At 72.9% G+C, this 52,051-nt stretch carries 49 protein-coding genes (1 of these 49 only partly in view); 14 read left to right on the top strand and 35 right to left on the bottom strand.

From position 1 onward, the window contains the following. Positions 1–553 precede the first annotated feature (553 nt). Together QI554_RS04275 and QI554_RS04270 are read left to right on the top strand one after the other, a co-directional pair. Entirely contained in the window at positions 554–1,441 is an 888-nt protein-coding gene (locus QI554_RS04275; protein ID WP_281465990.1) for a LysR family transcriptional regulator, read from the top strand. Positions 1,442–1,580: 139 nt separating this feature from the next. Then, on the top strand, positions 1,581–1,886 hold the full coding sequence (locus tag QI554_RS04270) for a DUF3052 family protein (RefSeq protein WP_281465980.1): 306 nt from the start codon (positions 1,581–1,583) through the stop codon (positions 1,884–1,886). 16 nt (positions 1,887–1,902) lie between these two features. Here QI554_RS04270 and QI554_RS04265 read toward each other — a convergent pair whose 3' ends face one another. The 10 genes from QI554_RS04265 to QI554_RS04220 all read right to left on the bottom strand — a co-directional run bounded on the left by QI554_RS04265 (position 1,903) and on the right by QI554_RS04220 (position 12,851). Next, on the bottom strand, positions 1,903–2,796 hold the full coding sequence (locus tag QI554_RS04265; protein ID WP_281465978.1) for a helix-turn-helix domain-containing protein: 894 nt from the start codon (positions 2,794–2,796) through the stop codon (positions 1,903–1,905). Between the two features lie 156 nt (positions 2,797–2,952). Continuing rightward, on the bottom strand, positions 2,953–4,557 hold the full coding sequence (locus QI554_RS04260) for an AMP-binding protein (protein WP_281465975.1): 1,605 nt from the start codon (positions 4,555–4,557) through the stop codon (positions 2,953–2,955). Beyond that, complete coding sequence (locus tag QI554_RS04255) at positions 4,554–6,077, bottom strand: class I adenylate-forming enzyme family protein (protein ID WP_281465973.1); 1,524 nt, start codon at positions 6,075–6,077, stop codon at positions 4,554–4,556. Before QI554_RS04255 ends, QI554_RS04260 begins: the two co-directional genes overlap by 4 nt. Continuing rightward, positions 6,064–6,897 (bottom strand): enoyl-CoA hydratase/isomerase family protein, encoded by an 834-nt coding sequence (locus tag QI554_RS04250; RefSeq protein WP_281465971.1) that lies wholly within the window; start codon positions 6,895–6,897, stop codon positions 6,064–6,066. Before QI554_RS04250 ends, QI554_RS04255 begins: the two co-directional genes overlap by 14 nt. Further along, on the bottom strand, positions 6,894–7,628 hold the full coding sequence (locus QI554_RS04245) for an enoyl-CoA hydratase/isomerase family protein (RefSeq protein WP_281465969.1): 735 nt from the start codon (positions 7,626–7,628) through the stop codon (positions 6,894–6,896). The genes QI554_RS04250 and QI554_RS04245 overlap by 4 nt, the downstream gene beginning before the upstream one ends. A 3-nt stretch (positions 7,629–7,631) precedes the next feature. After that, entirely contained in the window at positions 7,632–9,056 is a 1,425-nt protein-coding gene (locus tag QI554_RS04240) for an acyl-CoA dehydrogenase family protein (RefSeq protein WP_281465967.1), read from the bottom strand. A 4-nt stretch (positions 9,057–9,060) separates the two neighbouring features. Beyond that, positions 9,061–9,894, bottom strand: a complete 834-nt coding sequence (locus tag QI554_RS04235) for an enoyl-CoA hydratase/isomerase family protein (RefSeq protein ID WP_281465965.1) — start codon at positions 9,892–9,894, stop codon at positions 9,061–9,063. Beyond that, positions 9,891–11,186: an acyl dehydratase gene (locus QI554_RS04230; protein WP_281465963.1), complete on the bottom strand. Its 1,296-nt coding sequence runs from the start codon at positions 11,184–11,186 to the stop codon at positions 9,891–9,893. The genes QI554_RS04235 and QI554_RS04230 overlap by 4 nt, the downstream gene beginning before the upstream one ends. 63 nt (positions 11,187–11,249) lie before the next feature. Further along, positions 11,250–11,567 (bottom strand): hypothetical protein, encoded by a 318-nt coding sequence (locus QI554_RS04225; protein ID WP_281465961.1) that lies wholly within the window; start codon positions 11,565–11,567, stop codon positions 11,250–11,252. A gap of 147 nt (positions 11,568–11,714) precedes the next feature. Beyond that, complete coding sequence (locus QI554_RS04220) at positions 11,715–12,851, bottom strand: acyl-CoA dehydrogenase family protein (RefSeq protein ID WP_281465959.1); 1,137 nt, start codon at positions 12,849–12,851, stop codon at positions 11,715–11,717. A 365-nt stretch (positions 12,852–13,216) separates the two neighbouring features. Here QI554_RS04220 and QI554_RS04215 point away from each other — a divergent pair, with 365 nt between their 5' ends. Further along, positions 13,217–15,610: a beta-propeller domain-containing protein gene (locus QI554_RS04215; protein WP_281465957.1), complete on the top strand. Its 2,394-nt coding sequence runs from the start codon at positions 13,217–13,219 to the stop codon at positions 15,608–15,610. Between the two features lie 128 nt (positions 15,611–15,738). Here the strand turns inward: QI554_RS04215 and QI554_RS04210 are convergent, their stop codons facing one another. The 5 genes from QI554_RS04210 to QI554_RS04190 form a co-directional block, all read right to left on the bottom strand. Continuing rightward, positions 15,739–16,077 (bottom strand): hypothetical protein, encoded by a 339-nt coding sequence (locus tag QI554_RS04210; protein WP_281465955.1) that lies wholly within the window; start codon positions 16,075–16,077, stop codon positions 15,739–15,741. Continuing rightward, positions 16,074–17,420 (bottom strand): amidohydrolase family protein, encoded by a 1,347-nt coding sequence (locus tag QI554_RS04205; protein ID WP_281465953.1) that lies wholly within the window; start codon positions 17,418–17,420, stop codon positions 16,074–16,076. The genes QI554_RS04210 and QI554_RS04205 overlap by 4 nt, the downstream gene beginning before the upstream one ends. A 108-nt stretch (positions 17,421–17,528) precedes the next feature. Then, a complete protein-coding gene (locus tag QI554_RS04200) occupies positions 17,529–18,440 on the bottom strand; it encodes an alpha/beta fold hydrolase (RefSeq protein ID WP_281465950.1) in 912 nt (303 codons plus the stop codon). Positions 18,441–18,542: 102 nt separating this feature from the next. Next, the gene (locus tag QI554_RS04195) at positions 18,543–19,751 is read right to left on the bottom strand and encodes an acetyl-CoA C-acetyltransferase (RefSeq protein WP_281465948.1); all 1,209 of its coding nucleotides are present in this window, start codon (positions 19,749–19,751) and stop codon (positions 18,543–18,545) included. A gap of 42 nt (positions 19,752–19,793) precedes the next feature. Further along, positions 19,794–20,558 carry a FadR/GntR family transcriptional regulator gene (locus QI554_RS04190; protein WP_281465946.1) on the bottom strand — a complete coding sequence of 255 codons (765 nt, stop codon included), beginning with the start codon at positions 20,556–20,558 and terminating at the stop codon, positions 19,794–19,796. 142 nt (positions 20,559–20,700) lie between these two features. On the opposite strand from QI554_RS04190, the gene QI554_RS04185 reads away from it, so the two are divergent. Both QI554_RS04185 and pgi read left to right on the top strand, forming a co-directional pair. Next, complete coding sequence (locus tag QI554_RS04185) at positions 20,701–21,513, top strand: SDR family NAD(P)-dependent oxidoreductase (protein ID WP_281465944.1); 813 nt, start codon at positions 20,701–20,703, stop codon at positions 21,511–21,513. Positions 21,514–21,588: 75 nt separating this feature from the next. Beyond that, positions 21,589–23,244, top strand: a complete 1,656-nt coding sequence (pgi, locus tag QI554_RS04180; protein WP_281465942.1) for a glucose-6-phosphate isomerase — start codon at positions 21,589–21,591, stop codon at positions 23,242–23,244. On the opposite strand, the gene QI554_RS04175 is transcribed toward pgi, so the two are convergent. Continuing rightward, the gene (locus QI554_RS04175) at positions 23,230–23,928 is read right to left on the bottom strand and encodes a DUF1275 family protein (RefSeq protein WP_281465940.1); all 699 of its coding nucleotides are present in this window, start codon (positions 23,926–23,928) and stop codon (positions 23,230–23,232) included. The two genes, pgi and QI554_RS04175, sit on opposite strands and share 15 nt — an antisense overlap. Before the next feature lie 151 nt (positions 23,929–24,079). Here QI554_RS04175 and QI554_RS04170 point away from each other — a divergent pair, with 151 nt between their 5' ends. Continuing rightward, a complete protein-coding gene (locus tag QI554_RS04170) occupies positions 24,080–25,057 on the top strand; it encodes a sigma-70 family RNA polymerase sigma factor (protein WP_281465938.1) in 978 nt (325 codons plus the stop codon). 2 nt (positions 25,058–25,059) lie between these two features. Here the strand turns inward: QI554_RS04170 and QI554_RS04165 are convergent, their stop codons facing one another. Further along, positions 25,060–25,383, bottom strand: a complete 324-nt coding sequence (locus tag QI554_RS04165; protein ID WP_281465936.1) for an STAS domain-containing protein — start codon at positions 25,381–25,383, stop codon at positions 25,060–25,062. Positions 25,384–25,668: 285 nt separating this feature from the next. On the opposite strand from QI554_RS04165, the gene QI554_RS04160 reads away from it, so the two are divergent. Further along, a complete protein-coding gene (locus QI554_RS04160; protein WP_281465934.1) occupies positions 25,669–26,127 on the top strand; it encodes a MaoC family dehydratase in 459 nt (152 codons plus the stop codon). 95 nt (positions 26,128–26,222) lie between these two features. Here the strand turns inward: QI554_RS04160 and QI554_RS04155 are convergent, their stop codons facing one another. From QI554_RS04155 to QI554_RS04140, 4 genes are all read right to left on the bottom strand, one after another. Then, a complete protein-coding gene (locus QI554_RS04155; RefSeq protein ID WP_281465932.1) occupies positions 26,223–26,990 on the bottom strand; it encodes a thioredoxin-like domain-containing protein in 768 nt (255 codons plus the stop codon). A gap of 41 nt (positions 26,991–27,031) precedes the next feature. Then, a complete protein-coding gene (locus QI554_RS04150; RefSeq protein WP_281465930.1) occupies positions 27,032–28,273 on the bottom strand; it encodes an NADH:flavin oxidoreductase in 1,242 nt (413 codons plus the stop codon). A 5-nt stretch (positions 28,274–28,278) separates the two neighbouring features. Continuing rightward, positions 28,279–28,941, bottom strand: a complete 663-nt coding sequence (locus QI554_RS04145) for a TetR/AcrR family transcriptional regulator (RefSeq protein WP_281465928.1) — start codon at positions 28,939–28,941, stop codon at positions 28,279–28,281. A 68-nt stretch (positions 28,942–29,009) separates the two neighbouring features. After that, positions 29,010–29,945, bottom strand: coding sequence for a universal stress protein (locus QI554_RS04140; RefSeq protein ID WP_281465926.1), 936 nt, complete (start codon positions 29,943–29,945; stop codon positions 29,010–29,012). A gap of 158 nt (positions 29,946–30,103) precedes the next feature. On the opposite strand from QI554_RS04140, the gene QI554_RS04135 reads away from it, so the two are divergent. Continuing rightward, positions 30,104–31,129, top strand: a complete 1,026-nt coding sequence (locus QI554_RS04135; RefSeq protein ID WP_281465924.1) for an SPFH domain-containing protein — start codon at positions 30,104–30,106, stop codon at positions 31,127–31,129. Between the two features lie 2 nt (positions 31,130–31,131). Beyond that, the gene (locus QI554_RS04130) at positions 31,132–32,022 is read left to right on the top strand and encodes an NAD(+)/NADH kinase (protein ID WP_281465922.1); all 891 of its coding nucleotides are present in this window, start codon (positions 31,132–31,134) and stop codon (positions 32,020–32,022) included. A gap of 44 nt (positions 32,023–32,066) precedes the next feature. Here the strand turns inward: QI554_RS04130 and QI554_RS04125 are convergent, their stop codons facing one another. Further along, complete coding sequence (locus QI554_RS04125; protein ID WP_281465920.1) at positions 32,067–32,261, bottom strand: DUF2304 domain-containing protein; 195 nt, start codon at positions 32,259–32,261, stop codon at positions 32,067–32,069. Positions 32,262–32,554: 293 nt separating this feature from the next. Between QI554_RS04125 and QI554_RS04120 the strand changes: the two genes are divergently transcribed. Both QI554_RS04120 and QI554_RS04115 read left to right on the top strand, forming a co-directional pair. After that, positions 32,555–33,793 (top strand): cytochrome P450, encoded by a 1,239-nt coding sequence (locus tag QI554_RS04120; RefSeq protein ID WP_281465917.1) that lies wholly within the window; start codon positions 32,555–32,557, stop codon positions 33,791–33,793. Between the two features lie 114 nt (positions 33,794–33,907). Beyond that, complete coding sequence (locus tag QI554_RS04115; RefSeq protein WP_281465915.1) at positions 33,908–34,483, top strand: hypothetical protein; 576 nt, start codon at positions 33,908–33,910, stop codon at positions 34,481–34,483. Positions 34,484–34,543: 60 nt separating this feature from the next. Here the strand turns inward: QI554_RS04115 and fxsT are convergent, their stop codons facing one another. From fxsT to QI554_RS04065, 10 genes are all read right to left on the bottom strand, one after another. Beyond that, complete coding sequence (gene fxsT / locus QI554_RS04110) at positions 34,544–38,464, bottom strand: FxSxx-COOH system tetratricopeptide repeat protein (RefSeq protein ID WP_281465913.1); 3,921 nt, start codon at positions 38,462–38,464, stop codon at positions 34,544–34,546. Further along, a complete protein-coding gene (gene fsxC, locus QI554_RS04105; RefSeq protein ID WP_281465911.1) occupies positions 38,461–39,759 on the bottom strand; it encodes an FxsC protein in 1,299 nt (432 codons plus the stop codon). The genes fxsT and fsxC overlap by 4 nt, the downstream gene beginning before the upstream one ends. Before the next feature lie 151 nt (positions 39,760–39,910). After that, complete coding sequence (locus tag QI554_RS04100; protein WP_281465908.1) at positions 39,911–41,029, bottom strand: aKG-HExxH-type peptide beta-hydroxylase; 1,119 nt, start codon at positions 41,027–41,029, stop codon at positions 39,911–39,913. Next, positions 41,026–42,177, bottom strand: a complete 1,152-nt coding sequence (locus tag QI554_RS04095) for an FxsB family cyclophane-forming radical SAM/SPASM peptide maturase (RefSeq protein ID WP_281465906.1) — start codon at positions 42,175–42,177, stop codon at positions 41,026–41,028. The genes QI554_RS04100 and QI554_RS04095 overlap by 4 nt, the downstream gene beginning before the upstream one ends. Positions 42,178–42,221: 44 nt before the next feature. Beyond that, a complete protein-coding gene (locus QI554_RS04090; RefSeq protein WP_281465904.1) occupies positions 42,222–42,512 on the bottom strand; it encodes a hypothetical protein in 291 nt (96 codons plus the stop codon). A gap of 150 nt (positions 42,513–42,662) precedes the next feature. Then, the gene (locus QI554_RS04085) at positions 42,663–43,319 is read right to left on the bottom strand and encodes a hemerythrin domain-containing protein (protein WP_281465902.1); all 657 of its coding nucleotides are present in this window, start codon (positions 43,317–43,319) and stop codon (positions 42,663–42,665) included. A 209-nt stretch (positions 43,320–43,528) separates the two neighbouring features. Next, complete coding sequence (locus tag QI554_RS04080; protein ID WP_281465899.1) at positions 43,529–44,203, bottom strand: uracil-DNA glycosylase; 675 nt, start codon at positions 44,201–44,203, stop codon at positions 43,529–43,531. A 152-nt stretch (positions 44,204–44,355) separates the two neighbouring features. After that, positions 44,356–44,904, bottom strand: coding sequence for a DoxX family protein (locus QI554_RS04075; RefSeq protein ID WP_281465897.1), 549 nt, complete (start codon positions 44,902–44,904; stop codon positions 44,356–44,358). A 147-nt stretch (positions 44,905–45,051) separates the two neighbouring features. Beyond that, positions 45,052–46,077, bottom strand: a complete 1,026-nt coding sequence (locus QI554_RS04070) for a WD40 repeat domain-containing protein (protein WP_281465895.1) — start codon at positions 46,075–46,077, stop codon at positions 45,052–45,054. 229 nt (positions 46,078–46,306) lie between these two features. After that, positions 46,307–47,638 carry a YibE/F family protein gene (locus QI554_RS04065; protein WP_281465893.1) on the bottom strand — a complete coding sequence of 444 codons (1,332 nt, stop codon included), beginning with the start codon at positions 47,636–47,638 and terminating at the stop codon, positions 46,307–46,309. A 140-nt stretch (positions 47,639–47,778) separates the two neighbouring features. Here QI554_RS04065 and QI554_RS04060 point away from each other — a divergent pair, with 140 nt between their 5' ends. Beyond that, positions 47,779–48,366, top strand: coding sequence for a hypothetical protein (locus QI554_RS04060; RefSeq protein ID WP_281465891.1), 588 nt, complete (start codon positions 47,779–47,781; stop codon positions 48,364–48,366). A 50-nt stretch (positions 48,367–48,416) separates the two neighbouring features. On the opposite strand, the gene QI554_RS04055 is transcribed toward QI554_RS04060, so the two are convergent. The 3 genes from QI554_RS04055 to QI554_RS04045 form a co-directional block, all read right to left on the bottom strand. Further along, positions 48,417–48,683, bottom strand: coding sequence for a hypothetical protein (locus tag QI554_RS04055; RefSeq protein WP_281465889.1), 267 nt, complete (start codon positions 48,681–48,683; stop codon positions 48,417–48,419). A gap of 10 nt (positions 48,684–48,693) precedes the next feature. Beyond that, positions 48,694–49,623 carry a hypothetical protein gene (locus tag QI554_RS04050; protein WP_281465887.1) on the bottom strand — a complete coding sequence of 310 codons (930 nt, stop codon included), beginning with the start codon at positions 49,621–49,623 and terminating at the stop codon, positions 48,694–48,696. Between the two features lie 122 nt (positions 49,624–49,745). Then, positions 49,746–50,762 carry a LacI family DNA-binding transcriptional regulator gene (locus tag QI554_RS04045; RefSeq protein WP_281465885.1) on the bottom strand — a complete coding sequence of 339 codons (1,017 nt, stop codon included), beginning with the start codon at positions 50,760–50,762 and terminating at the stop codon, positions 49,746–49,748. A 206-nt stretch (positions 50,763–50,968) separates the two neighbouring features. On the opposite strand from QI554_RS04045, the gene QI554_RS04040 reads away from it, so the two are divergent. Then, the gene (locus tag QI554_RS04040; RefSeq protein ID WP_281465883.1) at positions 50,969–51,865 is read left to right on the top strand and encodes an ABC transporter substrate-binding protein; all 897 of its coding nucleotides are present in this window, start codon (positions 50,969–50,971) and stop codon (positions 51,863–51,865) included. After that, positions 51,862–52,051, top strand: partial view of an amino acid ABC transporter permease gene (locus QI554_RS04035; RefSeq protein WP_281465881.1) — the start only. It continues 929 nt past the right edge of the window; only the first 190 of its 1,119 coding nucleotides appear in the window; it begins with the start codon at positions 51,862–51,864; the stop codon falls past the right edge of the window. The genes QI554_RS04040 and QI554_RS04035 overlap by 4 nt, the downstream gene beginning before the upstream one ends.

Genomic DNA, 52,051 nt, shown 5'->3' with positions numbered 1-52,051 from the left:
AGGAGGTCCGTAGGGGCCGGTCACCGGTCGTCAAAGGTGGCCGCCCGCCCCACGCCGGGACCGCAGCCCGGCAACGCAACGCACCCGATGCGCCTCCACACCGCCTCCCCCTCCCGATAGTTGCCGCGGTTTTAAGCGCGGCCGGGCGGCTGTCAAGGCGCCCCCTCGAACCCGGGACAGGCCACCCGTCGAGGACCGGTCCACCGCGCCTTGACAGCCGTTCGGCCGCGCGGACAATCACAAATCGGGAGGGGGAGGTTGCCTCCGCCGGCGTGCAGGTCCGGGACGGTGCAGGCCGGGAGGTCTCCACGCCGCAACGACCGAGCCCCGCCCGGCACATGGCGGCTCGCTCGCACGCCGACTGCGCGCTGCCGCGACGGAGTGGGCCACGGCCCGACCACGGAGCCCGGCTTCGCCACAGGCACCACGCCCCCACTACGGCCCCTCGTCCGTTCGGCGCGGGGGTTTCGCGCCAGGTGGAGGGGCGGCAGGTCGCGGCGGGTGTGGGGGCTCGTCGGCGCATAGGGTTGGGCGCGTGCCGCTCTCCTCACGGATGCCCGACTTGCCCGCGTTGGAGCTTTTGCTTGCGGTGGCTCGGCTCGGGTCGTTGGGGAAGGCGGCTCGCGAGGTCGGGGTGTCGCAGCCGGCGGCGAGTGCGCGGATGCGGACGTTGGAGCGGCTGGTCGGGGTGCCCCTGTTGGAGCGGACCCCGCGCGGGTCGGTGCTCACGTCCGCAGGGCTGCTGGTCACGGACTGGGCGCGGCCGCTGTTGGAGGCCGCCGACGAGTTGGACGTCGGGCTCGCCGCGTTGCGGGAGGACCAGAACTCGCGCCTGCGGGTCGAGGCGAGCCTGACCGTCGCGGAGTACCTGCTGCCGCGCTGGCTGGTGGCGTTGCGGCAGGCGCGGCCCGGGGTGGCGGTGTCGCTGCGGGTGGCGAACTCGACGGACGTGGCCGCGCGGGTCCTGGCCGGGGAGGCGGACCTCGGTTTCACGGAGGGCAGCCGGTCGCCGCGTGGGTTGGACTCGGCGGTGGTGGCGCACGACCGGCTGACCGTGGTGGTGGCGCCCGGGCATCCCTGGGCGAGGCGCCGGAGGCCGGTGCCCGCGGCGGAGTTGGCGGCGACGCCGCTGGTGCAGCGCGAGCAGGGTTCCGGGACGCGCGAGGTGCTGGCCGCCGCGCTCGGCAAGCTGGTGGACGGCGAGCCCGCCGCGCCGCTGCTGGAGCTCGCGTCCACGACGGCGCTCAAGGCGGCCGCTGTGTCCGGTGCGGGTCCGGCGGTGCTCAGTTCACTGGCCGTCGCGGACGACTTGGCCGCGGGCCGGCTGATCGCCGTGGAGGTGGCGGACCTGCCGTTGGCGCGGAAGCTGCGCGCGGTGTGGCGGCACGGCACGCAGCCGCGCGGTCCTGCGCGGGAGTTGTTGTCGTTGACTGGGCAGTGAGGTGACTGTCGTGGCCGGTTCGGCAGGTTCGGCGGGTTCGGCGGGTTCGGCGGGTTATTCGGGGACTCCCTTGGCCAAGAAGCTCGGGCTGAAGCCTGGGCTGAGTGTGCTGTTGCGGCATGCGCCTGAGGGGTGGGAGGTGCCCGATCCGCCGGAGGGTCTGACGGTTGCGGCGTCGTTGGCGCGCGCGGATGTGGTGCTGTCCTTCTACCGTGACCGCGCCGAACTGGTTGAGGACGTCGCCGTGTTGGCCGCGCTGCCGAAGCAGTCCGCGCTGTGGGTGCTGTGGCCGCGCAAGGCGGCGGGGCATGTCAGCGACCTCGCCGAGAACGACCTGCGCGATCTGCTGCTGCCGACCGGCCTGGTCGACGTGAAGGTGGCCGCGGTCGGTGAGGACTGGTCGGGGCTGCGGTTCGTGTGGCGGAAGGAACTTCGAGGCGGATAGCCGTCACGCTCCCTGGCTACTCGACGAGCATGAGCGTGGTGACGGCTCCGTCCAGGCGGGTCGGCTCGTTCGTCGCGTGCAGGGTGCGGCTGAGCAGTCGGCCCGGGGTGAGGCCGGTGGAGACGCGGATCTCGCGGTTGAGGTGGGACTGGTCGTAGAACCCGGTCCGGGTGGCGATTTCGGCGAGCGGGCGGCCGGCGATGAGCAGGCGCAGCGCGTGCTGGATGCGGAGCACGCGGGCGGCCGACTTGGGGCTGAGGCCGAGTTGTTCGCGGAAGCGCCGTTCGAGCTGGCGTTCGCTCCAGCCGAGTTCGTCGGCGAGCCCGCTGATCGGCCGGGTGCCGGACGAGCCGACGAGCAGGTCCCACGCGTGCAGCACCCTCGGCGCCACCCCGGGTCCGGCCGCGCGCCAGCGCAGGAACGCCTCGTCGAGTGCGGCGAAGCGTTGGGGCCAGTCGGGTAGTTCGGCGAGCCGTTCGGTCAGCCGCCGGATGCGCGCGCCGGCCAGGTCGGAGGGTTCGACGAGGAGTTCGGCGAGTTCGTGCATCGGCACGCCGAACAGCGCGTACGCCGCCCACGGGTGCATGACGACCTCGATGCCGTACAGCGACCCGGGGTGCTCCCCCACCGCCGACTTCGTCCGCATGCCGGCGAACAGCGAGGTGTACGAGCGCTTGGCGGCCGGGTCGAGGTCGTCCACGCCGGTGTCGACGTCGACGGAGCCGACCTGGAGGGGCTGGTCGAAGCCGAGCAGCAGGGTGGCGAATCCGACCGGGAGTTCGAGGCGTTTCCGGGGCCTGTCGGTGTTGATCCGCAGGCCCCGGTAGAACCGCACCCCTGGGCGTAACAACGGGTGCGGCGGGGCGACGACCACTTCGTACGAGGGGGAGAGCAGCGAGTGGTACGGCACGGCCTGGCCTCCTGCGCCGACGTCACGGGCGGGTCACGGTGGAGCGCCAGGGGATGCTAGCGACGCGGCTACTTCCGGGTAAGTACCGAACCCGGACTTTTCCGCGCTTTGCCGGAACGTTTGCGTCCGTTCATGGCGAAATGGGCCGCGGATTCGTCATTCTGCGTCAAGGCCGCCGGTCGCTCTGTACAGCGCCCGCAGCTCGGTCTTCTGCACCTTGCCCGTGGTGTTGCGCGGCAGGGTGTCGGTCACCACGATGCCGCTCGGCACCTTGAAGTTCGCCAGGCGCTCGCGGCACCACGCGGTGATCTCGTCCGGGTCGGCGGCCGTGCCCGGCCGGGGGATGACGTACGCGTGCCCGACCTCGCCGAGCCGTTCGTCCGGCACGCCGATGACCGCGACCTCGGACACCGCGGGATGACGGGCCATCACCTGCTCGACCTCGGCCGGCGACACGTTGAACCCGCCGACGATGAACAGGTCCTTGAGCCGGTCGGTGATCGCCAGGTTGCCGTCCGCGTCCAGGTTGCCGATGTCGCCGGTGTGCAGCCACCCGTCGGCGTCGACGGCCTCCGCGGTGGCGGCCGGGTCGTCCAGGTAGCCGCGCGTCACGTGGTAGCCGCGCACCCACACCTCGCCGGACGTCCCCGCGGGCGCGTCGGCGCCGTCCGGCCCGACGACGCGGACCTCGACGCCGGGCACCGCACGGCCGTTGGTCGCCGCGACGGTCGCGGCCGGGTCGGCGGCCCGGCACATGGTGGCCGTCCCGTGGCACTCGGTGAGCCCGTACGCGGTGATGAAGTTCTCGAACGGCAGCTCGGCGTGGCAGCGTTCCACCAGCCGCACGGGCACCACGGCTGCGCCGGTCGCGGCCAGCCGCAGCGACGACAGGTCGTAGCGGTCGCGCTCGGGGTGGTCGAGCAGCGCCGCGAAGATGGTCGGGGCGCCGATGAGGACGCTCACGCGCAGCCGTTCGACGGTCTCCAGCACCGCCGTCGGGTCGAACACCGCGAGCGGCAGGATCGTCGCGCCCCGGATCAGGCACGACAGCACGGCGGACTGCCCGCCCGTGTGGAAGAACGGCAGCGGCACGAGGTACCGGTCGCCTTCCCGGATGCCCCAGATCCCGCTGTAGTCGGTGTAAAGCCGAAGCAGCGCACGGTGGTTGAGCAGCACGCCCTTCGGCGTCCCGGTGGTTCCGGAGGTGAAGATGATGTGGGACGTGCTGTCCGGGTCGATGTCGGGGGCACTCCACTCCCCCGCCTCCCCTGCCTTGCCCGCCTCCCCCACGGCCAGGAAGTCCTCGAACGGCAGCAGCCCCTCAGCGCCGGACGCGGCGTCGGCAGTGTTCACACACAGGCGCGGAACCGCCCCGTCTCCCGTCTCTTCGGCAGCGGCCTTGCGCAGCGCCCCTAGGTGGTCGTACCCGAGGAACCCCTGTTGCACGAAAAGCGCTTGGGCCGACGAACGCCGGATCAGGTCGGCTGCCTCGGCGCCCCGGTAGCGGGTGTTCACGGTGACGACCGTGCCGCCGAGGGTGAGCGTGCCGAGAGCGGCGACCAGCCAGCGCGCCGAGTTGGGCGCCCACACGGCGACGCGGTCGCCGGGGCGGAGCCCGTGTGCGTGTGCGGCTCGCGCGAACCGTTCTGCCTCGTAAGCCAGTTGGCGGAACGTCAGGATGGTGTCGCCGTCCACGACGGCCTCGGTGTCGCCGAAGCGTTCGGCCGCCGACCGGAGCAGCCCGCCGATCGTCTCGCTCACGCACGCCGCCTTTCGGGGTCGACCAGGGTGATGAGCTCGGCGGCGAGCACCTTGCCCGCCTCGTTGCGCGGAAGGGCGTCCACGGTGACATAGCGGACCGGAACCTTGAAGGGGGCCAGGTGCGTTCGGCACCACGCGTCCAGCGCGGCCGGGTCGGGGGCGGCCGCGTCCCGGGGGACGACGAACGCGCACGGCACCTCGCCGAGCCTCGGGTCGGGCAGCGCGGCCACCGCGGCGTCCGCGACACCTGGAGCTAGGCGCAGCACTTCGGCGACCTCGGAGGGCTGCACCTTGAGCCCGCCCCGGTTGATCACGTCGGAGACCCGGCCCTCGATCCACAGGAACCCGTCGGCGTCGACGCGGCCCAGGTCGCCGGTGCGGAACCAGCCCTCGGCGTCGACCCGGTCGCCGAGGCCGGCCCCGGAACCGTCGCCCGTGTCGGCGTATCCGGCAGCCAACGCCGGGGTGCGCACCAACAGTTCGCCGGACCCGCCGTCCTCGCGCACCCGCCCGGCCTCGTCGACGACGCGGAGGAGGACGCCGTCGTGCGGCCTCCCGGCGGCCCCGAGCTTGCTGTCGCCGTACGCCCTCGCGTCGGCCGCGTTCCAGCCGACGATCTCGCCGCCGATCTCGGTCTGGCCGTAGCAGTTGAGGACGGTCACCCCGAACCGGTCGCGGAACCGGCGGGCCTGGAACGGGGACAGCGGCGCGGTGATGCTGCGGACGTACTTCAGCGGCGCCAGGTCGGTGACGGCCGGGTCGTCCGCGAGGAGCACCATCGCGGCGGGCGGCAGCACCACCGAGCGGATCCCGAACCTTCTTACGTAGGCCGTGAATCGGCCGGTGTCGAAGTGCTCCATGAGCACGACGGGCGCGCCGACGCGGAATGCGAACAGCACGTTGTAGATGCCGGCCCACAGCGACATCGAGGTCGGGATGAGGTTCGGCATCGGCGTGGCCGGGCGGGCGCGCCCCGTGCCGACCAGGCGGTCGAGCACCGGCTCGAGGAGGGCGGCGATGCCGCTGTGCCGCAGCAGGACGGGCTTGGGCCTTCCGGTGGTGCCGGAGGTGAACTGGATGAGCGCGGCGTCGGGGTCGTACGTCCGGGCATCGGCGGCTACATCGGCCTTCGCCGAGGGGGGCTGCCAGGCGAACGGCTCGGTGACGGCCACCACCGCGCGGTCCGGGAAGCGTCCCGCCTGTGCGCCGCCCGCGACGACGAGCGCGGGCCGGACGTCGGCGAGGACGCGCGCGACCTCCCGGTCGGTCAGCCTGGGGTTGAGGGGCACGTAGACGGCGTCCGCGAGCCAGACGCCGAACAGTGCGGCGACCGCGTCCGCGCCGTCCGCCGGCATCACGGCGACGGCCTGTCCGGCGCGGACTCCGGCAGCGCGCAGGACGTCCGCGAGGCGGGTGGCGGCGGCGCGGAGGTCGGCCCGCGTGACCTCCCGGGTGTCGGTGTGGACGGCCGCCGTGTCGGCGTCGTCGGGGCGCGGCGCGAGCAGGTCAGTCAGGCGCACCGGGCACCGCCCCCGACTCCGGTGGCGCCCACCGCGGTTCCCGCTTCTCGGCGAACGCGCGCGGCCCCTCCTCCTGGTCCGGATGCCCCCACAGCGACACGAGCTCCTTCGCGCCCGCCCGACATGCGTCCGTCAGGCCCATCTCCAACGCGCCCCACAGCGCCCGCTTGGTCGCGGCCATCGCGGCGGGCGAGTTGCGGGCGATCGTCTCCCCGAGCTCCTGCGCGGCGTCGCGCAGCCGCTCGGGCGGGTCGACGACCTCGCTGACCATGCCGAGCTCGTAGGCCCGTTGGGCGCCCATCCGCTCGTGACGCCCCGTCAAGGCCATGCGCATGACGGCCTCGAACGGCATCTTGCGCAGCAGCCCGATCGCCTCGATGGCGACCACCTGGCCCACGGACACGTGCGGGTCGAAGAACTGCGCGTCGGACGCGGCGATGACGATGTCGGCGTCGGCCACCCAGTGGAACGCCCCGCCGGCGCATAGTCCGTTGACGGCCGTGATGACCGGCTTGGCGACGCCGCAGTGCCAGGCGGTGAAGTGGACGTCGAACTCCTCCATCGACTCGCGGTACCGCTCCATGCCGACGCCGTCCTCGGCGATCTCGGCCACGTCGACGCCGGTCTGGAACGCGCGCCCCTCGCCGGTGTGCACGATGACCCGCACCTCGGGATCGGTGTCCAGGGCCCGCCAGGCGACCGCGAACTCGTCGCGCATCGCGCTGTTCATCGCGTTGAGCCGCTCCGGCCGGTTGTTGACCAGCCATCCGACCGGGCCGCGCCGTTCCAGCCTCAGATGTTCCAGTTCGGGGTACGTCATGTCCGCCGCCCTCCCGCGCCGCGGCCGGTGCCGCGGCTGTCCAGTGCCCGCCACAGGGCCCGTTTGACCGCCGCGGTGTGCGCGGCCGGGCGCAGGGCGATGGTCTCGGCCAGGTCCCGCGCCGCGTCCCGCAGCCGCTCGGGCGGGTCGACGACCTCGCTGACCATGCCCAGTTCGTACGCGCGCCGGGCGCTGATCCGCTCGTGACGCCCGGTCAGAGCCATGCGCAGCACCGGCTCGAACGCCGCGCGTCGGGCCAGGGTGATCGCTTCGGACGCGGAGACCTGGCCGACGGTGACGTGCGGGTCGAGGAACACCGCCTCGCGGGAGGCGATGACCACGTCGGCGTCCGCGACGAAGTGCAGGCCGCCGCCTGCGCACACGCCGTTGACGGCGGCGATCACCGGCTTGGCGACCCGGTTGTGGTGGGCCGTCAGGCGCAGTTCGGACCGCTTGGTACGGCGGGACTGCTCGCGCAGCGCGGCCGGGTCGCGGGCGAGCTGGGCGACGTCGAGCCCGGTCTGGAAGGCCGGGCCGTTGCCGGTGTTGACGATGACCCGCACGTCGGGGTCGTCGTCCAGTTCCCGCCAGGCCCCTTCGAGTTCGTCGAGCATGGCGGCGTCCATCGCGTTGCCGCGCTCGGGCCGGTCGAACACCAGCCACCCGACCGGGCCTTGGCGGGTCACGGCGAGCCGGGTGTAGCCCGCGGGCCCGGGGACGACGGCGGTCACCGGTCAGCTCCGGGGGACGTCGCGCCAGGGCACGCCGTGCCACGGGTCGGGTTCGCGGGGCAGGCCGAGGACGCGTTCGGCCAGGACGGTGCGGTTGACCTCGGAGGTGCCGCCCTCGATGGTGTTGGCGCGGCTGCGCAGCATGCCGCGGACCTCGTGCGGGAGGCGGGCCTCGTAGCCGGCGTCCAGGTCATGGAGGGCGGGGTCCGGGTCGACCGTGGCGGTCGGGTCGGCCGTGGCGGTCGGGTCGGGCGCGGCGGTCGGGTCGACCGTGGCGGTCGGGTCGGGCGCGGCGGTCGGGTCGCCTGTTCCGTCCGGTTCCCAGGCCTGCCCGTACGCGCCGAGCAGTTCGGCGGCGAGCGCCTGCATGCGCTGGTTCAGCTCCCCCTGGTGCAGCTTCCCGATCGAGCTCGCCGGCCCGGGCGCGTGTCCGGCCTTCGCCCCGGCGCGCACCCGCTCGTTTGTCCAGGAGCGGATGCGTTCCTCGCTGTAGAGCCGCATCAGCTCCTGGCGCACCGCGGGGTCGTCCCAGCCGCCCGGGCGCCCTTCGGCGCTGATGCGGCGGGCGAGGGCCAGCAGATGGGCTACTCCGGACCCGCCGATGCGGTCGACGCCGCCGGAACCGGCACCGGAGACCATCTGGCGTTCGCCGGACAGCGTGGCGCCGGCGACCTTCCAGCCGTCGCCGACCGCGCCGACCCGCTGCGCGTCGGGGACGCGCGCCCGGTCGAGGAACACCTCGCTGAACTCGGCCTCTCCGGTCATCGTCCGCAACGGCCGTACGGTAACCCCGGGTTGGCGCAGGTCGAGGAGGAAGTACGTGAGGCCCTGGCGCTTGGGCACGTCCGGGTCGGTGCGGGCCAGCAGCACCCCGAAGGCGGCCTTGAACCCCCAGGTCGTCCACACCTTCTGACCGGTGATCAGCCAGTCCCCGGAGGCCTCGTCGCGCTCGGCGCGGGTGGCCAGCGAGGCCAGGTCGGAGCCGGCGCCGGGCTCGCTGAAGAGCTGGCACCAGAACTCCTCGTTGCGCACCATCGGCGGCAGGAAGCGCAGCCGCTGCTCCTCGGTGCCGTGCGCGAACAGTGCGGGGGCGGCGTTGCCGAGGCCGAGCGGGTTGAGGCGTCCGAGGTTGTACGGCGCGAGCACGGCCTCGGCGGCCCGGGCCTGGTCCCGGGTCAGGCCGAGGCCGCCGTACACGCGTTCCCAGGTGGGTACGACCAGCCCGGACCGGCCGAACACCGGATACCAGGCCTCGTATTCGGCCCGGGGCCGGACCGCGCGGAGGGCGGCGCGGCCGTGCGGGGCGGCCTTGATCCAGTGGGCGGGCACGTACCGCTCGACCCATGCCGCGACGGCCTCGGCCAGCCGGTCGGGGGTCGCAGTGTCGGGAGTGAGCAGGCGGCCCTCGGCGTCGACGAGTTCGCCCATCACGTCACCGGCCCTGGAAGTCGGCGGGGCGCTTGGCGGCGAAGGCGGCCATGCCCTCGCGGAAGTCGCGGCTGCGGGAGGAGAGTTCCATGGCGAAGGCCTCGTCGCGGAGCTGTTGTTCCAGGGTTGCTGAACCGCCGTTGTGCAGCAGCCACTTGGTCAGGCCGAGCGCGACGGTCGGGCCTGCCGCGAGCCGGTGCGCCAGCTCCTCGGCCGCGGTCTCGAGCCCGGTCCCGGGCACTGCGCGTTCGATCAGGCCCCATTCCTGGGCGGTCTTGCCGTCGACGGTCTCGCCGAGCAGCAGCATGCGGCGGGCCCTGACCTCGCCGACCCGGCGGGGCAGCAGCCACGTCACACCGCTGTCGGGGGTGAAGCCGCGTGCCGCGAACGGCGCCCAGAAGCGCGCGTCGTCGGCGGCGACGGTCACGTCGGAGGCGAGGGCGAGGGCCAGTCCGATGCCGGCCGCCCAGCCGCGCACTGCGCAGACGACCGGGACCTGGACGGTGAGGAGCAGCGGGATCAGGCGGTGGGCCTGCGACGGCAGGCGGCGCTGGATGCTGCCGACGCGCGGGCGGCGGCCTTCGCCCTGGGTCTCGTCGGCGGCGTTGCGTTGGACGATGTCTGCGCCGGTGCAGAAGTGCGGGCCGTCGGCGGCCAGGAGCACGGCGCGGACCGCCTCGTCGCGACCGGCCGTGTCGAGGGCCTCGATGAGGCCGGCGACCATGCCGTCGTCGAGGGCGTTGCGTTTGCCGGCCCGGTCGAGGGTGAGCCGCAGGAGGCCTGACTCCGGGTCGGGTTCGACGCGCAGGCCGGGTGCGGAGCGGTAGGCGTCGGTCACGCGTCCGTCCCCTCTGTCCCCTCCGGTGTGTCGCCGTGCTCCGCGAAGTGCCGCACGGCGGCCGCCAGTGCCTCGGCGAGGTCGCGGGCGCCGTCGGGCGGGTCCGGCAGGCGTACCGGGCCGTGCTCGCGGCTGGGCAGCAGCACCGTGGCGTGGCCGGGTGTGGTGGTCTCGCCGCGCTGGTTGACGGCGGCGATGTCCAGGTCCACCGCGGGGCGTTCGCCGTCCGCGAGGTACTTGCGTGTGACGGTTCCGCGCAGCCACTGGGTGTCGCCGGTGTAGTTGAAGGCGCGGAACTCGCAGTCGAGCCGCCACAGCCACGCGTCGTCGCCCATCCAGTCGGTGCACAGGTGGATCAGCCAGTTCTCGCGCATCCGGCCGTAGTCGAAGGTCGTGGCGTTGCCGGAGCGTCGGGCGAACTGCGGGTCCCAGTGGATGCGTTGCATGACGTCGGGGATGCCCTGCGGGTCGCGGTGGTAGAAGCGCGGGATGCGGCGGCGGTTCGCGGCGCCGAGCCGCAGCGGCTTGACGGCGTACATGCCCATGCCCATGCCGACGTGCCAGCAGACCAGGTCGGTGAGGGTGAACGGGCCTTTGACCAAAGGCCCTACAGGGTCGCCGACTTCGACGTCCTCCCACCAGCGGGGCTCGGCGCCGCGCGGGCATTCGGCGGCGTACTGGGCGTCGATCGCGGCGATGTCGTCCTCGGTGTAGGAGGCCGGCTCGACGTCCTTTTCGCGCGCGGCACCACGGGCCTTGGCCCGTTCGGCGCGGATCATCAGCCGGTACTGCGCGCTGAGCAGGGTTCCGGTCCCGTCGGCGAACACCTGGCCGGTCCACTCGTGGACGGCGCGTTCGGCGAAGGCGCTGGCCTTGGCGTGCACGCCGACGAGCGCGTTGCGGCGGAACACGCGGCGGTTCGGGTGCAGCGGCGCCCACCACTCGCGGCGCGACGCCGAGTAGAAGGCGTGCACGCCGCGCAGCGGGTCGCCTTTCATCAATGCCCGATACTCGTCGGCGACTTCGGGCACCTCGTCCTCGCCGACGAGGGTGTCGCCGCCGACCAGCGCGGGCGGGGCGATCGGGCCCTTCCAGCGGGTGTGTGCGGCGTAGTCCGGGTCGCACCACAGGGGGTTGTCGTCGCCGTACGCCTCGGCCACGTGCCGGAACGCGTCGGTGCCCGGCAGCCGGTAGTGCGGCGGCGCGGTGTGCGGCTCCGGGACGCCGATGCGGGCACGCAGCCGGGCGACGGCCTCGTCGGTGATGACGCCGCGCGAGGGTGCGGTGGGCATCGGTTCCTCCTGCGGGGCGGCCTCGACCACGCCTGGCAGGCTATCTTTATAATGATTGAGCAATCAAGGGTCGAGGACGTCGTCCCGCGGGTCGTCCGCATAGCCGAACCAGTCGGCCTCGTCGTACCACGTGAAGACGCTCATCAGCGGTGCGTCCGCGTCGAGTTCGGTTTCGGGTTCGACAGGCGGACCCCAGCGGCGCCGGCACACCTCGGCACCCGCGACGCCGAGGAAGCCGACGCCCGCGCCGAACGCGCCGACCATCGCGAACAGGACCGCCAGAACCACCACGGCCAAGATGATCGCCAGCAGCCAGCCCGCGGGCGACGTGAAGAGCGCCACCCAGAACAACTCGCCGTCGCACCCGCATGCCATGTCCACGACGCAGCCCCCGTTTCGCCGGTCCTGTATGACCTGTTCCCGCAGCATTCGCCCTGAACCGGGATGGTTCGCTCGCGCGGCGGGACTCAAGGGTGGCGGTGCGCCAGGGTGTCCGACAACAGCCCCTCACGAACGGATGCGGGACCGTCACGCGTTCGTGGCCAACTCCCCGTCCGGCGCGGTGAGCAGCGCGGCCATGCGCTCGCGGTGGGCGGCCGGCGGGTCGAACAGCTCGCGCGTCGAACGGGCCCGCTTGAGGTAGAGGTGCGCCCAGTGCTCCCAGGTGAAGCCGATGCCGCCGTGCAGCTGGACGGCCTGCTCGGCGACGTGAACGTAGGCGTCGGCGCAGTACGCCTGGGCGAGGGCGGCGGTCAGGGCGGGGTCGCCGTCGCCGGGGTCCGCGCGCAGCGCGGCGTAGGCTGCGGAGTGGGCGGATTCGGCAACGACGAGCAGGTCGGCGAGACGGTGCTTGACGGCCTGGAACGAGCCGATCGGTCGGCCGAACTGGACCCGCGTGCGGGCGTATTCGACGGTGCCGTCGAGGACGCGCCGGATGCCGCCGAGCTGTTCGGCGGCGAGCAGCGCCGCGGCCCGGTCCAGCGCGGCGCCGACGGGGTCGGGGCGGACGGCGACGATCGGGCGCGCAGGGGTGTCCGCGAAGTCGACGCGGGCCTGGCGGCGGGTCAGGTCCAGACAGGCCAGCGGACGCCGGGTCACACCGACCGCGTCGCCCTCAACAACGAACAACGCCGCGCCGTCGCGGGTTTCGGCGGCGACGAGCAGCAGATCGGCCGCCATGCCGTCGACCACGAACCACTTCGCGCCGGACAGCAGCCACCGGCCGCCGGGGCCGCCGGGACGGGCCGTGGTCGCGTACCGGCCCCCGGTGCGCCAGCGTCCGCCGGCCTCGGCGACCGCGAGGGTCGCGACGGTGGAGCCGTCCGCGATCCCGGGCACGAGGTCGGCGCACGCCTCGGCATCCCCGGCCGCGACCAGCGCCTGACCAGCGGTCAGGCCCGCGAGATACGGCGCACAAAGCAGCACCCGCCCGGCCTCCTCGCACACGACCCCGGCCTCGACGAGCGTCCCGACCCCGCCGTACGCCTCGGGCAACCCGAGCGCGGTGAGCCCGAGCTGACCGACCATCAGCCGCCACACCCCGACGTCGTACCCGGTCTCCGACACCATGACCCGCCGCACGTCGGCCTCCCGGGAGTACTCAGCGAGGAAACCCCGAACGGTGCCGCGCAGCTGGTCGCGCTCCTCGACGGTGGGTGTGGTCATGGGCACTCCTTGTCGGGCTGGCACGGGGAAGGAGCAATCACGCCGCCGCGCGCTCCGCGCGGAAGCGCGGACGCGGAAGCGCGGACGCGGAAGCGCGGACGCGGAAGCGCGGACGCGGAAGCGCGGACGCGGAAGCGCGGACGCGGAAGCGCGGACGCGGAAGCGCGGACGCGGAAGCGCGGACGCGGAAGCGCGGACGCGGAAGCGCGGACGCGGAAGCGCGGACGCGGAAGCGCGGACGCGGGAGAGCGGACGCGGGAGAGCGCGAGAGCGCGGAAGCAGAAGCAGAAGCAGAAGCAGGACCCTCGTCGGGAATCGTGCTCGGGGGGTGGGAACCGGATCCGGTGCCGTCCCGTCAGACCGTCATGCGAATCGACGACGGCAACCTCGGACCGGCCGGGCCGCACGCCCCGGGGGCCCGGTCTTCTCTCTCGCTCGGACCGCTGCGCGGCCGGGCCGTCGCCGGGGTGTTGCTGGCCGCGGGGCTGGTCGCCACCGGCTGTACCTCGTCCTCGTCCGGCAAGCCGCCGGTCATCGACCACGACCCGGCCCGTGTTGTGGCGCCCGCCGACGGGGTGACCGGTACGGCCGCTGCGGTGCGGGCCAAGATGCTGACGCTGAGCCGGTTCGACTCGTGCGACGCGCTGCTCAAGGACTACCAGGCGGCCGCGCTGGCCGCCGCGCCCCGGCCGTGGATGTACACGTTGGAGGACGGCGCGCCCGCCATCGCCCCGGCACCCGGCCCGGCCGCCGACGGGTCCGGCATGCGGAGCGCCACCGGCGCCGCGGCGCCGCCCGGGCTGACCGGCGGGTCCGGGCCGGGGCAGGCCGGGAGCGAGAGCAAGTCGGGTGCCGTCGCCGCGCCCGCCGCGCCCGCCGCGCCGAACGGCGGGACCGCGCCGACGTCCGCGCCCGACCACTCGAACACCAACACGCACGAACAGGGCGTCGACGAGCCCGACATCGTCAAGACCGACGGCCGCCGCGTCGTCACCGTCGCCGACGAGAAGCTGCGGGTCATCGACGCCGCCACGCACCAGCAGACCGGCGCGCTGACACTGCCGAACGTCGGCACCACCGACATGCTGATCTCCGGCGACCGCGCCCTCGTGATCATCGGCAGCGGGATCTACGACGGCGGCAAGACGCTGCCCCCGGTGCCCATGCCGATGCCCGCCGGCACCGGTGCCGCCGCGCCCAAGGGCGGTTCGACCGGCGGCTCGTCGGGCTCCGGGTCCACCTCCACCGACACCGACTCGCTCCCGGTCAACAGCTCCAAACTGATCCTCGTCGACCTGTCCGGCACGCCGAAGGTGCTCGGCGAACTCACCGTCGAGGGCGGCTTCCTGGACGCCCGTCAGGTCGGCGGCACCGCTCGGGTCGTGGTCCGCTCGACGCCCGGCGGTCCCACGATCGACTGGTCCGGCAGCACCAAGGACAACGAGGGCAAGTACCGCAAGGCCCTGCAGAACACGACCGTCGACGACTGGCTGCCCGGCTACACGTTGAAGAACGGCGACCACCGCTCGTCCGGCCGCCTGCTCGACTGCGGCGCGGTCAGCCGTCCCGACACCGACCCGGGCGCGTCCGGGCACACCGGCACGTCGACGCTGTCGGTGCTGACCTTCGACCTGTCCCGCGACCTGGACACCGGGCACCCGGTCGGGCTCGCCGCCGACGCCGACACGGTCTACGGGACGCCGAACAGCCTGTACGTGGCGGCCGACTACTACCCCGTCACACCCCCGAAGCCCGACGCCGCCAAGGGTGGACCGAGCGACCGGGCGATGGCGCCGACCGTGCAGTCCCGCACCGCGGTCTACAAGTTCGACACCACCGGCACCGGCGCACCGCGCTTCGCCGCGTCGGGCGACGTGCCGGGCACGCTGCTGAACCAGTACTCGCTGTCGGAGTTCAACGGCAACCTGCGGGTGGCCACCACCTCCACGACCTACCCGCAGAACTTCGCCGATCCGGCGCGGCCGAACGGTTCGACGGGCAGCGTCGGCGGCGGCAAGGACGCGGCCGCACCGAACTCGTCCGTGGCGTCGGGCGCGCCGCACACCGAGAGCGCGGTCACCGTGCTCGGGCAGAAGAACGCCGACCTCGTGCCGTTGGGCCGCGCCGGCGGTCTCGGTCAGGGCGAACGCATCTACGCCGTGCGGTTCGTCGGCCCGGTCGGGTACGTGGTGACGTTCCGCCAGACCGACCCGCTGTACACGCTCGACCTGAGCAACCCGGCCGCGCCGAAGGTGCTCGGCCAGCTGAAGATCAACGGGTACTCGGCCTACCTGCACCCGATCGACAACGGGCAGCTGATCGGCGTCGGCCAGGACGCGACCGACTCCGGGCGCCGTACCGGCACGCAGGTCTCGCTGTTCGACGTCCACAACCTCGCCGACCCGCGACGCATCGCTAACTACAGCGTGCAGATGGGGAGTTCCGAGGCAGAGATGGACCCGCACGCGTTCCTGTACTGGCCGGCCACCGGGACGCTCGTGATCCCGCTGACGTCGCCGTACGGCACCGCGACGCCGCCCGGGGCGCAGACGTTCGCGCCCACGTTCGGCGCCCAGGCGCTCGTACTGCGGCTGCAAGGCGGCTCCTTCACCGAGGCCGGCCGGATCAGCCACCCGAACGGCGGGGTGATCCGCCGCTCGGTGGTGGTCGGCGACGAGCTGTGGACGGTGTCGCGGTCCGGCGTGATGGTCAACGCCCTGGGCGACCTGTCCCAGAAGGCGTGGGTGTCGTTCGGCTGAGCCATCGGGTCCGGCTCGGCCCTGCCCGGCACGGGAGGCTTGGGGAAGCCTCCCGTGCCCCCGCGAAGGCGCTTCCGGCGCTGCGACGAAGAGCGGCAACGTCCCTGGGATGTAAGGACGGTCGTCGCTCAGTCGCTCGCCGGGAGCGCCTTCGCCTCTTTGAGGACCAGCGGGTCGCGGACGTTGGCGAGCGTGCCCGCGCCGGCCTTGGTGACGAGCAGTTCGAAGGTGTCGTCGTCGGCGAGCGTGTAGCGCTTGCCCAGCAGCGCGCCGCCGGCCAGCTCCGGATCGGGCGCGGAGGCCTCGGGGACCTCCGCGCCGAGGGCGAGCATCGGGCTTCCGCCGCAGGTCAGTTCGAGGCGCGCGGCCACCGCGGGCGGGCGGACGACGATGACCTCGGTGGCGCAGACCTGGCTGCGCAGCCGGGCGCCCGTGCGGATGGCGGCGGGGGAATCGGTGTCGCTCACGTACCGGTGCTCCTCGGGTTCGCAGGGGTCGCGGGGGTGGCAGGGGTCGCGGTGCCGTCGGCCGGACGACCGGCCGCGGTGGTGATGCGTTGCCAGCTGGCGAGGTCGCGCTCGTCGGCGGCGCGTCCGACATGTGTGACGGTGTCGACGTCCTTGGCCTCGGCGCGCAGCGCGGCGACGGTGCAGTGTTCGCGGGGGCGGGTGGCGAACGGGTCGAACCGGTAGTGCCGCATGGCGTTTTCGTGCGTGATCCGGTCGACGAGGTCGTCGGTGAGGCCGCCGAGCAGGTGCTCGAGCTCCTCGGGGGCGTGGGGCCAACTGCTGTCGGAGTGCGGGTAGTCCGACTCCCAGCACACGTTGTCGGCATTGAAGTGGTCCATCAGGTCGAGGCCGACGGCGTCGCTGATGAAGCAGCACAGCATGTGCTTGCGGAAGACGTCGGCGGGGCCGGAGAGGCCGTCGGGGAACGTGGCCTTCGTCCAGCCGGAGTGGCGGCGGCGCACGTGCTCCGCGCGCCACAGGAAGTACGGGATCCAGCCGATGTCGCCTTCGGTGAGCGAGAACCGCAGGTTGGGGAACCGGCCCCACAGGTCGGCCCAGATGAGTTCGACGAGCGAGAACGTCGACATCACCGAGGAGAGCGTCATGGCGACGCCCGCGGGCGCGTCGGTCGACGACGGGGCCCGGCGCGAGGACGAACCGACGTGCAGGCACAGGACGGTGCCCTCGTCGCACGCGGCCGCGAACAGCGGGTCCCAGTAGCGGGTGTGAATGCTGGGCAGCGCCAGCGCCTCGGGGTTCTCGGAGAACGTCACGGCGTGCACGCCCTTGGCGGCCAGCCTGCGCAGTTCGGCGGCGGCGTGGTCGACGTCGAAGAGTGGGAGGATGCCGCACGGGATGAAGCGTTCGGGGTAGGCACCGCACCACTCGTCCACGTGCCAGTCGTTGTAGGCGCGGATCATCACGTCGTTGACCGCGCGGTCCGGCCCCTGCCACAGCACCTGGCCGGAAAACCCGGTGAAGTTGGGGAAGTTGAGGCCGGCGAGCTGGCCGCCGGCGCTCATGTCGCGGACCCGTTCGTGGACGTCGTAGCAGCCGGGCCGCATCTCGTCGTAGCGGTTGGCGTCGATGTTGAACATCTCGGGCGGTTTGCCGGCGACCGCGTTGAGGCCGAGGTCGCGGCCGCGCGCGTCGCCGTACATCCACTGCTGGACGCCGTCGTCGCGGACCACGACGCGCGGCGCCCGGTCGCGGTAGCGGGCCGGGACGTGTGCGTCGAACATCGTGGCGGGCTCGCAGATGTGGTCGTCCACGCTGATGAGGATCAGTTCGTCTTTGCGCACGACGGCCTCCCGGGTCCATCGGCGGAACTGTCGTCGCCGCCCACCGGGTGCTGGCTCTGCGCTCGCTATCCTTATAAGGATAGTAAGAATAGGCGGCCGCGGCCGATGCTAGCCGTTGCCGGCGACGGAGTCGAGAAGCGCCGAAAGGGCGCCCGTGAACACGTCGTTGTCGTCGCCGACCACCATGTGGCCCGCGTCCGCGACGTCCGCGAACGTCGAGCCGGGGATGAGCGCGAGCATCTCGCGCACCGCGTCCTCGCTGACGACGTCCGACTGACGGCCCCGCACGACCAGCGTCGGCACGGCCACCTTGCGGGCGGCGTCCGCGAGCCGCTCGGGGGTGACGTCCGGGCCGCGCCCGGAGGTGCCCGAGAGGCTGCCCATGAACGCCGGGTCCCAGTGCCAGTACCACCGGCCGTCCGCGTGCCTCCGCACGTTGCGGGCCAGCTTCGCCGGGTCGCTCTGGCGCGGCTTGCCGGGCTGGTACGCGTGCAGCGCGTCCGCGACCTCGTCCAGGTCGGCGAAGCCGGCCCGGTGGGCGAGCATGAAGTCCCGGATCCGGTCCACGCCCTGACGCTCCGTCCGGTGCGTGATGTCGACCAGCGCCAGCCCGCGCGCGGTCCCGGGCCGCTCGCCCTCGGCGAGCAGCGCCACCCACCCGCCGAGCGACGCGCCGACCAGCACCGGCGGGGCGCCCTGCTCGCGCACCACCTCGGCGGCGACCGCGCGCACGTCCGCGATGAAGGCGTCGATCGTGTAGTCGCCGTCGGCCGCCCAGTCGCTGTCGCCGTGCCCGCGCTGGTCCAGCGCGAGCGCCGTCCAGCCGTGCGCGGCCAGGGCCGCGGCCGACCGCGTCCACGACCCGCGCGCCTGGCCTCCGCCGTGCAGCAGCAGGACGGTTCCGGCCGAGGCGCCTTCCGGATCCCACCGGTCGGCGACGACCGCCAACGGCTCGCCGGCCTCGTTGCGCGTGCCGTACTCGGGGCTGGTGAACCGGACCTGACGGGGCGTCGCGGGCACGGGACTCTCCTCACAGGGTCGCGCGGACGGGCGCGGCCGCGCCGCCGGGGCACGACCGCTGCCGCATACTGGCGCGTACGGCGCCAATGATCCAGACGGGCGTCAGAGGAGCTCGAAGACCGCCGTCAGGCCCTGTCCTCCGCCGATGCACATCGTCTCGAGGCCGTACCGCGCGTCCCGGCGCCGCATTTCGCGCAGCAGGGTCGCCAGGATGCGGCCGCCCGTGGCGCCCACAGGATGGCCGAGGGAGATGCCGGAGCCGTTGACGTTCAGGCGGGCGAAGTCGGCCTCGCGGATGCCCCACGCGCGGGTGCAGGCGAGCACCTGGGGCGCGAACGCCTCGTTGAGCTCGATCAGGTCGATGTCGGCCAGCGTCAGGCCCGCGCGGGCCAGGGCCTTCTCGGTGGCCGGGACCGGTCCGATGCCCATCGTGGCCGGGGGGACGCCGGCCACCGCCCACGACAGGATCCGCGCGTACGGGCGGACGCCCAGGCGCTCGGCCTCGTCGCGCGTGGTCACCAGGCACACCGCGGCGCCGTCGTTCTGGCCGCTGGCGTTGCCCGCCGTGACCGTCGCGTCCGGGTCCTGACGCAGCATCACCGGCCGGAGCGCGGCCAGGGATTCGAGGGTGGTGTCGGCGCGCGGGTGCTCGTCGGCGTCGACGACCGTGACCGCCCCGCGCCGGCCCGGAACCGCGACCGGCACGATCTCGTCCGCGAACGTCCCGGTCTTCTGCGCGGCGACCGCCCGCATGTGGCTGTGGTAGGCGAGTTCGTCCTGCTCGGCCCGGCTGATGCCGTACTCGCGGCGCAGGTTCTCGGCGGTCTCCAGCATGCCGCCCGGCACGGGGAAGTTCCGCCCGCCCGCGGTCACCCGGCCGCGCGCCAGCCCGTCGTGCAGCGCGATGTCGCCGCCCGCGCCCCACCGCATCTGCGTCGAGTAGAACGCGGTCTGGCTCATGCTCTCGACGCCGCCGGCCAGCACCCGGTCGCTCACCCCCGCGGCGACCTGCATCGCCGCGTACAGCACCGCTTGCAGCCCGGAACCGCAGCGGCGGTCGATCTGCATGCCGGTGACCTCCACCGGCAGGCCCGCGTCGAGGGCGACGACCCGGCCGATCGCGGGGGCCTCGCCGTTCGGGTAGCACTGGCCGAGCAGGACGTCGTCGACCGACGCCGGGTCCAGGCCGGTGCGGCGCACCAGTTCGCGGACGACGGTGGCGCCCAGCTCCGCGGCGGTGACGTCGCGGAACGCGCCCCCGTAGCGGCCCACCGCGGTCCGCAGGGGCTCGCATATGACCGCCTCGCGCATGTGCCCTCCCCGTGGTCGGTGGCGCGGGTCGCCGGGCGCGGGTCAGCGCACCAGGCGGGACCGCACCCGACGGGCCGCGTCCTCGCGGCCCGTGTAGCGCTGTGTGGCGTCGAGGTGCCGGACGGCGATGCGGGAGGCCCGCGCCGCGTCGCCGGCCTCGATGGCGTCGACGAGCTTCTCGTGGTCGCGCAGGCCCGCGTCGAACACTTCCCGGTCAGGCGGTGCGCCGGACGCGGCGGCGTCGCGGGCCCACTCCTCCTCGTGCCGCGACCAGACCTGTTCGAGGCCGCCGACGACGAGGCCGAGCGTCGCGTTGCCGCAGTCGGCGACGAGCACTTCGTGGAACCGGCGCGCGGCCTGGTTGAACGCGGCGGTGTCGCCGGTGAGTCCGCGCTGTTCGGCGAGGACCTCGCGCAGCGCGGGCACGACGGTGTCCGCGCGGTCGGCCCGCCCGGCGCACAACGCGGCGCAGATCGGCTCGAGTTCGAGGACGGCCGAGCCGAGGTCGGCGAGCGGCGCCCGCTCCGCCTCAAGGACCAGTGCGAGCGTGTACGCGACGCGGGCGGAGGTCGGCAGGTGGACGGTCCCGCCGCCGACGTTCCCGCGCCGGACGGTGACCAGGCCCTCGGTCTCCAGGATCCGCAGCGCCTCGCGCACCGACGGCCCGCTGACGTTGAACCGCGCCATGAGGTCCTCCTGGCGCGGGAGGCTCTCACCCTGCCGGAGCCGCCCGGCGAGGATCTCCTCGCGCAGGTCGTCGGAGACCATCTCGGCCAGCCGGGGCTGGCGCATCTGCCGGTGCCGCATGCCGCCCATCTTGCCAAAGATTGTCAGGACAGCGTGCGGCGGACCGGCGGTATCCGGCCGGAGGCGCCCCTTGCGCATTCTGATGAACCGTCATAAGAACTTCACTCAGTCAAATACTTTGGGAGCGGAAGGCGGGCACCCCATGGGACGGCTCCACGACCACGTCGCGGTCATCACCGGGTCCGGCGCCGGCATCGGCCTCGGGATCGCGCGGCGCATGGCCGCCGAGGGCGCGCGGATCCTCGTCAACGACATCCGCGAGGAGCACGCGAAGGCCGCCGCCGACGCCATCGCCGCCGACTTCGGGGTCGACACCCTCGCCGTCCCCGCCGACGTGACCGTCAAGGAGCAGGCCGTCGGCCTCGTCGACGCCGCCGTCGCGCGGTGGGGCCGCATCGACGCGCTCGTCAACAACGCATGGGGCGGCGGGCGGATCAACCGGCTCGAGAACAAGACCGACGAACTCCTCGACCACGGGCTGCACATGGGCCTGTGGGCCGGCTGGTGGACGATGCGGGCCGCGTTCCCTCACATGCGCGACGCGGGCGGCGGCAGCGTCATCAACATCTGCAGCCTCAACGGCGTCAACGCCCACCAGTTCACCGCGGAGTACAACATCTCCAAGGAGGCCCTCCGCGCGCTGACCCGCACCGCCGCGCGCGAGTGGGCGCCGCACCAGATACGCGCGAACGTGATCTGCCCCGGCGCGAAGACCGAGGCGTTCGAGGCGTACGCGCGGATCAACCCGACCGGCGCGGCGGAGGCCGAGTCCCGCAACCCGATGGGCCGGATGGGCGATCCCGAGGGTGACATCGGCGGCGTCGCGGTGTTCCTCGCGTCCGACGACGCGCGCTACGTCACCGGCAACACGCTGTTCGTCGGCGGCGGCAGCCACATCAACGGCGTGTCCTGGTCCCCCGTCCCGGAGGAGGACCGCACGGCCGCGCGGGACTGACGCGGCACGGCAGCAGGGAAATCCGACACTTGTCCGTGAACCGGTACGGTCCCGCACGTGCCCTAGGGTTTTGGGATGACCTCGTCAAACGGCGCTCTCCGACTCGACCGGCGGCCCGAATGGGCGGCCCTGCGCGACCACCGCAGCAAGTTCGGCGACACCCATCTGCGTGAACTGTTCGCCGCCGACCCGGAACGCGCGACCCGCTACGCCCTGCGCGTCGGCGACCTGTACCTCGACTACTCCAAGCACCTCGTGACCGACGAGACGCTCGCGCTGCTGCGCGCGCTCGCCGCCGCCACCGACGTCGCGGGCCTGCGGGACCGGATGTTCCGCGGCGAGAAGATCAACACCACCGAGCGCCGCGCGGTGCTGCACACCGCGCTGCGCGCGCCGCGCGACGCGGTGGTCGAGGTCGACGGCGTGAACGTGGTGCCCGGCGTACACGCCGTGCTCGACAAGATGGCCGCCTTCTCCGAGCGGGTGCGCGGCGGGAGTTGGACGGGCCACACCGGCAAGCGGATCCGCAACGTCGTCAACATCGGCATCGGCGGGTCGGACCTCGGCCCCGAGATGGCGTACGAGGCCCTGCGCGCCTTCACCCCGCGCGACATGACCTTCCGCTTCGTGTCCAACGTGGACGGCGCCAACCTGTTCGAGGCGGTGCGCGACCTGGACGCCGCCGAGACGCTGTTCGTCGTCGCGTCCAAGACCTTCACCACGATCGAGACCGTCACCAACGCCACCTCGGCGCGCGCCTGGCTGCTCGGCGAACTCGGTGCCGGACAGGAGGCGGTGGCAAAGCACTTCGTGGCGCTGTCGACGAACGCCGAGCAGGTCGCGGCGTTCGGCATCGACACGGCCAACATGTTCGAGTTCTGGGACTGGGTCGGCGGCCGCTACTCGTACGACTCGGCGATCGGCCTGTCGCTGATGGTCGCGATCGGCCCCGAGCGCTTCCGCGAGATGCTCGACGGATTCCGGCTGGTCGACGAGCACTTCCTCACCGCCGCGCCGGAGCGCAACGCACCGATGCTGATGGGCCTGCTCGGCGTCTGGTACGGCGCGTTCTTCGACGCGCAGTCGCACGCGGTGCTGCCGTACTCGCACTACCTGTCGAGGTTCACCGCGTACCTCCAGCAGCTCGACATGGAGTCGAACGGCAAGTCCGTGGACCGCGACGGCGAACCGGTGGGGTGGCAGACCGGACCCGTCGTGTGGGGCACGCCCGGCACCAACGGCCAGCACGCCTACTACCAGTTGATCCACCAGGGCACGAAGATGATCCCGGCGGACTTCGTCGGCTTCGCCGAACCGGTCGCCGCGGTGCCGCCCGCGTTCGCGGCGCAGCACGACCTGCTGATGGCGAACTTCTTCGCGCAGACGCAGGCGCTCGCGTTCGGCAAGACGCCGGACGAGGTGCGGGCCGAGGGCGTCGCGGAGGAACTGGTGCCGCACAAGACGTTCCGCGGCAACCACCCGACCACCACGATCCTCGGCGGTTCGCTGACCCCGTCGGTGCTCGGCCAGTTGGTCGCGCTGTACGAGCACAAGGTGTTCGTACAGGGCGCGGTGTGGAACATCGACTCGTTCGACCAGTGGGGCGTCGAGCTCGGCAAGGTGCTGGCGAAGAACATCGAGCCGGTCCTCACCACCGGCGAGGACATCGAGCGGCTGGACCCGTCGTCGGCGACGCTGGTCACCGAGTACCGCGCGCTACGCGGGCGCTGACGGAACGTCGGCTCCGGACGCCGGTGGGGTGCGCCGCCGTCGAAGGGCGGCGGCGCACGCCGCGACGACCGTGAGCGCGACGGGCACGAACCCGGCGGCGGACGACCAGCCGCGGGCCACCGCCGCGGTCGCGGCCGCGCCGCCGACGACCGCCGCGAGGCGGGCGAACGCCCAGGCGTCGTCGCGCGCCAACGCCCCGAGGCCGGCCCGCTTGGCGACGCGCGCGAGCGTGCCGGTGAAGTACGTCGTCGGAGTGCCCCAGGTGCCCGCGCGCACGCCCATGAGGAACGCGGCGACGCCGACCAGCGCGCCTCGCGCGACCTCCGAGTCCGCGAGTCCCGCCGCCCACACCCCCGCGGGAAGAAGCAGCAGCACCGCCTCGGCGGCGACCAGCATGTGCGCCGGGACCCGGCCGCGCAGCAGGCCCGCGGTCGTCGCGCCCGCCGCGAACGCGGCGAGGGCGACGAGCGCGTGCCGCGCGACGGACGCGTCGCCGGTCAGCACGGACGCGCCGATCAGCACCATGTTGCCGGTCATCACGCTGGCGAACACCTTGCCGAGGCAGACGAGCGTGAACCCGTCCACGGCGCCCGACGTCGCGGACAACAGCAACAGGACGGGCTGGTCGTACTCGTCGTGCGGCGGCACCTCGGCGAACGGGGCGGCGGCATGCGCGGTGCTCATCGCAGCATTCTGATCCGGTGTCCGGCATATCCGGTGGAAGCCGGACGAGACCGGCGACATACGTGGCCTCCGCACGTGAGCGGGCCCGGTCCGCGTCACGGGATTCCCGCGTTCGGCCCTGTTGTCGGACCGTCGTCCTAAGCTGGCATGCGTGATCGACGCAGACGGACCCGCCACTCTCGAGTCGGCTCTCGAACGCCACCGCGTGGAGCTGACCGGTTACTGCTACCGCATGCTCGGTTCCCCGTTCGAGGCCGAGGACGCGGTGCAGGACACCATGGTGCGGGCGTGGAAGGGCTACGACCGGTTCGAGGGCCGGGCCCAGCTGCGCTCGTGGCTGTACCGCATCGCGACCAACGTGTGCCTGGACATGCTGGGCAGCAAGGAGCGTAAGGTCCGCCCCACCGACTTCATGTCGGTCGGCTCGGCGGAGAACCCGTCGCTCACCCAGCACCCGGAGAACACCTGGCTGGCGCCGACCCCCGACCACAAGGTGCTGGTCGGCGGCGACCCGGCCGACGTCGCGGTCGCGCGCGACTCGGTGCGCCTGGCGTTCGTCGCCGCGCTGCACCACCTGCCCGCGCGGCAGCGCGCCGTGCTGATCCTGCGCGAGGTGCTGTGCTGGCAGGCGACCGAGGTCGCCGAACTGCTGGACACCTCCGTCGCGTCGGTCAACAGCGCGTTGCAGCGCGCCCGGGCCACGCTGGCCGCCACCGACGTCGCGGCCACCGATCTGGCGGAGCCGGCCGACGAGGACCAGAAGGCGCTGCTCGCCAAGTACGTGAAGGCGTTCGAGAGCTACGACCTCGAGGCGCTGGCCGGCCTGCTGCACGAGGACGTCACGCTGTCGATGCCGCCGTACGAGCTGTGGCTGCTCGGCGCCGCGGAGATCAACACCTGGATGCTGGGCCCCGGGTCCGGCTGCCGCGGCTCGCGCCTGGTGCCGGTGGAGTCCGCGAACGGCACGCCGACGTTCGGGCAGTACCGGCCGTCGGGTCCCGGCGGCGCGTTCGAGCCGTGGGCGCTCCAGGTCATCGAGATCCACGACGGCCGGATCGTCGGCCTCAACTCCTTCCTGGACACCGACCGGCTGTTCCCGCTGTTCGGGCTGCCGCCGACGGTCGAGTAGGGCTACTCCCCCGCGGGTGCGTCCGCGCCGAGCGCGTCGCGCAGCCCGACCAGCGCGAGCAGGTCGCGGAGCGCGGGGGGCGCGCCGTCCACGCGGTAGTCCCGGCCGTGCCGCCGCGCGGCCAGCCGAAGCCGGGCCAGCGCGTCGACGACGACCAGGTCGGCACGCGCGCCCGCGCCGACCTCGCAGCGCAGCGGCGCGTCCGGCACGGCGGTCAGCCACGCCTCGGCCTTGGCGCACAGCAGCGGTACATCCGCGCGCCCGATGGCGCCGATCCGCACGACGACGGTCCCCCCGACGACCCGCACATTCAACGCAGCCCCCATTTCCGGCCGTCCCCCAGGTCGGGCGCGGCGCGCTCCGGGCCCGGCTGTCCACGGGCCTCGAAACAATGACCGCGGAACGGACGGAAACTCATCGCGGCGGTCCGGACCGCGCTCGGACGCGGTCGCGCGGACGGCCTCCGGCGGGACGCGCTCCGATGCCCGCCGCCGAGGTCGTCCGATCCGCCCGGAACGGCCATCCCCCGTATGACAAGCGCCACCTGGCGGACCGTCAGATACTCGGCCGCGCTATACAAGGGGTGCCGGAACGTCCGACAGGGAGAGCACATGGCCGTCACCACCTTCACCGATCTGCAGCTGGTCAAGGACGCGCTGGGCACGCACCTCGGCTACAGCGAGTGGCTGCAGGTGACCCAGGACAGGATCAACCTGTTCGCCGACGCGACCGGCGACCACCAGTGGATCCACGTCGACGTGGAGAAGGCGAAGGAGGGGCCGTTCGGCGCGCCCATCGCGCACGGGTACCTCACGCTCGCGCTGTCGAACCTGTTCCTGCCGCAGATCGTCGAGGTGCAGAACATCTCGATGGGCGTGAACTACGGCGTCGACAAGATCCGCTTCCCCAACCCGGTGAAGGTCGACCAGCGCATCCGCGGTGGCGCCGAGATCACCGCGGTGAGCGACATCCCGGGCGGCATCCAGGTGACGATCAAGATCACCATCGAGATCGAGGGCGAGGCCAAGCCGGCCTGCATCATCGAGTCGCTGACCCGCTACCTGGCCTGATCCCCGCCGGGAGCCGACACGGCGAGGGCCCGCGCCACCGCGGTGGCGCGGGCCCTCGTGCGTCCGCTGTACGCCGTGTGCGTCCGGGCCGCCGGTCAGAGCGCCGGCTTGCCCAGGCCGCCCGTGCACGGCGCGCCGGGCTCCGGGGTCTGCCGGCCGCTGGCGTACGCCGTCACGAACTGGCCGAGCCGCGGGTCGGCCGGGTCGTCCAGGCGCAGCTGCAGCCCCCACGCGCTGGCCGCGACGGGGCCGCCGAGGCCCGGGTAGGGGCTCAGCAGCACGTACGGCTTGCCGCGCAACTGCTGCTCCAGGAGCGCGATCTGGTCCTTGGGCAGATCCGGCCGGTAGGTGATCCACACCGCGCCGTGCTCCATCGCGTGGACCGCGTTGCGGCTGGGCACCTCCTCGCGGTACACACCGCAGTTCGCCCACACCGGGTCGTGCTCGCCGCCGACCGGCGGATCGACCGCGTAGACGACCGGCCCGCTGACGTGCGTGCGCGACAGCTCCTTGTACGCGACCGTGCCGGGCACCAGCACCGCGGCGCCGGTGTCCGGCGTGGCCTTCGTCGTGACGGGCGGCGCCTCCGGGTCGCGCGGCCCCGGGAAGCCGCCCGCGGGCGCCTTCGTGTTCCCCGTCATGCCCGATTTCGGGCTCGCCGGGCTCTTGGACGCGTCCCCGCCGCTCTTGGCCGCGCTCGGCGAGGCGTCGCCCTTCCCGGGCGCGGCGCTCGTCGGGGCGGGCTTCGCCGCGTCGTCCTTGTCGTCCTTGCCGTTGCACCCGCCGAGCGCGAGCGCGGCTATGAGCACCGCCGCCGCGACCCCGACCGGGCCGCTCAGGCGCCCCCGTACCGTGCTGGTCATCTGATGATCCCTCCCCTGTCGGTCCGGGAGAGGGTAACCGGTCAGCCGCGCGGCGGCTCGGGGTCCACCAGGACGCAGCGGGTCCCGCTGTAGATGGTCGGCATGCACTTGTTGCAGTGGATGCACAGCGACTTCACGGCGCGGCCGGTGCTGTCGGCGGCGATGCGGTTGATGAGGTCGGGCTCGCGGAGGACCGCGCGGCCCATGGCGACGTACTCGAAGCCCTCGGCCATCGCGCGGTCCATCGTCTCGCGGTTGGTGATGCCGCCGAGCAGGATCAGCGGCATGGTCAGCTCGGCGCGGAACTGGCGGGCGTACTCCAGGAGGAAGGCCTCCTGGTACGGGTAGGCGATCAGGAACTTCTTGCCGATGAGCTTGATGCCGAGCTGCTGGGGCTGGGGGAACGCCGACGCGAACTCGTGGAGGGGCGCGTCGCCGCGGAACAGGTACATCGGGTTGAGAAGCGAGCTGCCGGCGGTGAGCTCAAGGGCGTCGAGGCAGCCGTCCTCCTCGAGCCACTTGGCGGTCTGGAGGCTCTCGCCGAGCCAGATGCCGCCGGGGACGCCGTCGGACATGTTGAGCTTGGCGGTCACCGCGATGCGGTCCCCGACCGCGGCCCGGACGGCGCGGACGACGCCGCGGGCGACCTTGGCGCGGTTCTCCAGCGAGCCCCCGTAGGCGTCGTCGCGGCGGTTCAGCTTGGGGCTGAGGAACGAGCTCGCGAAGTAGTTGTGGCCGAGGTGGATCTCGACCGCGTCGAAGCCCGACTCGACGGCGATGCGGGCGGCGTCCGCGTGCGCCTCGGTGACGCGCTGGATGTCGGCCTCGGTGGCGGAGCGGGTGACCTTCATGCTGATCGGGTTGAACATGCGGGACGGCGCGAGCGCGGGGCGGCCGTTGGACTTGGCGTCCGCGACCGGCCCGGCGTGGCCGATCTGCGCGGAGACGGCGGCGCCCTCGGCGTGCACGGCGTCGGTCAGCCGGCGCAGGCCGGGCACGGCCTCGGGGCGCATCCATATCTGGCGGCGCTCGGTGCGGCCCTCGGGGGCGACCGCGCAGTAGGCGACGGTGGTCATGCCGATGCCGCCGGCGGCGGGCTTGCGGTGGTACTCGATGAGCGCGTCGGTGACGAGGGCGTCCGGGGTGGCGCCCTCGAAGGTGGCGGCCTTGATGACCCGGTTGCGCAGGGTCAGGGGGCCGAGCTTGGCGGGGGCCAGGACGTCGGGCACGGAGGCGGCGGTGGTCGCGGGGCCTTGTGTGGGGACGTCGGGGGCGCTGGTCATGCGGGTCACCCTTCCTTGGCTGAGGCGGGAGCGGGGGTATGCGCGGGCTTCGGCGCGGGAGCGTCGAGGCCGGCGGCGATGAAGGCGGCGACCTGGGCGGGGTCGGGCGGCGGCAGGGCGGTGAGCCGGTCCGCGGGCACGAGGGGCTGGCCGTACGCCTGGAGCAGCAGCGCGAACGCGAGCCGCCAGCGTTCGCGGACCGCCTCCTCCGGCAGGTCGGGGCGGATCGCGGTGAGCAGCTCGCGCCATGCGCGCTGACCGAACCACGGCTGGTCCCAGGGCAGTTCCTCGTTGCCGAGGACGACGCGGGCGAGCAGGTGGAGCAGCATGCGGCCGTCGTCGGTGCGGGCGAGGGCGTCGAGCGGGCGCACGATGATGTCGGCGAGCTCGGCGACCCCGGGCGTCCAGCCTGCGGCCCGGCGCGCGGTGAGCGCGTCGAGCCGGTCGGCCCACAGCGGGCCGAGGCGCTGCTGGAGCAGCGCGACGACCAGGGCCTCCTTGGACCCGAAGTGGTAGTGCACGGCGGCGGGGTTCATCCCGGCGGCGGCGTTGACGGCGCGGACGGAGACCTTCTCGTACCCCTGTGCGAGGAACAGGCGCTCGGCCTCCGCGAGGAGCCGCGCCCGGGTGGCCGCGGTGGCGCCGTTGGGGACGCGTTCTTTGCCCATGGCCGGACATGACAGCACGAAGCTCCACACATTTCAATCACTGATTGAAAAGTGCCGGCTCCGAGGGCCTACGGCAGCGGGACGACCAGCACCGGGCAGTGCGCGTGCTCGATCGCCGCGTGCGTGACGTGGCCGACCCAGTGCCGCAGCAGGCCGTTGCGGTGCCGGACGCCGACGACGGCGAGCGCGGCGCCGTTGGTGGCGTCGATGACCGTGGCCGCCGCGTCGGCGGGGACCGCCGCCTGGGCGCTGACGACGTCGGGGGCGGCCTCGCGGACCTGGCCGAGCGCGGAGTCCAGGCACACCGAGTGGGCCGCGGTGACGACGGCGAGGTCGTCGAGGCCGGGGCCGTCGAGGCTCGGGTAGCCGGGCCAGTCGAACGCGTGGACGGCGTACACCGGCAGGCCCCAGCGGCGGGCCTCGCCGAACGCGGCGCGCGCGGTGGGGGCGTCGTGTTCGCCCTGGACGCCGACGACGACGCGGTCGCCGTCGAGGACGAGGTCGCCGTCCTCGCTGGGCGCGCCGCTCTCGCCGCGCACCACGAGCATCGGGCACGGCGTGCGGGCGGCGAGGAAGCGCGCGACCGAACCGAGCAGCAGGTCGGCGAAGCCGCCGCGGCCGCGCGCGGAGACGACGATGAGCTCGGCGCGCTGCGCGGCCTCGAGCAGCACGTCGCCGGGCAGACCGACGCCGACCTCGGCCTCGACGGGCAGCTCGGGGTGGCGGTGCAGGGCGGCCTCGGAGGCGGCCTCGACGATGCGGGCGGCGGCGTTGCGCGCGGGGCGGCCGGGGCGCTCGGAGCCGCGGCTCGGGGGCGCGGACGTGGGGGCGCGTACGGCGTGCACGATGCGCAGGGCCGCGCCCCGGCGCGCGGCCTCGGCGGCGGCGCGCATGACGGCGCGCGAGCCGGGGTCCGAGCCGTCGGTGCCGACGACGACCAGTCCGGGGACCGGGGGGCGGGAGAGGGTGGGCGGCGTGTTCGCGGTCTCGACTGCGGTGGTCACGTACTGCTCCACGTCCACGGTTGGGTGAGGTTTGTCGGGCGCATACCCGTTTGCGGTTGTTTCTCCACACAACCGTCCGGTATTCGTCCTCTTGACGACAACGATCCGCCCTATTATCGTCTTCCTGACGAAATCGATGGACGCCCAGGGGGATCCCGATGGTCCACATCCAGCGCCGCCCGTTCCTCAGCCACCTGCGCGCCGACCCGACCCAGTGGGTGCGCCACCAGCAGCGCGGAACGGTCGTCCACGAGGGCGCCGGAATCGCCTTCTGGTTCCGCCCGTTGACCGCCGCGCTGAGCGAGGTCCCGGTCGACGACCGCGAGATCCAGGTGCTGTTCCACGTCCGCACCCGCGACTTCCAGGACGCCACGGTGCAGGGCACCGTCACCTACCGCATCACCGACCCCGGACTCGCCGCCACGCGCCTGGACTTCGGCGTCGCCCCGGCGACCGGCATGTGGCGGTCGACGCCGCTCGACCAGCTCGCGTCGCTGCTGACCGAGAGCGCGCAGGCGCACGCGGTGGACGCGCTGGCCGGGCTCGACCTGACCGACGCGCTGACCCGCGGCCTCGCCGAGGTGCGGTCGCGCGTCACGGCCGGCCTGACCGAGGACGCCCGGATCAGCGACTCGGGGATCTCGGTGCTCGGCGTCCGCATCACCTCGATACGCGCCGAGGCCGACCTGGAGCGGGCGTTGCAGGCGCCGGCCCGCGAACGCGTGCAGCAGTCCGCCGACGCCGCCGGGTTCGAACGCCGCGCGCTGGCCGTCGAACGCGAGCGCGCCATCGCCGAGAACGAGCTGCAGAACCAGATCGAACTCGCCCGGCGCGAGGAGCAGCTGGTCGAACGCAAGGGCCTCAACGAGCGGCGCCGCGCCGAGGAGGCGGCGGCCGCCGCGCGCATCCAGTCCGAGGCGCAGGCGGAACGCGACCGGCTCTCCGCCGCCACCGCCGCCGAGAACCGCCGGCTGCTCGGCGCCGCCGAGGCCGAGGCGCACGCGGCCCACGTGGCGGCGTACGCGAACGCCGACCCGGCGGTGCTGCTGGCCCTGGCCGCACAGGAACTCGCCGAGCGCTTCCCGGAGATCGGCCAGCTCAACATCACCCCCGACCTGCTCACCGGCGTGCTCGGGCGGCTGTCGTCCGGAGGCGGCGCCGACAGCGGCGACCGGGGGCGCTGACCGTGGCCCAGGTCCCCCGCGCGGTCTTCGTGCACCGGCAGTCCGCGCTGCAGGAGCTGATCAACCGGCACGGCACGTACAACCAGGGCAAGTTCTTCCTCAGCAGCCGCGGCATGTCGGCGAAGTCGATGGAGAAGCAGTCCGACGTCGTGCAGGACGCGCTCGCGCAGGCGGGCGCGGCCGTGCCCGCGCACTGGCGGCGCGGCACGGTGGAGCGCGGCGACCTGGACCGGTTCCTGTTCGACGAGCACGACGTGGTCGTGGTCGTCGGGCAGGACGGCCTGGTCGCGAACGTCGCGAAGTACCTGGACGGCCAGCCCGTCGTCGGCGTCAACGCCGACCCGGGCGGCACCGGGCTGCTGACGTTCCACCAGGCGGCGGACTGCGCACGGCTGTTCCACCGCGTCGAGACCGGCACGGCCGAGTGCGAGCTGCGCACGATGGCCGAGGCCCGCACCGACGACGGGCGCACGCTGACCGCGTTGAACGAGGTGTACCTGGGCCATCCGACGCACCAGACGGCCCGCTACCGCATCGAGACCCCCGAGGGCGGGTCCGAACGACAGGCGTCCTCAGGGGTGTTGGTCGGCACCGGGACCGGCTCGACCGGGTGGTGCGGCTCGGTGCGGCGCGACCGTCCGGACGCGCCGGAGCTGCCCGGCCCGACCGAGGACCGGCTGTCGTGGTTCGTCCGGGAGGCGTGGGCGTCCCCCGCCACCGGAACGACGCGGACACAAGGTGTGCTGGACGCCGGGCAGTCGCTGGCGCTGGTCGTCGAGTCCGAGGGCCTCGTGGCGTTCGGCGACGGCATCGAGGCGGACCGGCTGGTGCTGTCGTGGGGGCAGCGCGTCGAACTGCGCGCCGCCGCGAAGCGGTTGCGCCTGGTGCGGTAGACGGCGCCGCACCGGGCGCACGCGGAGCCCCCGCGGACGGCGGGTCAGAAGTTGAGGTTCCCCAAGAGGTTCGCGACGCTGTTGCCGCTGGTCCGGATGCTCGGTGCGATCGCCGTGCTGGCGAGGTAGAAGCCGAGCAGCGCGCACACGATCGCGTGCCAGATCTTCATGCCGCCCTTGCGGATGAAGAGGAACACGATCACGCCCAGCAGGACGACGGTCGAGATGTTCAAGGCCATGGGGGACTCCATCGAAGGGGTGCGGCGCGCACAGGGGGACGGCACGCTCACACCGGCTACCGAAAGTGTCTACAAAGTAGCAAAGCGTCACTTTCCGTCCGTCGTTCGCCACGCGCCGCGCCGCGGCCGCCGTCAAGATCACCCGTCCGGCAGAACGGTCAGGGAATCTGTCTTCCCCGTGTGAGGGCCGCGTGGCATGCTCCCGGCAGCGCACCGCCCGGGGCCTCAACGACCGACAGTCCGTCCCGAGCACCGCCCGTACCTTTTCCGTCCACGAAAGGTCCTGGTCCGCCGTGCCACTCCCGGTCTCCGACACCGCAGACAACGCCGCCCTCGACGTCTACTCCGCCGACGCCTACGAGGACGGCATCCCCCACGAGCAGTTCGCCAGGCTGCGCCGTGAAGCACCCGTGTACCGCCATCCCGACCCCGAAGTCCCGGACGGCTTCTGGGCGGTCACCCGGCACGCCGACGTCGTCACGGTCTCCCGCAACCCCGAGGTCTTCTCCTCCTACGAGCGGCTGTCGCTGCTCCAGGAGCCGGTCGGCGACTCGCTCGACACGCAGCGCCTGATGATGCTCAACATGGACCCGCCGGAGCACTCGCGGCTGCGCAACATCGTCAACCGCGGCTTCACGCCGCGCACGACGCTGACCCTGGAGGGCAAGGTCGAGGCGGCGTGCGAGCGCATCGTCGCCGCCGCCGTCGAGCAGGGCGAGGGCGACTTCGTCACGATGTGCGCCGCCGAGCTGCCGCTCGTCGTCATCGCCGACCTGATGGGCGTCCCCCAGGAGCACCGGCACCAGCTGTTCCACTGGTCGAACAAGCTGGTCGGCGCCGAGGACCCCGACATGGGCGACGGGCCGGACGCCGGCGCGGCCGTCCAGATGGAGATGTTCGCGTACGCCGACCAGCTCGGCGCCGAGAAGCGCGCCCGCCCCGTCGACGACATCGTCTCCAAGCTGATGCAGCCGGACCGCGACGGCAACGAGCTGACCGCGCTGGAGTTCGACCTGTTCTTCATGCTGCTCGCGGTGGCCGGCAACGAGACCACCCGCAACGCGATATCCGGCGGCATGCACGCGCTCGTCCAGCACCCCGAGCAGTGGGAGCGGCTGCGCGCCGACCCCGACGGGCTCGCCGCGACCGCCGCCGACGAGATCGTCCGCTGGGTCTCGCCGGTCAACGCGTTCCGGCGCACCGCCGTCCAGGACACCGAGCTGGGCGGGCAGAAGATCGCGGCCGGCGACAAGGTCATCGTGTACTACAGCTCGGCGAACCGCGACGAGGCGGTCTTCGAGGACCCGTACACCTTCGACATCGGCCGCGACCCGAACCCGATGCTCGGATTCGGCGGCGGCGGACCGCACTTCTGCCTCGGGCGGCACCTCGCCAAGCTCGAGCTGGAGATCATGTTCAAGACCCTGGCGCGCCGCATCGACCGCGTCGAACTGACCGGCCCGACACGGCGCATGCGGTCCAACTTCCTCAACGGTGTGAAGGACATGCCGGTACGGATCATCCCGGCCTGACACCCCTCCCCCGCACCGCGACCTCGCCTACCCTGGACGTGTCGCCAGGCCGCGCCGCCCGGACCACGCGGGACCGGAGCGGGCCTCTTGGCGGCACGGCCGGGGGGAGGCGTCATGGTACGGGGGTTCCGACGTCCGGGGCGGCTGCGCCCGCGGGTGGTCCAGGCGAAGCTCGCCATCCCCTTCGTCGGGGAGATCTCGGGCGAGTGGGCGCCGCAGGCCGCCGAGCGGGACGCCGCATGGGAGCTGTACGTCGAACTGGTCACGCGCGTCTCGATCGTGCCGCTGCCGGCCGGCGGCGGCCTGCTGCGCGAGGCGTTCACGTCGCTGCACGACCTGTTCGACATCACCCGCAGCATCCTGCGCAAGTACGGCGCCGACACGGCCGCCGCGGACCCGGGCCGCATGTCGTTCGCGGCGATCGCGATCGGTGTGCTCAACGGGATCCGGCCGCTGCTGACCACGTGGCACCCCGAGCTGCTCGCGTACGAGGCGACCCGGGCCGACGGCGTCTCCGTCACCGAGCACGAACGCGCCTGGCCGCCGCACGACGAACTGCGCCAGCGCATCGCCGACTTGCAGACGATGCTCCGCGAGACCGCGGAGCTGCTGCGCGAGGCGTGCGGCGCGGCGTCGCTGCTCCCGGCACTCGTGGCGGTGCCGTCGCCGACGGCACCGCCCGTGCCCTGAGCGGCGGTTCCCGTCACCGGGTGCCCGCCCGTTCGCTTCGTCCGGCGCCGGTCCGGCCCGTCAGGTGGGCGGGATCTCCGCGTCGACGTCGAGCCGCTGCCGGCGAGACCGGATCGCCTGCGCGGTCGGGTGCTCCGGCCCGAGCTTGCGCCGGCACGCCTGCTCGACCTGTTCGAACAGCCGGTCGGCTATGGTGCGTTCGTCGCGGCCCGCGGTGCTGAGTGCGAGGTTCGCACCCGCGACGAGGGTGTGCGGATGGTCGCCGCCCAGCACGCCGACGTACCCCCGGTAGGCCTCCGCGTCCACGTCGTGCGCGGCCTCCGGCTCCCCCGCCCGGTGCTGCACGTTGGCGAGGTTGACCAGCGACGCGAGAACGAACGGGTGCAGCCTCCCCAGCGCGCGGCGCAGCCCGTCGTGGCACTGCTCGGCCAGCGGGTACGCCTCCTCCCACCGGCCGTCCTGGCGCAGGAACACCGAGAGGTTGAGCTCCGCGACGTACGTGAACGGGTGCTCGTCGCCCAGGGTTTCGGTGAACCGCCGCATCGCGTCGCCGGCCAGCTCCACCGCCGTCGCCGACTTTCCGAGCGCCGCGCAGTCGGCGGCGAGGTTGACCGCGCACGCCAGCGCGTCCGGGTGGTTCTCCCCGAACCGCTGCCGCAGCGTGTTGCGCACCGCCGTGTCGATGCTGTGCGCGAGCGTGTAGCGGCCCAGCCGCCGCAGCGTCGCGGCGAGGTTCCGGTTGGCGCGCAGCGCGGCGGGGCTCTGCCCGCCCTCGAGGCGTTCCAAGTGGTTCGCGGCGTCCCGCAGATGCGTCTCGGACTGGAGGTACAGCCCCGCCTCGCGCTGGCAGACGCCGAGGTTGTTCGCGGACAACCACGTGTACGCGTCGTTCTCCCGCAGCATCCGCGCGCGGCGCGCGTACGTCTCCTCGTCGAGCGCCATCGCCGCGAACGGGTCGCCGACCAGCAGCGTGGACACGGCGAGGTTGTTGGCGGCCTTGAGGGTCTCGGCGTGCTCCTCGCCGTAGAGCTGGCAGAACCTGTCGTAGGTGTCCTGGTCCATCTCCAGCGCTTCGCGGAACCGCCCGAGCGAGCGCAGCGAACCGCCCACGCTGCACGCGGTCATCAGGGTATGCGGGTGGTCCGGGCCGAGGTCCTCGCTGTCCTGCTGGCGGCGCAGCGTGTCACGGTCGAGCAGGTACGCGCCCCGCACGTCGCCCAGCGAACGCAGCACGTTGCCCAGCTGTGCGGCCAGGCGCAGCACGAACGGGTCGTCCGGGCCGTAGCGTTCCTTCCACAGCTCGTGGGTCTCGTTGCCCAGCGGCAGCGCGTCGGTCCAGTAGTTGGCCTTCCACATGTAGCGCAACTGCTCGACGACCCAACGGCGTACGTCGCCGTCGGAGCTGTGCAGCGCGCCGCTCGGCCGCAGGTGGCCCTGCAGTTCCTCGTACGCCGGCCGGTTCCCCGGGGCGTCGACGTCGCCGGGCGCGAACGCGGCAAGCGTCTTGAGGACCGTCTCCTGGGTCCGCTTCTGCTCCTCCGGGGTCATCGAGCCGCGCAGCATCGCCTGGACGAGCCGGTGCACGCCCAGCGTCTGGGCGCCGTAGTCGACCCGGCCGAGGCCGTACCGGCCGAGCACCCGGAAGAGGTTCCACACCCGTTCGTCGCGCAGGTTGGGCGCGAGCGGGCTGAGCGTCTCGAGCATGCGCGGCGAGGTGAGCAGCGGCAGCCCGATCGCCTCGGGCGACAGGAACGAGCACAGTTCGAGCATGCGCGCGGCGGCCGGCTCGCGGTCCCGCAACCGCTCCATCGACAGCTCCCAGCTCGCCTGCACCGACGGCGGGTAGCCCTGGGTGATCAGGGCGGGGAGCCGGGTCTCGACGGCCTCCAGGTACTCGGCGACCGACATGCCGGTGGTGGCCAGCCAGGCGGCGGCCTGCTCGACGGCGAGCGGCAGGTTGCCGAGCATGGTCGCGACCCGCTCGGCGTCCTCGTCGGTGATGCTCGGCAGCGAGCGGCGCAGCAGCGCGACCGACTCGCGGGTCGGGAACACGTCCAGTTCGACCGGGACGGCGAGGTCGGACCACGACTGGTCGCGCGACGTCACCAGCACGTGCCCGGGTCCGCCGCCCTGCGGCAGCAGTTCGCTGACCGAGTCCGGCTCGTTGGCGTTGTCGAGGACCAGCAGCCAGCGCGGGTGGGGGCTGCCCGTGCGCAGCGCCTCGAGTGCGGCGCGCGCCGACTCGGCGACGCTCTGCTCGTTGCCGACCCCGAGGCGTTCGGCGAGGTCGGCGAGCGAGCGCCGCAGCATCGCGGGCTCGTCGGCGGGCGCCCACCACACGATGTCGTAGTCGGCACCGAAGCGGTGCGCGTACTCGAGCGCCACCTGGGTCTTGCCGACGCCGCCGAGGCCGTAGATCGCCTGGGGCAGCACGGCGGTCATGCCCTGGCCCAGCTGGTCGCGCAGCTGTTCGAGGAGCGCGTCGCGGCCGGTGAACCGGGCGTTGCGCGCGGGCAGGCGGCGTACCGCGGGCTCGGAGCCGGGGAACCGCGGCGCGGCCTGGCCGACGACCGGGTCCAGCGTCTCGTCGGGCGCGAACTGCTCGAAGGACAGCTGGAGCACCGACTTCGCGGTCTCCTCGACCAGCCCGGCGATGCTCACCTGCCGCAGGCGCGTGTACGGATCGGGCAGCACGCCCTCCTCGACGCGGACCGCGATGAGCGGGTGCGTGCGGTCGAGCCGCGCGCGTTCCACCGCGCGCAGGGCGAGTTCGCCGTACGCGCTCTGCGGCAGGTCGGGGCTGAGCAGCAGCACGTGCGCGGTCGCCTCGCCGGTGTCGGCCGGGGCGTGCAGGCCGCTGCCGCGGACCACCCGCACGCGCGCGTCGACGAGTTGGGCGCGCACCCAGTCGGCCCACAGCCGGTCGCGGGGGCTGTAGACGATGCGGACCCGCTGCGGCGCGTTGCGGACGCGCTCGAACCGGCTCAGGCCGGCGCGGCGCACCGGGGCCGGCATCGGCTCCAGTCCCGTGACCCGGCCGCCGGTGATCTCACCGGTGAGCCGTTCGTACGCGGCGAGCAGGCTGTCCGGCTGCTGCGGCCGGTCGCCGAACACCGCGAGGACCTCTTCGAACGAGTAGAACGGCCGGTACGGGATCTCGACCGCGCCCCAGTACTGCTGCGGATCGACGCCGTGCCGGGAAGCGACGAACTCGCGGAACCTGGCCCGCACGTAGTCGCGCCCGGCCTCGACCTTGTCGCGCTCGGCGCCGTCGACGCGCATCGGCACCGGCAGCACCAGCACGGGGTCGCGGGACCGCCGCCGCTGCTCGGCGATGCTCTTCGCGGTCTCGTACGAGCCGTCGATGGCCTGCTCGCTCAGCGCGAATCCGGCCACGACGACGTCGGGCATGGTGACGGTGCAGATGCCCGCGGTGTCGCCGATGCCGGTGCGGCTGTCGATGAGGATGTAGTCGTAGTCGGCGCGCATCTCGTCGCGCAGCCGGGTGAGGAAGCTCTGGCCCTCGGGGCTGCCGGAGAAGGCGTTCCAGTCGAAGGTTCCGGCGCGCCGGGCGTATCCGGGGCCCTGGCGTCCGGAGGCGAGGAAGTCGAGGCGTCCGTCCGACTCGCCGAACTCCCAGTCCAGGCCGACGACGCAGCGCGACAGGTCGGTGAAGCGCCCGGCCTCGTAGTCGGGTTCGGCGTCCTGCGCCTGGAGCGCGAGGGCGTAGCCGCGGACCATGTCGACGATGCCGTCGGTCTCCCGCAGTTCGCTGTCGAGCAGGAACGGGTGGAGGTAGCGGTGCAGGCCGGGAGCGTCCAGGTCCCAGTCGACGGCGAGCACGCGGTGGCCGGCCGCGGCGAGGATCCAGGCGGTGTTCGCCAGCGCCATGGTGCGCCCGGTGCCGCCCTTGTAGGAGTAGAAGGTCACGATCGTGCCGGCCGCGCCCTCGGCGCGCCGGTCCGCTCGCCGCTCGGTCATGGGGTCACCTCGCCTTCGGGGTCGTCGTCCGCGCCGGACCACCGTTCGCCCGGCCCGCGCAGCCACGGGTGGCCCTCGGTCTCGCGGCGGATGAACGGGGAGTCCCGGTGGGCCCGTTCGCTGTCCTGGAGCATCGTCGTCTGCAGCCGGTCGACCACGTGGCAGACGGACTCCTGGAACTCGTCCGCCTCGCGGGTGTGCCAGACGAACGCCTGGGCCCGGCCGAGCAGCCGCTTGCGAGGCATGACCTCGGTCAGCCGCTGGTCCAGCGCGTCGGCGTAGGCGACCGTCTCGTCGTCGGCGACGACCGCGACCACGCCGGCGGTGCGGTGGTCGAGGCCGTCGAACTCCGCGAGCGCCCGGCGACACCGCTCGACGCAGGTCGACCACGGGTCGAGCAGGAAGACCACCACGCGACCGTCGGCGCGCGCCTCGTCCAGGAACCCGCGGAGCATGTCGGCGAGTTCGGGGCTGAGCGGATAGGGGGTCAGGTCCCCTGCGGCGTCCAGGCGGAGCGCGGACGAAGCGAGACTCCACGCGCTCTCGGGGCGGCCCGGGTAGAACGGACGCCAGTCGACCGCGCTGCGCCGGTACAGCATCTGGCGGCTGCGCTGCACGGGCAGTTCGTCGACGGACACCGCCGCGACCACGAACCCCACCTTGGTGGCCGGCAGCCGGGTCGGGTCGTCCACCACGCGCGGCCCTGGGGCAGGGGCACACCCCGCGATGACGGCCTCCGCGGCGTCGACACCGAGCGGGGTCAGACCGCGCTGGCCCGCCTGGATGATGCGGCCCGCCACGTGGTGGACCAGGTCCTGGTAGGCGGCGGACGACCGGCCACGGCGCATCAGCGACGACAGGCCACGCTGGAGGTAGATGGGGCCGAACTCCCGGTTGCGCAAGTACTGCCGCTCCAGGCTCCAGTCCGGCCACACGGTCTCCGGCATGTTCCAGACCACGGGGATGACGCACGCGACGTCGCTGATGTCGAGGTTGTTGTGCGCCGCGTACACCGCCTCGCGGTGGCACATGATCTGCCACTCGTACTGGCACCACTCGCGGACGAAGTAGTTCGCCGACAGCAGCGCCACCATCACCGGTGTCTCGCACACGCCGCGCAGGATCTCCGTGCGCCAGCGCGCGCCCTCACGGATCTGCTCGTCCAGGAAGCCGCGCCCCGCAGCGGCCGTTCCGACCCGGTCGACGATGCTCGCCTCGAGGTCCTGGTGGAACCTGGCGACCAGATCACGCCGGTTGGGGTCGGAGAAGCTCGTGAAGAAGGAGAACTCTGGCACCGCCACCCCCCGAAGGCCCCGTCCCAACAACGGAGGGGTCGTGTCCATGGTACGGACGGCCGCGCGGTCGAACCAGCGGTTCGGTCAGGAGCCGGCCGGGGCCGGACGGGCCGCCTTCGGACCCGGCCCTGACGGGCCGCGGGGGCGGCGGTCAGTCGAGGCCGTCGCGCATGCCGGTGACGAACCGGAGGCCGGCCGGGGTGAGTTCGCCGGAGTGTTCGAGCGTGGCCAGGGCGTCGGCGGTCTGCCGCCGGTAGCGCGCGTGGTGCTCGGGATCGTCCCGGTGGAAGTGCGTCAGGGCGAGATGCGCGTAGGCGCCCTGGAGCAACGCGCCGACCGGGCGCAGGTCTTCGCGCCACGGGGCGACGTGCCGAACCGGTCCCCCGCTTTCGTGGAGCGGGACCAGGTCGAGCAGCGCGCCCAGTTTGACGTGCTGGACCTCGTGGACGATCAGGGCCGCGAGGGCGTGCGGGTCTGCGCACGGCGCGACCGCCACGGCGCCGAACGCGTGCCGCGCGGCGGAGCTGACGTCCCGTCCGGGTTGCGGCAGGAGCGGGGTGACGGTGCCGAGGATGCGCGCCGTGGGCTCGGCGTACTCGGGGGCGGCCGCTTCGATCGCGTGCCACGCCCGTCCGATGCGAGAGGCGAAGTCGTCGGCCTCGGGGCGGCCCATCCGGGGGCTCACCGGCCATTGGTGGCAGTCCCGGCACGGGTCCAGCTCCTCGATGTGCAGGCACGTCGGACCGAACCGCGCGCGCCGGTTCGGCAGGAATCCGGCGGCGTCGGTTTGCAGGCCTCGGCGCGGGAGGTAGCCGGACGGGGTGGGTGGGTGAGGGTTGCCGGGGTCGGTGGGGTCGCCTCCGGGGCCGACTCCTCGGCTCGCGAACTCCGCGCTCTTGGCGACGAGTTCGAGGCGTTCGATGTCGGCGTCGGTCACGAGCGGGCTGGCCGGGTCCGAGGATCTGCGGCGCAGTGCCGTGTGCACCCACACGCCGGTGTAGGGGTGGTCGAGGACACGGCCCACGGCGTCGGGGGCCGCGCGCTCGGCGTCCGCGATCCGCGCGAGGGCGTCACGGGCGCGGGTCGTGCCGCTGAAGGCGGTGACCGCCCGGAGGCTCAGGAGTCGTTTCGCGCGCTGTGCGGCGACGAGGGTTGCGACTGCTCGGGCGTCGCCGGGGCCTGCGGCCAACGCGTCGAGGCAGGCGACGAGTTCGGATGCCTCCGCGACGGGAGGGCGTGTTTCCGTGCTGCCCGTGGTTCCGCGGGTCACCGGGCCTCCCGCGCGAGCACGCGCACGTCGGCGGCGGCGCGGGCGCGGATGTGGTGGATCAGCGCGTACAGGTCGGCGCAGTACACCGACGGGTTGTCGAAGCCGTTCTCGGGGCGGTAGCGGTGGGCGTACAACCCGCCACCGCACACCGCGACCGCGCGGCATCCGCGGCAGACCCGGCTCAGCCCGCCGAGACCGAGTCGGCGGGCGGCGAACGCCGGGTGCCGGCCGGCCTCGTCGAAGCTGTGCCGGGTCAGGTCGAGACCGGTCGCGGCGGCGCCGTCGTAGGCGGCCTTCAGCGCGTCGGTCTGCTCGAGAGTGCCGTCGGTCTCGACGACGATGCCGTCGTACGCGGTCAGCCCGACGGCTTCGGTGCGGGCCCGGCCGCCGAGCAGCAGCGCCAGGATCTCCTCGAACAGGCGGATCCCGGTCTCGGGGCGCGGCGCGTCGTACCAGCGGTCGAACACCGCGCCGAGCCAGCGCGCGTACGGCGTCCCCGACGGGTCGTGCCCGGTCGGCGGGAACTGCCATGTGCCGTGCGGGAGGAGGAGGTCGATCCGGGGCGGCTCGTGCGCGACGAGCGCCTCGTAGGTGCGTACCGGGTCCTGACGTGGGTCGACCGTGCACAGCAGGCCGCTGTAGAGGTGCCGGTACGGGGGCGTGCGCAGCAGCGTGAGGCCGCGCACCACGTCGCGATGGCTGCCGAGGCCGCCGGCGTACACGCGGTGCCGGTCGTTGGCGTCCGCGTCGCCGTCGAGGCTGACCCCGACCGCGATGCCGTGCTCGGCGCACACGTCGAGCAGGCGCGGCGTGAGCAGGGTGCCGTTGGTCTGCACGGACAGGGCGAGGTCCGTGTCGTCGCCGAGCGCGGCGCGCAGGGTCCGCGCGATGCGGTCGATGCGCGCCGGTCCGGCGAGCAGCGGCTCACCGCCGTGCAGCACCACGCGCACCTGCCGCATGCGGTGCGTCCGGGCGTGCTCGGCGATGCGCGCGGCGAGCAGGTCCATGGTGGCCGCGGCCATGACGCGCGGCTGGCCGCGCCAGCTCGCGTCGCGCAGTTCGTACACGTAGCAGTGCGCGCATCGGAGGTTGCAGCGGCTGTGCAGTTTGACGACGAACTGCCGGAAGCCCCACGCTTCCTCGGGCACTGGGACGCCCCCTTCGAATCCCCCGCCCGCGGCGAAGACCTGGCTCAGAAGGCCGAGTTGAACGCGGCGACCGGCGAATCCGCGCAGTCCAGCGCCTCGGCGGCCACCCGGCGCAGCGCGGCGGCGAGCACGTCGGGCGCCAGCGCGTCCAGGTCGCCGAGCCGGCCGAGGGCGGTGAGGCGGTCGAGTCCCAGCCCGCTCACATCGATCAGCAGGGGGTCCGCGTCGGCCGCGCCGTCGTCCGGCCACCGGTCGTGAACGTCGGCCGGGCCGGTGCCGGGGACCGGCCGCGTGGCGGCGCCGCGAGCAGCCGATACCTCCAAAGGCGCAGTCATCGCCACCTTCCCTCACGGTGAGTATCGGGGCGATCGTACTCCTCGAACCGGAACACGCGTGGCGGCGCGCGCGGCACCGCGCCGATCACTCGGCGGGGCCGCGCGGGCGCGCGGCGGGCGGGCTTTTGCGCTCGGCCTACGGGGGTGGGCTCAGGTCGACGTGCCGTATGCCGCGACGCGCCGCCGCTCGTAGCCGCGCTTCCAGCTCAGCCGCCACATCAGGCCGGCGCCGAACGGGGCGAAGCGCAGCAGCCGGGCCCGCTCGCCCGCGTCGGCGTGGTGGAAGTACAGCGCGACGAACGCCGGGAGGTCGCGGCCCCAGCCACGCAGCGTGCGACGCAGCAGGCGGCGCTGCTCCAGGTTGCTGACGTGCCGTCGCATGAGCGGGAACATCTCCCGCTCCTCCTGGTAGGTGTGCCGCGCCACGAGGGCGTGCAGTCTGCCGATCGCCAACGATCGTTCCCGCAGGGGGACTTGGGTGTCACCGGCGCGGCGCGTCAGCACGTCGAGCGAGTCGTGGTCCACCGCCAGATCGGTGAACACCCGTCCCGCGACGGGGAGTCCGTGGCCGACCCGGGCCCGGACGCGCGGGAAGACGAGGGCGTCCTCCTCGCGGTGGTGCGCGGCCAGAAACCGCAGCACCAGGGCGAGGTGGTCCTCGACCGCGCGGACCTGGCGGATGTCGGCGGGATTGACTTCACGGGTCGCCACGGTCAGGCGCGCGAGCTCCTCACGCAGACCGCGGTGGGCGACGTAACCCGAGGTCAGATCGAGGGGTGGGGAGGTGTGAACACCGTTTGCTGCCACGTGTACCGCCAGGGGGTGCGCTCGAACCGAGCGATACACATTGGCACATCGGATCGCGCGTAGATCCCGATACCAGGCGGTTTTCCGCCGTTCTCCGAAACTGGTCGAAATTGATCGGCCCGGCGCGATCGGCTGTCCGCACCGGGCCGCACGGCATCGGATCCGCGTCGGATCCGCGTCGGATCCGCGTCGGATCCGCGGATCGCGCGTCAGGCGAGGTTCGGGATCTGCCAGTCGATCTTCTCGTGGCCCATCTTCTCCAGCGCCTCGTCGATCTGCGAGAACGGCTTGCTGCCGAAGAACTTCTTCGCCGACAGCGGCGACGGGTGCGCGCCCTCGACGATCGCGTGCCGCGACGTGTCGATCAGCGCGGCCTTCTTCTTGGCGTGCGCGCCCCACAGCACGAACACCACCGGCTTGTCACGCTCGTTGACGGCCTTGATGACCGCGTCCGTGAACTTCTCCCAGCCCTGGTTCTTGTGCGACGCCGCCTCGTGCGCGCGCACCGTCAGGACCGTGTTGAGCAGGAGGACGCCCTGCTGCGCCCACGGCATCAGGTAGCCGTTGTCGGGGACGGTCAGGCCGATGTCGGTGACCGCCTCCTTGTAGATGTTCCGCAGCGACGGCGGCACCTTCACGCCCGGGCGCACCGAAAAGCACATGCCGTGCGCCTGGTTGTCGTCGTGGTACGGGTCCTGACCGACGATCAGCACCTTCACGTCCTCGTACGGCGTCGCCTCGAGCGCCGCGAAGACCTCGTCCTCGGGCGGGAAGATCTGGTGCTGCGCCCGCTCGGCGTCGACGAACGCGGTGAGTGCGGCGTAGTAGTCCGCGGTCAGTTCCTCCGCGAGCACCGGGCGCCACGACTCGGGCAACGTCTGCACAGCAACAACCTCCACGCGTGAAACGACGACCAGACCCCTTGCTGCGGTCTGTGTGCTCCCAACGTAGCCGCCCCCGACGACAGTGGGGGCGGCGCCTTCCGGTTCGCCGGAATTCGCCGCCCCCACCGAGGGTCTTCGTGCCGTCGCGGAGGTCAGGCCGCCGTCTCGTCCGGCTTCTCCTCGGGCTTGTAGCAGAGCTTGAGCAGCAGCGCGGCGTTCGCGACGCCGAGGCCTGCGGCGACCAGCGCGGGCTTCGCGCCCGACGACTGGCGGCCGAGCAGCCGGTCGACCGAGTACTTGCCGTTGCCGAGGCCGGCGAGCGCGACGGCCGCGCCGCCCACGACCGCGCAGTACTCCCAGCCGCCCTTGAACACGAAGTAGCCCTTGCCGCGGTGGTCGGTGCGCGCCGCCACGGCCATGAGGCCGACGGTCGCCGCCGCGGGCAGCGGGTTGGCTATGCCGAGGGTGAGGCCGACGCCCGCGGCCATCTCCGTGCCGGCGGCCATGCGCGCGTGCACCTCGGCGGGACGCAGGCCGAGCGCCTCGAACCAGCCGGTGGTGCCCTTGAGACCGCCGGGGCCGGCGACCTTGTTGTATCCGTGCGCGAAGAGCATCGGGCCAAGGGTCGTGCGCAGCACCAGCGCCGCGACGTCCTTGCCCGCACCGTCCGTCGCGCCGCGGGACTTCTTCCTGCCGAACATCGCCCACCTCGTGATCTGACCCGCCGTCATATTTGCCTGGCAACTTACCGGACGCGCCGGAAAGACGCCGTGGCGCAGGTCATCCTGACAGGAAGGAACGCACGGTCGGAACGTGTTGCGGAAGACGGGCCCGCCTCGGGCCGGGGGCTACTTGCCGGACAGTTCGGCCAGGTGCTGGGCGGTCACGCGGCCTGAGCGGTCGGCGTACAGGACCGTGTCCGGGCCGTGCCAGGCGATCGCCGTGACCGGGGCCCCTGCGAAGCGGCGGGCCAGTGGGGGCGGGGTGCGGCGGGCCGAGCCCGAGCGGACGTCCCACAGCGAGACGGCGCCGTCGGTCCCGCCGGTCGCTATCACCGCGCCGCGCTCCGACGGGCGCCAGGCGGCGACGCCCATCGCGATGTGCGCGTCCAGGCGGCGCGGGCGCGGCCGGACCCGGCCGCCGCGGGCCGCGAGGTCCCACACGGTCAGGCCGCCGTCGGCCTCGGCGGCCAGCCAGCGGCCCGAGGCGTCCAGCGACAGGCCGTCGATCAGGCCCGCCCCGTGCGTCGGCAGGTCCTCGTACGTGCCGCCGCTCCCCCGGATGTACACGCCCGGCCCGTCGCCCGCCGAGCACAGCCACGCGCCGTCCGTCCCGCCCGCGAGCACCCGCACCGGCGCAGGGTACGACCACGCCGCGACCCGCCCGCGCGCCGAGTACGCGTGCACCTCGCCGCCGTGGGCGACCGCGACCGTGCGGCCGCCGTCGAACCACGTCAGGTCGTCGACGACCACCGGGCCGTCCACCGGGCGCCAGCGCTCGAAGCCGCTGACCGCGTCGAACACCCTCACCGTGCCGCCGGACGCGACCGCGCACTGGTCGCCGTCCGTCCACGCGAACCGGGCGGGCGCGTCGGTGCCGCGCATCATCACGGCGCCGTCGGAGACCCGCCACAGCGCGAACCCGCGCGGCCCGGCGAGCGCGACGACGGCCCCGTCCGGTGAGAACCCCGCGTACCGAGCGCCGCCCGGCAGCACGATCCTGGCCAGCAGCCGCCCGGTCGCCGCGTCGATCAGGTGTGCCGGACCACCCGCACCCGCGGCCACACACACCGCGCCGGACACCGCCAGCGCGCTCGGCACATCGTCGATCTCCCGTTCCCAGCTCGGTGCCGCCTGCGTCGCCCTGACAGCCATCGCGGTCCTCTCGTCCGGTCACGCGACCCGGAATCCCCGGCCCGGGTCGCACCCGCGACGGCCAGCCTTTCGGCGCCTTGTTACAGGCAGGAAAATTTCATCGCTCAGTCTCGTTTCCCGTTGACAACGCGAGATGACTTTGACAAGGCGTTGCCGACAACGGTCTTGACGAGCTGTCAGACGGTCGCAAGCGGGCGGTTGCGGACCGGGCCGCCCGACCGCCGTCGGGTCAGACCGACGCCGCGTGCCGGCTGCGATGCTTCCGCCGCGGTCCCGCGTGGCTGTGGCCGTGCCCCGACCCCGTCGTCGCCGCCGGCACCCGTTCGCGCGCCGCCACCAGCGCCGCCAACGCCGTCGTCACCGGCACGGACGCCACCAGGCCGATGCTGCCGACCAGCGTCCGCACCACCTCCTCGGCCACGATCTCGCTCGTCACCAGGTCCCCGAACGGCTGCTGCGAACCCGAGAACAGCAGCAGCAACGGCAGCGAGGCGCCCGCGTACGCCAGCACCAGCGTGTTGACCGTCGACGCGATGTGGTCCCGGCCGATCCGCAGCCCCGCCCGGTACAGGTCACGGGCCCGCAGCGCCGGGTTGGCGTGCTTCAGCTCCCACACGGCCGACGTCTGCGTGACCGTCACGTCGTCCAGCACACCGAGCGAACCGATCACCACACCCGCCAACAGCAGGCCCCGAACGTCCACTTCGGAATGCAGCGCGCGGACGGTCGTCGCCTCCTCCGACGCCAGCCCGCTCAGCTTCGTCAGATGGATGAACACCTCGCCCAGCACACCGATCAACGCGAGGCTCACCAACGTGCCCAGCACCGCGATCGACGTACGGGCGCTCAACCCGTGGCACATGTACAACGTCACCAGCATGATCGCGGACGCCCCGACCACCGCGACCGGCAGCGGCGCGCTGCCCTGCAGGATCGCCGGCAGCACGAACCACACCAGCACCGCGAAACTGCCGGCCAGGCCGACCAGCGCCATCAACCCGCGCAGCCGGCCGACCAGCACGACCGCCACCGCGAACAGCCCCGCGAGCCACAGCATCGGCTTGCCGCGCTGGTAGTCGACGATCGTCCACTGCGCCTCGGGCGGCGCGTCCGGCGCGTAGTCCAGCACCACCTTGTCGCCGACCTTCACACCCTGCAGGCCCGCACCCGGGCCCACCAGCTGGCGCACCGTCGTCCCACGGCCGGGACCGCCCGACACGTCGACGGCGACCGACACGCAGTCGCGTGGCCCTGCCGACGCGGACGGCGCGTCCGGCGGCGGACTCGCGCCGTCCACACCGGAGACCGCCGGATCGCAGGACACCTTCGCGGTCTCGGTCACCTCGCCGTACGCCGACTCCACCCGCCCCTGCGCGGGATCGTGCCGGTTCACGCCGGCGTGGTGGTCCGGCCACAACACGAACATCCCGACCGCGACCGCCAGCGCGAACGGCACCAGCAGGAACGTGAGCAGCCGCCGCACCCGCGCCGAAGCGGCGGCGGCCGGGCCGTGCGCATGGCTGTGTCCGTGGCCGGCGTGGGTGGCGCGGTCCTCGGTCATGGCGGCCTCCGTTTTGGGGGCCGACACCATCTCGTACGACGGCCGCGCCGGGCAAGTGCCCTACCGGGCTGCCGCGCACCGCCTCGGACTGCTAGGAAAGTCGCTGACAGTGGTCGGCACCCGGACAGAAGAGCTACCGCATGCAGCAGAAGACGTCAGCCCGGACGATCAAGCGCGCCGCGGCGGTGGCCATGGCGGCCGGAGCCCTGACGGTCGCCCTACCGTTGACGGTCCACGCCCTCCCCGCCCTCGACGACGACCCCGCCCCGGTCCTCGCCGACACCGGCGCCTCCGGCAAGGAACCCGCGATCCTGATGGCCGGCGTGGTCATGCTCGCCGGCGGCGCCGTCGTCATAGGCGCGGCCCGCCTCCGCACCCTCCGCGCCGGCACGGACGACGACTACGAGGACGACGACTACGACGACGACCTCGACGAGGACTTCGACGACGACCTCGACCCCGCCCCGGCCGACGCCGAGACCACTCCGGCGGACGAGCCCCCAGCCAAGCCCACCGAACAGCCGGGCAACGCCGAAGCCGCAGCGGACAAGAGCAACGAGGACGACACAAAGCCCGAAGACGCCGAGCCGACCACGAACACCGGCGACAACGACACCCGCAAGGCCGACCCCGAGCCCCCCACCGCCACCGCCGCGAAGCCCGACAACGAGGCAGCCACCCCCGAGCCGCCCAAGGACAAACCGACCACCCCCAACACCCCGTCCTGACGAACGCAAAGGCCCCGGGCGCCAAAACACCCGGGGCCTCGCAGACGTCATCAGTCGTCGTAGTAGCTCTCAAGGAGCTCACGAGCGGTCGCCATCCGTGTCACGACCGCCACCCGAAACCACCTGTCCAGCAGCACGTAGTCCGAAGTGCCACGGATCCGTGCCCTGTCGGCATCGGTCACAGTGATCCCACGCAGCTCCAACGTGGTGAGCAGCTTGCTCGCCTCCCACTCCGCGCGCTGGTCGATCGCCTCGAACATGTTCATCGGCAAGCCAAGCCCGATACGTTCCAGGGACGCCTTATAGGCCTCCAGCATGTCCCTCGCGCTATCCATCGAGGAGACCGGCGGCCGTCGTCGCGTCGGTCACGGCAGCCGTCTGGATCCAGATGTCGAGGAGTTCCTGGTCGGTACAGGCCATGATGCGCTCGCGGTCGGCGTCGGTCACCTCGATGCCACGGGCCGCGAGCACGGTCAGCAGGGAGACAGCCTGCCCCTCCACCCTGCCCTCGGCCTTGCCCTCGGCCTTCCCCTCAGCCAGGCCCCGGTCGCGGAACTGCTCGGCGTAGGCCTCGAAGATGGTCGCCGGGAATCGCTGGTCTACCGCCATCAGTGCCTCCATAAAGGTCGACTTCGCAGCATCAGTCGACGCGTTGTAGACGATACGAGCGTACCTATCCGCTTGCTCGTCAGGCAGCGCCCGAATGGCCGCCGCCAGTGCCGCGAACACCTGCTTGCCGAGGTCGGTGTCCGATCCGTGCAGCAGCCCCGACAGCAAAGTTTCGAAGGGCTTGCGGGCTGCTTCGACCGGGTCTTCCTGGACCGGGACGTCGTCCGGGCCCAGCACCCAGGGCTTCAGCGCATGCCAGTCCTGGATGCCCGTGTCGTAGGGCTTGCGACACCACTCGGCCGTCGCGCGGTCCGGGCACACGACCAAGAGCATCGTGCGGCAGTTGTGCGCCTTCCTCGCACCGACCAGGTACTGCGGCCAGCTCATGAACTTGCGTCGGTCCTTGCCCCGTTGAACCTCGACGACGAGGGCTACCTCGGGCGCCCCAGCGACTCGTTGCGGATCCGAGTACACGATCACGGCGTCCGCGAACAGCACCTGCGGCACGGTTTGGGACATGTTGGCGGATTCGACCCGCCCGGCCCAGTCGAGTTGCACGGCGGCGCCCTGGAGCGCGAGTTCCTTCAGCGCGACTCCAGGAGCGTCACAGAACAGGTCGATGAGACCTTCATGTTCGGTCGTAACCATGGCGCGAAGCTATGGCGCTCTTTTCACCCACCGCAGTCGAACGACTACATCCAGCAGCACATTCGTTCGAGCGAGTGAATTTATCTCCGCCAAAACCCGCCCCACAGCAGAGATTTCGCCTATTACCCCGCAAAGGTGGAGTCGCGAGGCACCACCGTGCAGGGGACGACCGGGTTGCGGCGGGAGGTGCCGGCGAGGGTGTCTATGAGGAGGCTGGCGGCTTCGGCGCCGATGCGTTTGGCGTCGAGGCTCAGGACGGTGAGGGGGATGTCCCAGTCCTTGGGGGCGGCGGTTTCGCTCATGACGCTGAGACGGACGTCGCCGGGGATGTCGAGGGTGAGGCGGCGGGCGGCGACGAGGAGGGCCTGGCCGTAGGTTTCGTTGAGGCCGTGGACGGCGTCGGGGCGGGTCGGGGAGTCGAGGAGGCGTCGGGCGGCCGCGGCCGGCTCCTCGTCGCGGGCGGGGGCTTCGATGCGGGCGGTGGTGCCGCGTTCGGCGCACCAACGGCGGTACAGGTCCTCGCAGTCCATCGTGTACGAGTCGGCTTCGGCGCCGGAGAGCAGGGCGATCGAGCGGCCGCCGCTGTCCCACAGGTGGTCGAGGATGGCCCGCATGCCCGTGGCGAGGTCGCTCTCGACGGTGGGGACGGTGTCGTAGCCGGGGTCGATGGGGCGGCCGTCGGTGACGACGGGCAGGCCGCGGCGGGCGCAGTCGAGGAGGAGCGGGTCCTCGCGCACGGGGTCGACGATGATCAGGCCGTCGACGGGGACCCGCGACCAGAGCCCTGAGGCCGGGTCGCCGGGGAGGACGACGAGGGCGTAGTCGCGTTCGATCGCGGCCATGGTGGCGCCGGCCGAGAACGCCGCGTAGTAGGGCCGGTAGGTGCCTTCCCACGGGCCTTCGGCCATGTGGCTGACGGCGAGGCCGAGGATGCCGGTACGTCCGGAGACCAGGCCGCGGGCGACCGGGTCGGGGCGGTAGCCGAGGCGTTCGGCGGCGGCGCGGACGCGGTCGCGGGTGTCGGGGGCGATCTGGCCCTTGCCGCTGAGGGCGTGGGACACGGTGGTGATGGAGAGCCCGGTGGCCTCCGCGACGTCGCGGATGCCGATCCGCTTCGGCTTCCCCCGTTTGGCCGCCATCGTTGCCGTCTCCTCTCGGTCGCCCGCCGGTCGCGGGCCGGTGCCGGTCCCGCCCCGGCGAGGGGCGCCAGCCTAGCCGCACAAAACGTTTTGGTCTCGTCACGAGTCGGGTCTTGACGGACCCAAAACGTTTTGGGCAGCCTATCCCCTCATCAGCCCCGGTCGGTCGGCCCGGGCCTCTGCCCGCCCCCCGAAGGAGCTCCACGATGCGAAGCCTCCGCACGACCGCCGCCGCGCCCGTGCTCGCCGCCGCGTTCGCCCTCGCGCTGACCGCCTGTTCGAGCCCCGGCGGCGACGCCTCCACGGCCACCACCGACGCGAAGGGCGGTACGGCGTACGGCAAGTGCACCGTCACCGGCACCCGCGGCGAGTTCAAGCTCGACCCCACGCACGGCGGCACCCTGACCGTGCAGGGCGACCTCCCGTCGCCGGGCTGGTGGAACGGCGACACCGTCGCCGACATCAAGGACGGCTACGAGTACTGCATGGCGGCGAACATCGCCTACCGCGCCGGCCTGGACAAGCTGAAGGTCACCAACGCCTCCTTCGACGCCCTGGTGGCCGGCAAGACCAAGGACTTCGACCTCGCGCTCGCCGAGATATCCATCACCGACGAGCGCCGCAAGGTCGTCACCTTCTCCGCCCCCTACTACGCGTCGAACATCGGCGTCATGGTCAAGGGCGACAGCAAGGTCACCGCCGCCGACCTCGCCAACCTGCGCATCGGCGTCAAGCAGGGCACCACCGGCGCCGACTTCGTCGCCCAGACGCTCAAGCCCGTGCACGAGACCTCGGTCTTCGCGGGCGACCCCGAGCTGGCCGCCGCGTTGCAGGCCGGGCAGATCGACGTCGCCATGACGGACGTCGCGATCGTGCTCGGCCAGGCCAACGCGTCCGACGGAAAGCTCAAGGTGGTCGGCCAGTTCACGACCGGCGAGTCGTACGGCGCGCTCTACCCGAAGGGTTCCGCGAACGCGACGGCGCTCGACGCGATCATCAAGCAGATGGGCGACGACGGCACCCTCGACAAGCTCGCCACCACCTACCTCGGCCCCGCGTTCGGCGGCGACCCCAAGAGCATCCCGGTCTGGAGCACCAAGTGAGCTCCGGCACCGCCGTCCGCCCCGCGGACAAGCAGCACGAGGCGCGGCCCGCCGCCGCGCCCCGCCCCTGCCGCCTGCTCGCGGCGGCCGGTCTGGCCGGCGTGCTCCTGACGGCGGCCCTCACGGTGGCCACCGGCGCGGGCGCGCACGGCGCACTCGTCGGCACGCCGTGGGGCGGCGGCACCA

This window comes from Yinghuangia seranimata (genome assembly GCF_029953285.1).
GTDB classification, from domain to species: domain Bacteria; phylum Actinomycetota; class Actinomycetes; order Streptomycetales; family Streptomycetaceae; genus Yinghuangia; species Yinghuangia seranimata.
The sequence above is the reverse complement of the archived record's forward strand: the minus strand, read 5'-3'. Positions and strand labels throughout refer to the sequence as shown.

Coding starts and splice junctions, on each gene's coding strand:
- QI554_RS04275 (WP_281465990.1), top strand. CDS start 554: ATGCCCGACTTGCCCGCGTTGGAGCTTTTGCTTGCGGTGGCTCGGCTC.
- QI554_RS04250 (WP_281465971.1), bottom strand. CDS start 6,897: ATGACGTACCCCGAACTGGAACATCTGAGGCTGGAACGGCGCGGCCCG.
- QI554_RS04240 (WP_281465967.1), bottom strand. CDS start 9,056: ATGGGCGAACTCGTCGACGCCGAGGGCCGCCTGCTCACTCCCGACACT.
- QI554_RS04230 (WP_281465963.1), bottom strand. CDS start 11,186: ATGCCCACCGCACCCTCGCGCGGCGTCATCACCGACGAGGCCGTCGCC.
- QI554_RS04220 (WP_281465959.1), bottom strand. CDS start 12,851: ATGACCACACCCACCGTCGAGGAGCGCGACCAGCTGCGCGGCACCGTT.
- QI554_RS04215 (WP_281465957.1), top strand. CDS start 13,217: ATGCGAATCGACGACGGCAACCTCGGACCGGCCGGGCCGCACGCCCCG.
- QI554_RS04195 (WP_281465948.1), bottom strand. CDS start 19,751: ATGCGCGAGGCGGTCATATGCGAGCCCCTGCGGACCGCGGTGGGCCGC.
- QI554_RS04190 (WP_281465946.1), bottom strand. CDS start 20,558: ATGCGGCACCGGCAGATGCGCCAGCCCCGGCTGGCCGAGATGGTCTCC.
- QI554_RS04185 (WP_281465944.1), top strand. CDS start 20,701: ATGGGACGGCTCCACGACCACGTCGCGGTCATCACCGGGTCCGGCGCC.
- pgi (WP_281465942.1), top strand. CDS start 21,589: ATGACCTCGTCAAACGGCGCTCTCCGACTCGACCGGCGGCCCGAATGG.
- QI554_RS04175 (WP_281465940.1), bottom strand. CDS start 23,928: ATGAGCACCGCGCATGCCGCCGCCCCGTTCGCCGAGGTGCCGCCGCAC.
- QI554_RS04165 (WP_281465936.1), bottom strand. CDS start 25,383: ATGGGGGCTGCGTTGAATGTGCGGGTCGTCGGGGGGACCGTCGTCGTG.
- QI554_RS04160 (WP_281465934.1), top strand. CDS start 25,669: ATGGCCGTCACCACCTTCACCGATCTGCAGCTGGTCAAGGACGCGCTG.
- QI554_RS04155 (WP_281465932.1), bottom strand. CDS start 26,990: ATGACCAGCACGGTACGGGGGCGCCTGAGCGGCCCGGTCGGGGTCGCG.
- QI554_RS04150 (WP_281465930.1), bottom strand. CDS start 28,273: ATGACCAGCGCCCCCGACGTCCCCACACAAGGCCCCGCGACCACCGCC.
- QI554_RS04145 (WP_281465928.1), bottom strand. CDS start 28,941: ATGGGCAAAGAACGCGTCCCCAACGGCGCCACCGCGGCCACCCGGGCG.
- QI554_RS04135 (WP_281465924.1), top strand. CDS start 30,104: ATGGTCCACATCCAGCGCCGCCCGTTCCTCAGCCACCTGCGCGCCGAC.
- QI554_RS04125 (WP_281465920.1), bottom strand. CDS start 32,261: ATGGCCTTGAACATCTCGACCGTCGTCCTGCTGGGCGTGATCGTGTTC.
- QI554_RS04115 (WP_281465915.1), top strand. CDS start 33,908: ATGGTACGGGGGTTCCGACGTCCGGGGCGGCTGCGCCCGCGGGTGGTC.
- fxsT (WP_281465913.1), bottom strand. CDS start 38,464: ATGACCGAGCGGCGAGCGGACCGGCGCGCCGAGGGCGCGGCCGGCACG.
- QI554_RS04090 (WP_281465904.1), bottom strand. CDS start 42,512: ATGACTGCGCCTTTGGAGGTATCGGCTGCTCGCGGCGCCGCCACGCGG.
- QI554_RS04075 (WP_281465897.1), bottom strand. CDS start 44,904: ATGTTCGGCAGGAAGAAGTCCCGCGGCGCGACGGACGGTGCGGGCAAG.
- QI554_RS04070 (WP_281465895.1), bottom strand. CDS start 46,077: ATGGCTGTCAGGGCGACGCAGGCGGCACCGAGCTGGGAACGGGAGATC.
- QI554_RS04065 (WP_281465893.1), bottom strand. CDS start 47,638: ATGACCGAGGACCGCGCCACCCACGCCGGCCACGGACACAGCCATGCG.
- QI554_RS04060 (WP_281465891.1), top strand. CDS start 47,779: ATGCAGCAGAAGACGTCAGCCCGGACGATCAAGCGCGCCGCGGCGGTG.
- QI554_RS04055 (WP_281465889.1), bottom strand. CDS start 48,683: ATGCTGGAGGCCTATAAGGCGTCCCTGGAACGTATCGGGCTTGGCTTG.
- QI554_RS04050 (WP_281465887.1), bottom strand. CDS start 49,623: ATGGTTACGACCGAACATGAAGGTCTCATCGACCTGTTCTGTGACGCT.
- QI554_RS04045 (WP_281465885.1), bottom strand. CDS start 50,762: ATGGCGGCCAAACGGGGGAAGCCGAAGCGGATCGGCATCCGCGACGTC.
- QI554_RS04040 (WP_281465883.1), top strand. CDS start 50,969: ATGCGAAGCCTCCGCACGACCGCCGCCGCGCCCGTGCTCGCCGCCGCG.